The sequence below is a fragment of the Mycobacterium sp. D16Q16 genome, from assembly GCF_002013745.1.
Classification (GTDB): Bacteria; Actinomycetota; Actinomycetes; order Mycobacteriales; family Mycobacteriaceae; genus Mycobacterium.
The window spans coordinates 1-43,387 of sequence record NZ_MAEY01000018.1; the positions used below are offsets into that span (position 1 = coordinate 1).

The 43,387-nt window shown below is 64.6% G+C and carries 44 protein-coding genes; 14 read left to right on the top strand and 30 right to left on the bottom strand.

All coding sequences use genetic code 11. The features are described from left to right. The coding region (locus B4394_RS17750; protein WP_286142108.1) for a DUF4190 domain-containing protein at positions 1-464 on the top strand (464 nt) is incomplete at its 5' end. Positions 465-467: 3 nt separating this feature from the next. Here the strand turns inward: B4394_RS17750 and B4394_RS17755 are convergent. The 14 genes from B4394_RS17755 to B4394_RS17820 all read right to left on the bottom strand — a co-directional run bounded on the left by B4394_RS17755 (position 468) and on the right by B4394_RS17820 (position 13,817). After that, complete coding sequence (locus B4394_RS17755; protein WP_078312066.1) at positions 468-2,162, bottom strand: purine-cytosine permease family protein; 1,695 nt, start codon at positions 2,160-2,162, stop codon at positions 468-470. A gap of 56 nt (positions 2,163-2,218) precedes the next feature. Then, entirely contained in the window at positions 2,219-3,628 is a 1,410-nt protein-coding gene (locus B4394_RS17760) for a bifunctional lysylphosphatidylglycerol flippase/synthetase MprF (protein WP_078315837.1), read from the bottom strand. 51 nt (positions 3,629-3,679) lie between these two features. Next, complete coding sequence (locus tag B4394_RS17765) at positions 3,680-3,865, bottom strand: PLD nuclease N-terminal domain-containing protein (RefSeq protein WP_030097729.1); 186 nt, start codon at positions 3,863-3,865, stop codon at positions 3,680-3,682. After that, a complete protein-coding gene (locus tag B4394_RS17770) occupies positions 3,862-4,731 on the bottom strand; it encodes an acyl-CoA thioesterase II (RefSeq protein WP_176112821.1) in 870 nt (289 codons plus the stop codon). Before B4394_RS17770 ends, B4394_RS17765 begins: the two co-directional genes overlap by 4 nt. Before the next feature lie 14 nt (positions 4,732-4,745). Further along, positions 4,746-6,164 carry a pyruvate kinase gene (pyk, locus tag B4394_RS17775; protein ID WP_078315838.1) on the bottom strand — a complete coding sequence of 473 codons (1,419 nt, stop codon included), beginning with the start codon at positions 6,162-6,164 and terminating at the stop codon, positions 4,746-4,748. Between the two features lie 87 nt (positions 6,165-6,251). After that, positions 6,252-6,566, bottom strand: a complete 315-nt coding sequence (gene sugE / locus B4394_RS17780) for a quaternary ammonium compound efflux SMR transporter SugE (RefSeq protein WP_078288120.1) — start codon at positions 6,564-6,566, stop codon at positions 6,252-6,254. Between the two features lie 90 nt (positions 6,567-6,656). Then, positions 6,657-7,013, bottom strand: a complete 357-nt coding sequence (locus tag B4394_RS17785) for an NINE protein (protein WP_078312062.1) — start codon at positions 7,011-7,013, stop codon at positions 6,657-6,659. Continuing rightward, positions 7,010-8,029, bottom strand: coding sequence for a prolipoprotein diacylglyceryl transferase (gene lgt, locus B4394_RS17790; protein ID WP_078315839.1), 1,020 nt, complete (start codon positions 8,027-8,029; stop codon positions 7,010-7,012). Before lgt ends, B4394_RS17785 begins: the two co-directional genes overlap by 4 nt. Next, positions 8,026-8,856 carry a tryptophan synthase subunit alpha gene (gene trpA, locus B4394_RS17795; protein ID WP_078312060.1) on the bottom strand — a complete coding sequence of 277 codons (831 nt, stop codon included), beginning with the start codon at positions 8,854-8,856 and terminating at the stop codon, positions 8,026-8,028. The genes lgt and trpA overlap by 4 nt, the downstream gene beginning before the upstream one ends. After that, positions 8,853-10,127 (bottom strand): tryptophan synthase subunit beta, encoded by a 1,275-nt coding sequence (gene trpB / locus B4394_RS17800; RefSeq protein ID WP_078315840.1) that lies wholly within the window; start codon positions 10,125-10,127, stop codon positions 8,853-8,855. Before trpB ends, trpA begins: the two co-directional genes overlap by 4 nt. Positions 10,128-10,163: 36 nt before the next feature. Continuing rightward, positions 10,164-10,982 (bottom strand): indole-3-glycerol phosphate synthase TrpC, encoded by an 819-nt coding sequence (trpC, locus tag B4394_RS17805; protein ID WP_078288115.1) that lies wholly within the window; start codon positions 10,980-10,982, stop codon positions 10,164-10,166. Positions 10,983-11,075: 93 nt separating this feature from the next. Continuing rightward, positions 11,076-11,708 (bottom strand): TIGR02234 family membrane protein, encoded by a 633-nt coding sequence (locus B4394_RS17810; RefSeq protein WP_078315841.1) that lies wholly within the window; start codon positions 11,706-11,708, stop codon positions 11,076-11,078. Beyond that, the gene (locus B4394_RS17815; protein ID WP_078315842.1) at positions 11,701-13,236 is read right to left on the bottom strand and encodes an anthranilate synthase component I; all 1,536 of its coding nucleotides are present in this window, start codon (positions 13,234-13,236) and stop codon (positions 11,701-11,703) included. Before B4394_RS17815 ends, B4394_RS17810 begins: the two co-directional genes overlap by 8 nt. Before the next feature lie 89 nt (positions 13,237-13,325). Further along, positions 13,326-13,817 carry a MarR family winged helix-turn-helix transcriptional regulator gene (locus tag B4394_RS17820; protein ID WP_078312056.1) on the bottom strand — a complete coding sequence of 164 codons (492 nt, stop codon included), beginning with the start codon at positions 13,815-13,817 and terminating at the stop codon, positions 13,326-13,328. A 350-nt stretch (positions 13,818-14,167) separates the two neighbouring features. Between B4394_RS17820 and B4394_RS17825 the strand changes: the two genes are divergently transcribed. From B4394_RS17825 to B4394_RS17840, 4 genes are all read left to right on the top strand, one after another. After that, positions 14,168-14,611, top strand: a complete 444-nt coding sequence (locus B4394_RS17825; RefSeq protein ID WP_078312055.1) for an MmpS family transport accessory protein — start codon at positions 14,168-14,170, stop codon at positions 14,609-14,611. Continuing rightward, positions 14,608-17,421 carry an MMPL/RND family transporter gene (locus B4394_RS17830; RefSeq protein WP_078315843.1) on the top strand — a complete coding sequence of 938 codons (2,814 nt, stop codon included), beginning with the start codon at positions 14,608-14,610 and terminating at the stop codon, positions 17,419-17,421. Before B4394_RS17825 ends, B4394_RS17830 begins: the two co-directional genes overlap by 4 nt. A gap of 296 nt (positions 17,422-17,717) precedes the next feature. Then, entirely contained in the window at positions 17,718-18,146 is a 429-nt protein-coding gene (locus B4394_RS17835; RefSeq protein WP_078312053.1) for an HIT family protein, read from the top strand. Between the two features lie 10 nt (positions 18,147-18,156). After that, positions 18,157-18,615: a peroxiredoxin gene (locus B4394_RS17840; protein WP_078312052.1), complete on the top strand. Its 459-nt coding sequence runs from the start codon at positions 18,157-18,159 to the stop codon at positions 18,613-18,615. A 10-nt stretch (positions 18,616-18,625) separates the two neighbouring features. Here B4394_RS17840 and hisI read toward each other — a convergent pair whose 3' ends face one another. Genes hisI through hisD form a run of 8 tightly spaced genes read right to left on the bottom strand, consistent with a single transcriptional unit; the run spans position 18,626 to position 25,004 of the window. Next, entirely contained in the window at positions 18,626-18,976 is a 351-nt protein-coding gene (gene hisI / locus B4394_RS17845) for a phosphoribosyl-AMP cyclohydrolase (RefSeq protein ID WP_078312051.1), read from the bottom strand. After that, a complete protein-coding gene (gene hisF / locus B4394_RS17850) occupies positions 18,973-19,746 on the bottom strand; it encodes an imidazole glycerol phosphate synthase subunit HisF (protein ID WP_078315844.1) in 774 nt (257 codons plus the stop codon). The genes hisI and hisF overlap by 4 nt, the downstream gene beginning before the upstream one ends. Next, positions 19,743-20,558: an inositol monophosphatase family protein gene (locus B4394_RS17855; RefSeq protein WP_078315845.1), complete on the bottom strand. Its 816-nt coding sequence runs from the start codon at positions 20,556-20,558 to the stop codon at positions 19,743-19,745. The genes hisF and B4394_RS17855 overlap by 4 nt, the downstream gene beginning before the upstream one ends. Position 20,559: 1 nt before the next feature. Then, positions 20,560-21,291 carry a bifunctional 1-(5-phosphoribosyl)-5-((5-phosphoribosylamino)methylideneamino)imidazole-4-carboxamide isomerase/phosphoribosylanthranilate isomerase PriA gene (priA, locus tag B4394_RS17860; RefSeq protein ID WP_078315846.1) on the bottom strand — a complete coding sequence of 244 codons (732 nt, stop codon included), beginning with the start codon at positions 21,289-21,291 and terminating at the stop codon, positions 20,560-20,562. Next, a complete protein-coding gene (gene hisH / locus B4394_RS17865; RefSeq protein ID WP_078312047.1) occupies positions 21,288-21,938 on the bottom strand; it encodes an imidazole glycerol phosphate synthase subunit HisH in 651 nt (216 codons plus the stop codon). The genes priA and hisH overlap by 4 nt, the downstream gene beginning before the upstream one ends. Beyond that, complete coding sequence (gene hisB, locus B4394_RS17870; RefSeq protein WP_057969050.1) at positions 21,935-22,558, bottom strand: imidazoleglycerol-phosphate dehydratase HisB; 624 nt, start codon at positions 22,556-22,558, stop codon at positions 21,935-21,937. The genes hisH and hisB overlap by 4 nt, the downstream gene beginning before the upstream one ends. Then, a complete protein-coding gene (locus B4394_RS17875; protein ID WP_078312046.1) occupies positions 22,555-23,688 on the bottom strand; it encodes a histidinol-phosphate transaminase in 1,134 nt (377 codons plus the stop codon). Before B4394_RS17875 ends, hisB begins: the two co-directional genes overlap by 4 nt. Further along, positions 23,685-25,004: a histidinol dehydrogenase gene (hisD, locus tag B4394_RS17880; RefSeq protein WP_170915035.1), complete on the bottom strand. Its 1,320-nt coding sequence runs from the start codon at positions 25,002-25,004 to the stop codon at positions 23,685-23,687. Before hisD ends, B4394_RS17875 begins: the two co-directional genes overlap by 4 nt. Before the next feature lie 203 nt (positions 25,005-25,207). Between hisD and B4394_RS17885 the strand changes: the two genes are divergently transcribed. Next, complete coding sequence (locus B4394_RS17885; protein WP_078315847.1) at positions 25,208-25,582, top strand: nitroreductase family deazaflavin-dependent oxidoreductase; 375 nt, start codon at positions 25,208-25,210, stop codon at positions 25,580-25,582. A 155-nt stretch (positions 25,583-25,737) separates the two neighbouring features. On the opposite strand, the gene B4394_RS17890 is transcribed toward B4394_RS17885, so the two are convergent. Both B4394_RS17890 and B4394_RS17895 read right to left on the bottom strand, forming a co-directional pair. Beyond that, entirely contained in the window at positions 25,738-26,406 is a 669-nt protein-coding gene (locus B4394_RS17890; protein WP_078315848.1) for a response regulator, read from the bottom strand. Beyond that, a complete protein-coding gene (locus B4394_RS17895) occupies positions 26,403-28,085 on the bottom strand; it encodes an ATP-binding protein (RefSeq protein WP_176138336.1) in 1,683 nt (560 codons plus the stop codon). The genes B4394_RS17890 and B4394_RS17895 overlap by 4 nt, the downstream gene beginning before the upstream one ends. 141 nt (positions 28,086-28,226) lie before the next feature. Between B4394_RS17895 and B4394_RS17900 the strand changes: the two genes are divergently transcribed. The 3 genes from B4394_RS17900 to B4394_RS17910 are packed head-to-tail and all read left to right on the top strand — an operon-like array spanning position 28,227 to position 30,938. Then, positions 28,227-29,036, top strand: coding sequence for an ABC transporter ATP-binding protein (locus B4394_RS17900; protein WP_139360280.1), 810 nt, complete (start codon positions 28,227-28,229; stop codon positions 29,034-29,036). Then, a complete protein-coding gene (locus B4394_RS17905) occupies positions 29,026-29,901 on the top strand; it encodes an ABC transporter permease (protein ID WP_286142109.1) in 876 nt (291 codons plus the stop codon). Before B4394_RS17900 ends, B4394_RS17905 begins: the two co-directional genes overlap by 11 nt. Before the next feature lie 2 nt (positions 29,902-29,903). After that, a complete protein-coding gene (locus tag B4394_RS17910) occupies positions 29,904-30,938 on the top strand; it encodes an ABC transporter substrate-binding protein (RefSeq protein WP_078315855.1) in 1,035 nt (344 codons plus the stop codon). A gap of 2 nt (positions 30,939-30,940) precedes the next feature. Here B4394_RS17910 and nadC read toward each other — a convergent pair whose 3' ends face one another. From nadC to nadA, 3 genes are read right to left on the bottom strand one after another with little or no spacing between them, the layout of a single operon-like run. Then, positions 30,941-31,807 (bottom strand): carboxylating nicotinate-nucleotide diphosphorylase, encoded by an 867-nt coding sequence (gene nadC, locus B4394_RS17915; protein WP_078312043.1) that lies wholly within the window; start codon positions 31,805-31,807, stop codon positions 30,941-30,943. Continuing rightward, positions 31,801-33,360 carry an L-aspartate oxidase gene (locus tag B4394_RS17920; protein ID WP_078315849.1) on the bottom strand — a complete coding sequence of 520 codons (1,560 nt, stop codon included), beginning with the start codon at positions 33,358-33,360 and terminating at the stop codon, positions 31,801-31,803. Before B4394_RS17920 ends, nadC begins: the two co-directional genes overlap by 7 nt. After that, positions 33,357-34,385 (bottom strand): quinolinate synthase NadA, encoded by a 1,029-nt coding sequence (gene nadA, locus B4394_RS17925; RefSeq protein WP_078312041.1) that lies wholly within the window; start codon positions 34,383-34,385, stop codon positions 33,357-33,359. Before nadA ends, B4394_RS17920 begins: the two co-directional genes overlap by 4 nt. Positions 34,386-34,468: 83 nt before the next feature. Between nadA and B4394_RS17930 the strand changes: the two genes are divergently transcribed. Both B4394_RS17930 and B4394_RS17935 read left to right on the top strand, forming a co-directional pair. Beyond that, positions 34,469-35,188, top strand: a complete 720-nt coding sequence (locus B4394_RS17930; protein ID WP_078315856.1) for an NUDIX hydrolase — start codon at positions 34,469-34,471, stop codon at positions 35,186-35,188. Positions 35,189-35,252: 64 nt separating this feature from the next. Continuing rightward, positions 35,253-36,575: a lipase family protein gene (locus B4394_RS17935; RefSeq protein ID WP_078315850.1), complete on the top strand. Its 1,323-nt coding sequence runs from the start codon at positions 35,253-35,255 to the stop codon at positions 36,573-36,575. A gap of 6 nt (positions 36,576-36,581) precedes the next feature. On the opposite strand, the gene B4394_RS17940 is transcribed toward B4394_RS17935, so the two are convergent. After that, the gene (locus B4394_RS17940; RefSeq protein WP_078312039.1) at positions 36,582-37,118 is read right to left on the bottom strand and encodes a TetR/AcrR family transcriptional regulator; all 537 of its coding nucleotides are present in this window, start codon (positions 37,116-37,118) and stop codon (positions 36,582-36,584) included. Between the two features lie 80 nt (positions 37,119-37,198). Here B4394_RS17940 and B4394_RS17945 point away from each other — a divergent pair, with 80 nt between their 5' ends. Both B4394_RS17945 and B4394_RS17950 read left to right on the top strand, forming a co-directional pair. Next, positions 37,199-38,422: an FAD-dependent monooxygenase gene (locus tag B4394_RS17945; RefSeq protein ID WP_078315851.1), complete on the top strand. Its 1,224-nt coding sequence runs from the start codon at positions 37,199-37,201 to the stop codon at positions 38,420-38,422. A 158-nt stretch (positions 38,423-38,580) separates the two neighbouring features. Further along, complete coding sequence (locus tag B4394_RS17950) at positions 38,581-40,266, top strand: hypothetical protein (RefSeq protein WP_078315852.1); 1,686 nt, start codon at positions 38,581-38,583, stop codon at positions 40,264-40,266. Here B4394_RS17950 and B4394_RS17955 read toward each other — a convergent pair. Then, positions 40,263-41,183, bottom strand: coding sequence for a LysR family transcriptional regulator (locus tag B4394_RS17955; protein ID WP_078312037.1), 921 nt, complete (start codon positions 41,181-41,183; stop codon positions 40,263-40,265). The genes B4394_RS17950 and B4394_RS17955 overlap by 4 nt on opposite strands. A gap of 66 nt (positions 41,184-41,249) precedes the next feature. Between B4394_RS17955 and B4394_RS17960 the strand changes: the two genes are divergently transcribed. Then, entirely contained in the window at positions 41,250-42,746 is a 1,497-nt protein-coding gene (locus B4394_RS17960; protein ID WP_078315857.1) for a malate:quinone oxidoreductase, read from the top strand. On the opposite strand, the gene B4394_RS17965 is transcribed toward B4394_RS17960, so the two are convergent. Further along, on the bottom strand, positions 42,730-43,368 hold the full coding sequence (locus B4394_RS17965; protein ID WP_078315853.1) for a DUF2567 domain-containing protein: 639 nt from the start codon (positions 43,366-43,368) through the stop codon (positions 42,730-42,732). The two genes, B4394_RS17960 and B4394_RS17965, sit on opposite strands and share 17 nt — an antisense overlap. Positions 43,369-43,387 lie beyond the last annotated feature (19 nt).

The following is a 43,387-nucleotide window of genomic DNA, read 5'->3' on the forward strand; positions in this document are numbered from 1 at the left end:
CGCCGTACCACCCGTACCAGCCGCCCGGCGGATACCCGCCCCCTGCTTACCCGTACCCGTACGGGGCGCCCGGGATGCCGGTTCCCCCACCGGCTCCCAAGAATGGCTTCGGTGTGGGAGCACTGGTCGTGGGAATCATCGCCATCCTCTTGTCATGCACCGTCTTCGGCGGATTTATCGGCGGCCTTGTGGCGGTTGGTCTCGGCATCGTGGGCGTACGCCGGGTCAGGCGCGCGGAGGCCGATAACCGTGGCGTGGCGATCTCGGGCATCGTGCTCGGGAGCCTGGCCATACTGCTGTCCACGCTGGTTGTGGTGTTCACTCTGGTTTTCATGAAGTCAGCCGGTTTGAGCGACTTCATCACGTGCGTCTCTGATGCGAAGGGCGATCAGGCCAAGGCGGCCCAATGCCAGAACGCTTTCGAAAATCGAATGAACCAGAAGGCCGGTACCCCCGAGCCGTAATCCCTACCGCGTGGGCGGATCGGCAGGCAGCACGTGCTCGCCAGCGCGGTCGGTGGCCAGGCTCAGCGATGAGATGTACTGCTTTTCACCGTTGGGACCTGGCTTGGCCGAGGCGAGCATGTCGGGACGCTCAAACTCGATACCGCTGACCGCGCAAGGAAGCAACTCATCCGACGGGTTTCCGTACTCGTCGTACATCGGCAGGTCGATACCGTCATCGGTGCGACGCAGGTAGTACTTACCGCGCGTGGCCACCGCGAGGATCGGCGGCAGCACAAAGGCGATCACTACTGCCACGATCGGCGAGTAGGGGCGGATCGCCTCTCCGAATACTCCGAAGAAGACCAGAATCGAGATGCCTGCCGAGAGCAGCATCGAGACGAATCCGACCGGATTGACGTTGTAGAGCATGCCGCGCCGGAATTCGGGTTCCATGGGCGAGATCTTGAGCAGGTATTTGTTGATCGCGATATCGGTCGCCACCGTCACCACCCAGGCCATGCCACAGTTGGCATAGAACCCGAGGATGGTGTTCAGGAAGTCGAACATGTTGGCTTCCATCAGCACCAGCGCGATCACCAGGTTGAACACCACGAAGATCAATCGGCCCGGGTAGTGCTTGGTAATGCGGGTGAACGAGTTGGTCCAGGCCAGCGAGCCCGAATAGGCGTTGGTGACGTTGATCTTGATCTGGCTGATCACGACCAGAATCACGGCCAGCGTGATGGCGAGCCAGTGCGGCATCATGTTCTGGTAGATCTCCAGGAACTGGTGCACGGGCTGGTTGGCCACCGCGGCACCGCCCGCCACGTTGGCGATCAGATACACCGCCAGGAAGAGGCCGATCACCTGCTTGATGGCCCCGAACAGCACCCAGCCAGGCCCCGCCAACAACATCGCCGTCCACCAGCGGCGGCTGTTCTCCGGTGTCTTGGGCGGCATGAAGCGCAGGTAGTCGATCTGCTCGGCGATCTGCGCTATCAGGGACAGGCACACACCGGCGGCGAGCATGATCGACCCCAGATTGACCCCCTGCGCCTCCTTGCCTCCGTAGGCGAAGAAGGTTCCGATTGAATCCGGGTGGCGCACCACGAGATACACGAACGGGATGACCATCATGACGAGCCACAACGGGGTGGTCCACACCTGGAGCACCGACAGCGCCTTCATCCCGTAGATGACCAGCGGAATGATGATGATGGTGGAGGCCGCATATCCGATGGGCAGCGGTATGCCGAGTCCGAGCTTGAGGCCCTGGGCCATGATCGAGCCCTCGAGCGCGAAGAATATGAACGTGAACGTCGCATAGATGATGTTCGTGACGATGCTGCCGTAGTAGCCGAATCCGCTTCCGCGCGTGATTAAATCAAGATCAATGTTGTAGCGGGCCGCGTAGTAGGACACGGGGATCCCGGTCAGGATGATGATGACCGCGAAAACCCCTATGCCCCACAATGCATTTCCGGTGCCATAGGAGATTCCGATATTGGCACCGATCGCGAAGTCCGCCAGGTAGGCGATGCCGCCGAGAGCGGTCACCCCCACCACCGCCGGGCTCCACCGGCGGAAACGCCGCGGGGCGAATCGAAGGGTGTAGTCCTCCAACGTCTCCCGCAGGGCCGCGCTCTCCGCGGCATCGTGGGTGGACGGAGCAGACGAAACGGGTGCGGATGCAGTCGTATCGAGAGTGTCGGTCACGCGGACAGCCTGTCGATCACCCAAGTCGTGCGCGTTTTCCCAACGTTAATGTCCTGTTACGCAGGCGCCTCAGCTGGTGTTTTGGGGCGCAACCGTGGGTTGAATTCCAGGCTCAGCAACGCGAATGCGACCAGCGGCAACGTGGACATTTGTACGAGCACGTAGCGCCGGTCACCCAGCGCGTGGAATTTGCGCAGGTAACGGTATAGGGACTCCAGTGCGATCAGCGGGTCGAGCACATGAATCGCCGAGTAGCAGAGCTCCTGTACCCGGGTGCGGTCGTTCTCAGCGAAGATCTCCGGGAATGCCGCGAACGCCAGCGACAGGCGGCGGGCTCCTTCGGTCTTCGCAGCCGTGATCATGTCGATAGTCAGTCGCTCGTCGATGCCGTTGGGGGCGCCAGGGCGCCGCCATGGCACATCGAGCGAGACATCGGTGCCGCCCCCGGTGGTGGCGTATCGGTGAAATCCCTGCACCGCACCGAGATCGTCGCGAGCGATGATCAACCGGATGCCGGGATATCGGCCGAGTAACGCGCCATCGAGGATCATCGAGAACCCGCGCTCGAATCGGCCTCCATGCGAAAGTTCCATCACCTGTTGAAGTTCAGCGCGCAGTGCACCGTCGAGACGACGCTCATCGACGATCTCGGTGGTGATCCCCGAGTTGTGCGTGCGCTGCATGCCCTGGCGCAGGTTCCGATACTTGCGCCCCACCATGTCGAAGGTCTGCACGTCAACGACGACATCGCGACCCACCGCGACGGCGTGTAGCGGATGGCCCACGGTGCGCGCGTCGCCCCAGAGCGGCAGGCGGCGTTCACTGCACCCCAGCACGGCGATGCGCCAGCCGTGCGAGCGACACATGGCCGCAAATTCCCGCACTAGGGACGGGAAACCGGATTCATCTCCGATCGGATCTCCCCCCACCACGGCGAAACCGGCGCGTGTCCGATACGCGATCGCCGCCGTGCGATCGGTATTGAAGTAATAGGACTTGAGCGAGTGCATGGCAAAGGCGGCTAACGGGTCGTCACTGGTCCTGGCTACCAGGGCGCTGACCTGGGGCAACGCTTCGGGCTGCGCCGGTGCCGATGTCGGCCACATCAAGATGAGTCCGGCGGCGATGACCAGCGCATCGCCGGTGCGCTCGAACTGCAGGATGCTGGCCCCCAGCGCGATCAGAACAGCTGCCGCCGACCACGCCGCGTGGCCGTAGGTGACCGGCCGGCCCAGGAAGATGCCACGGGCGATGAACCCGACGCAGAACAGAACGGTGAGGGGCCAAAGGATTTCGTCGAAATCGGGTTGCACCGGGTATCCGGAATGGGCAACCAATAGCACCAGCCATCCCGCGACAAATAAAACCGCGGCGGCACTTACGAAGCGTGCTCGCCGCGAATCACTGTGAACTGCAACGCGTTCAGCAATACGCACATGAGTGGTAACGGCTGACGGTTCGAGCATTCCGCCACCTCCCACAGTCGCCCTGTTCGGACCTTAAGGATACTCCCGTGGCTACCAGCGGTCCGAGGGATCGCTCTTTCCGATGGCAAACCAGAGAATGGGGCCGAAGATCGGGAACACGAGCACGATGATGGCCCACGGCAGCTTCTCGCCGTTGGGCTTCACCGGGTCTTTGATAATGGAAATGATGGTGACGACAGTGAGAACCAGCACCAGCAGAGAAAGAATTCGAATCATGACCGCCCCGGAAAGTATTTGATAATGCCTTCCTGGATAGTACTGGCCAGCAACGCTCCTTCGCGATCGAAATAGCGTCCCGCCCCCATCCCGCGGCCTGCCGAGGCTACCGGCGACTCGGTGGCGTAGAGCACCCAGTCATCGAACCGCAGTGGACGATGAAACCACACACTGTGGTTGATGGTGGCCGCGAAGATCCGGTCGTAACCCCAGGACAGCCCATGGGTGGTGATGATCGAATCCAGCACCGTGGTGTCCGAGGAGTAGACCAGTGCCGCACTGTGCAGCACCGGATCATCGGGCAGCGGCGAGTGAGTCTTCATCCAGACCCGATTATGTTCCAGCCGTTCAGATTTGGCCTTGAGTACCCATGCGGGGTCATTGTCGTACCGCCACTCGATGGGTTTGAGGGCGGCCACGAACATCGGCACAGTTTCCTCGTAACCGACCAGGTGCTCGTCGATGCTCGGCAGTGTTTCCGGGTTGGCCACCACGGGCGGCTTTACCGCGTGTTCCAGCCCCGGAGAGTCCTTCAGATACGACACCAACGCCGAGGACAACAAGAGGTCCCCCTGGACCGCGTCGATGCGGCGATTGGCGAAACTGCGCTCGTCCCGCAGCCGGAGTACCCGGAATTCGATGTCCTGTGCTGGGTCGCCACCGTTGATGAAATGGGTCGAGACGGCCGCCAGTGAAAGCTTCTCCGACACGGTGCGGCCGGAGGCCACGACGGACTGCGCCATCAACTGTCCGCCGAAGGTACGGGGCGGATTGACCGTGGGATGACCACCGATGAACACGTCGGTCTCGGGGTTCTTCAGCTCCAGCAGCGCGAGTAGCTGTGCGAAATCAGGTGCGTTGCTGATGCTGATCCTCTTCCCTAGTGGTCGTCCTCGCCGATCCGGTGCACGTGGATCAGATTGGTCGAGCCTACTGTCCCCGGCGGAGCACCCGCGACGATCACCACCAGATCTCCCCGCTGATAGCGCTCCATCGCCAGCAATGCCGTATCCACCTGCTGAATCATGCCGTCGGTGGTATCCATGACCGGGACGATGAAGGTTTCGGTTCCCCAGGTGAGCGCCAGCTGGCTACGCACCTCGGGCAGCGGGGTGAACGCCAGCACTGGCAGCGGGGTGTGCAGCCGCGCCAGCCGCCGCACCGTGTCACCGGACTGCGTGAACGCCACGAGCGCCTTCGCGTTCAGGCGTTCGCCAATATCGCGCGCGGCGTACGAAATGACGCCACGTTTCGTGCGGGGCACGTGGGTCAACGGAGGTGCGCTGACCGAATGGCTCTCGATCGCGGACACGATGCGGGCCATCGTCCGCACCGCCTCCATGGGGTACTTGCCGACAGAGGTCTCCCCCGACAACATCACGGCATCCGCGCCATCGAGAACCGCGTTAGCGACATCCGAGGCCTCGGCACGTGTCGGCCGCGAGTTCTCGATCATCGACTCGAGCATCTGAGTCGCCACGATGACCGGACGGGCGTTCTCGCGCGCGATCTGGATCGCGCGCTTCTGCACAATCGGCACATCTTCGAGTGGCAGCTCGACACCGAGGTCGCCCCGGGCGACCATGATCGCGTCGAATGCCAGCACGATGGCCTCAAGGTTGGCGACGGCCTCGGGCTTTTCCAGCTTGGCGATCACCGGCACACGACGTCCGACACGGTCCATGATGGCGTGCACGAGTTCGACATCGCCGGGTGACCGCACAAACGACAGCGCGATGAGGTCGACCCCGAGGCGCAGTGCGAATTCAAGGTCTGCGATGTCCTTTTCGGACAGGGCCGGCACCGAGACGTTCATCCCGGGTAGCGACAAACCCTTGTTGTTGCTGACCGGACCGCCCTCGGTGACCAGGCAGACCACGTCGTTGCCTTCGATGGCGGTGACGGTCAAGCCGACCTTGCCGTCATCGACCAGAAGCCTGTCGCCCACGGCAGCATCGGCAGCCAACTGCTTGTACGTGGTGGAGACTCGATCGGGGGTCCCCACCACGTCCTCGACGGTGATCCTGACCAGTTCGCCAGTGGCCCAGTGAGCGGATCCGGTGGCGAACCGGCCCAGCCGGATCTTGGGGCCCTGCAGGTCCGCCAGAACACCGACCGCGCGCCCGGACTCGTCGGATGCCTTACGCACCCAGCGGTAGTTCTGCTCATGGTCTACGTGCTCGCCGTGGCTGAAATTGAGTCGCGCGACGTCCATCCCGGATTCGACGAGCTCGCGCACAAGCTCAGCCGAACCGGTCGCAGGACCGAGGGTGCAAACAATCTTTCCGCGTCTCGTCACGACTTTTGAGCATAGTCGTGGTGGTACCTACTCACGAGTCAGTGCGGGCACGATTCACTCACCGGTTACCTTCGCCGGTTTACGTTGTCAGGAGGCCAATTTCAGACCGATGATGCCGGCGACGATCAATCCCAGGCTGAGCAGTCGCCAGACGTTGGCCGAATCACCGAACAACACGATGCCCAGGATCGCAGTGCCGACGGCACCGACACCCACCCAGATCGCGTATGCGGTGCCTACCGGCAGGCTCTTCATCGCGAGGCCGAGCAGCGCGATGCTGACGATCATCGATCCGACGGTGCCAACTGTTGGCCACAGGCGGGTGAACCCCTCCGTGTATTTCAGGCCGATTGCCCAGCCCACCTCGAGCAGACCCGCGAGAAGAAGGACCAGCCAAACCATGAGAGATACCTCCACATTTCGGTGAGGCCGTCCCCTGGCGAAGAATTACCGGGCCGTCCCGGTCATCACCATTGTCTCACACCCGCCGGGCTAGTCCCGGAGCTGGCGACCTGCCTTGTCGCTGACCTTGCCGCCGAAAATCAGGACCGCATCGACAATCCCCCAGACAATCGCGACGATGCCGAACGTCACCAAACCGATCAGCAGCTGGACAACACCCAGCAGTGTCTGACCCAGGTAGATGCGGCCGAAGCCCAGAAATCCGACCAGGCCCAGTAATTGCAACAGGCCGGCGACCAGCTTCGACTTATCGGAGTACGGCGCACCGGTGGCCGGATCGCGCCCGTAGGGCGCGGCGGGATCCACATAAGGCGGCGGATACGGAATGCCAGGCGGTGGGGGCACCGGCGGAGGTGTTCCGAAAGGAGGCGGAGTGCTCTCGGTCATTTCTCCACAATGCCAGAGTTCTCACTGGATTCGTCGGCAGATTCCTCCGCGGTGTCTTCCACCGGGTCTTTCGTGACGTCTTCTCCCGCGGTATCCACGTCCTCGGGGACTCCGTCGGTGTCCTCGGTAGCGTCTTCGGCCTGCGCGGGGGTGCCGCCCAGGGTCGCCGGGTCCTCACGGCCCTTGGGCGCCAGGAGGATGTATGCAATCGCACCGAGGAACACCACGGTTGACGTGAACGAGTTGACGCGAATCCCACCGAACTGTGTCGCTGGATCCACGCGCATCAACTCGACCCAGAAGCGTCCCACGCAGTACGCCGCGACATACATCGCGAACAGACGTCCATGCCCGATCTTGAAGCGCCGGTCGACGACGATCAGCAGCGCGAAAACGAGGACGTTCCACAACAATTCGTACAAGAAGGTGGGGTGCACAACCTGGGCGACCTCGCCGGTGGACACGCCGTTGAGGTTGAGGACGTCAACCGTGCCGTCGGCGGAACGCCGGTAGAACAGCTCCAGCCCCCACGGCAGCGTGGTGGGGCCACCGGTGAGCTCCTGGTTGAAGTAGTTACCGAATCTGCCTATGGCCTGGGCCAGCACGATTCCGGGTGCGATCGCGTCGCCGAACGCAGGCAAGGAAATTCCCCGACGGCGGCAGGCAATCCAGGCGCCGACGCCTCCGAGGGCGACGGCGCCCCAGATGCCGAGACCGCCTTCCCAGACGGCTATCGCCTTGCCCAGCCCCTTACCGTGCGGACCGAAGTAGGTCTGCCAGTCGGTCATCACGTGATAGAGCCGTCCACCGACCAGCCCAAAAGGCACTGCCCACAACGCGATGTCGTAGATGACGCCACGTTCGCCGCCGCGCTGTTCCCATCGACGATCGCCGATGACCAGCGCGACGATGATGCCCGCAATGATGCACAGTGCGTAGGCGCGGATCGGGATCGGTCCCAGATGCCAGACCCCTTGGGGCGGGCTGGGGATGTACGCCAGATTCACGACTGTCACAGTGTTGTCCTTGTTGTCCCCGAGGTCGACCTCGGGCCGATGCCCTGCCGCACTCCGGTAGCCAATTCTTCAGTCAGGGTACGCACGGCGGTCGCGCCTTGTGGGGCGGCCGCCACCAGGGCCGAGCCGACGATGACACCGTCGGCGTACGCGGCGATCTCGGCCGCTTGCGCGCCGGATCGCACGCCAAGGCCGACACCCACGGGGATATCGGAGACTTCGCGAACCCTGCTGACCAGGGCGGGAGCCGCGTTCGAGACCGCATCGCGGGCGCCGGTGACACCCATCGTGGAGGCCGCATAGACGAATCCCCGGCATGCGCCGATCGTCATCTCTAGCCTCTCCGGCGTGGATGAGGGCGCGACCAGAAAGATGCGATCGAGGTCATGCGCGTCCGAGGCGGCGATCCAATCCTGCGCCTCGTCGGGGATCAGATCGGGAGTAATGATCCCGAGCCCCCCCGCCGCCGCGAGGTCACGCGAGAACGCGTCAACTCCGTACCGCAGCACCGGATTCCAGTACGACATGACAACAGCATGCCCGCCGGCCTCGGTAATGGCGCGGACAGTGGTGAAGACGTCGGCTACCCGAACTCCGTTGGTCAGCGCGGTTTCCGCGGCGGCCGCGATCATCGGGCCGTCCATCATCGGGTCCGAGTAGGCGATCCCGACCTCGATGATGTCGCATCCGCCCCGCACCAGCGTGGTCATGAGTTCGATCGAGGTGTCCAGGTCGGGATACCCATTGGGCAGGTACCCGATCAACGCGGCGCGCCCCTCGGCGCGGCACGTGCCGAAGACTTCGGTCAGGCGGCCGGGCTGCGTCATGGCCTAGTTCCATCCTGGTCGGTGCCGTTCTTGTCCAAGAGGTCGAACCACTTGGCCGCGGTCTCCACGTCCTTATCGCCGCGACCCGACAGGTTCACCACGATGAGTGCGCCCGCGCCCAACTCGGCTCCGAGTTTGAGTGCGCCGGCGACCGCATGCGCCGATTCGATCGCCGGGATGATTCCTTCAGCGCGCGAGAGCAGCAGGAAGGCGTCCATGGCCTCGCTGTCGGTGACCGGACGGTAGTCGGCACGGCCGGTTTCGCGCAGCCAGGCATGTTCCGGACCCACCCCTGGGTAATCCAGACCCGCTGAAATCGAATGCGATTCGATGGTTTGACCGTCTTCGTCCTGCAGCAGATAGGAGTAGGAACCTTGGAAAGCGCCCGGTGTCCCGCCAGTGAATGTGGCAGCGTGCCTTCCAGTTTCGACACCATCGCCGGCAGCCTCGTATCCGATCAACCGGACTGCCGGGTCGTCGATGAAGGCATGGAAGAGACCGATCGCGTTCGAGCCGCCGCCGACGCAGGCCACCACCGCGTCGGGCAATCTGCCCACCTGATCCAGTACCTGCGCCCGCGCCTCCATACCGATGATGCGCTGGAAATCGCGGACCATCACCGGGAAGGGATGGGGACCTGCGGCGGTACCGAAGCAGTAGTAGGTGTTGTGCGCATTGGTCACCCAGTCGCGCATGGCGTCGTTGATGGCGTCCTTGAGGGTTTTCGACCCCGACTCCACGGACACCACGGTTGAACCCAGCAGCCGCATCCGCGCGACGTTGAGCGCCTGGCGCGCGGTATCGACGGCCCCCATGTAGATCACGCATTCCAGACCCAGAAGCGCACATGCGGTGGCAGTGGCGACGCCGTGCTGCCCCGCACCAGTTTCCGCGATGACACGGGTCTTACCCATCCTCTTGGCCAGGAGAACCTGACCGAGAACGTTGTTGATCTTGTGGGAGCCTGTGTGGTTCAGGTCTTCTCGCTTGAGCAGGATTCGCGCTCCGCCCGCATGGGTACTGAGGCGCTCGGCCTCGTAAAGCGGCGACGGGCGGCCCACGTAATGCGTCTGCAACCGATCGAGCTCGTCAAGGAACGAGCGGTCGGATCTGACCTTCTCGTACGCGGCGGTGACTTCCTCGATGACGGCCATGAGCGCCTCGGCCACATAGCGGCCGCCATAGGGACCGAAATGCCCTCGACCATCGGGATCATGTGCGGTGGTCTCGGCGATCGCAGCGCTCATCTGCGGTAGGCCGGTGTTCTTCATGTTGGAGCCGCTTGCGCGAAGACCGTCAGACATCGACTAGCGAGCCGGTTTGGGGCAGGACGGGTGCGTACCCGCAGTCACCAAATCAGCGACGGCTCCCCGCGGATCGCCACTGGTCACCAATCCCTCGCCTACCAGGACTGCGTCGGCACCGGCGCCGGCGTAGGCCAGCAGATCGGCGGTCCCGCGAATGCCGGACTCGGCGATACGGATTACGCCGCTGGGCAGTCCGGGTGCGATGCGCGAGAAGCAATCCCGGTCGATCTCAAGAGTTTTCAGATCGCGCGCGTTGACACCGATGACGGAGGCGCCGGCAGACAGCGCACGATCGGCCTCTTCCTCAGTGTGTACTTCCACCAGCGCGGTCATCCCGAGGGACTCGGTGCGGTCGAGCAGGGAAACGAGTGTGTTCTGTTCGAGCGCCGCGACGATCAGCAGGATCAGGTCGGCGCCATGGGCGCGCGCCTCGTGAATCTGATACGGACCAACTACAAAGTCCTTGCGCAGCACCGGAACTGATACCGCGGCACGTACGGAGTCAAGATCATCGAGGCTTCCATGGAACCGCCGCCCCTCGGTGAGCACGCTGATGATCCGAGCTCCGCCGTCCTCGTAGGCCTTGGCGAGCTCGGCGGGATCACTGATATCTGCGAGCGCACCACGCGACGGGCTGGCCCGCTTGACCTCAGCGATCACGGCGATACCCGGCACCCGCAGGGCGGCCATGACATCGAGTGGCTTGGGCGCGGCCTTGGCTGCTGCCTTGACTGTGGCGAGATCGACAACGGCTTCGCGAGCCGCGACATCAGCGCGCACGCCATCGAGGATCGAATCGAGTACGGTTCCCGAACTCATGACCTCGACGATTCCCTTCTTGCGGCGCCCCCGCGCCTGCGCACTCGAACTTCACAGAGGGTAGCCGCTGTGGGGTCGCACACGAAAACCGGGTCAGGTGGGGCTGGATGAACCCTCGGCCGGGCCGAGGGTGGGGTCGTTTCCGTCGTCCAGGCTGTCCCACATCACCCGCTCGCTCTGCGTCTTATCTCCCGGATCGGTGCCGTCAGTGCGCCGGGCGGCCGGGGTCTGGTACTTCGTGTCCACGGCTCCCCGTGCGGCCCGCAGGAGCGTGATGGCGGCCAATACCGCCACGACGGCGGCAATGACCGTGGTCGTGGCGCCAGCGGAGAGCCGATCGGCGCCGATCAAGGTGGATACCGGCACGTTCTTGACCTCCGCCGCGCGGGGTCCGGCGTCGCGAATGGCCCAGAGGCTGACACCCAGGTAGGCCGCGCCGGCCCCGATGATCGCCACGAGACCAGCCAAGATCCGCAGTGCCCATCCGCGGATGGCGAGGGTGGCGATGGCCGCCGCGACCAAGGCGACCGCCAGCGGAAACAGGGCGGCCGACCAGTCGGCGCCCGACACCAGAATGGTTCGGGGCTCCCCTAAACCGTCGAACGACCTCAGGCGGACCCAGGTGAGCTTCGATGCCCCCCACAACCCGCCAGCGGCGATCAGGAGCAGTCCGGCCCCCGCGAGAAGACGCTTCCGGCCCGGATTCGGCGTGGCCGGATCAGACATCGGCAGCGCCCGTGAGGGTTTCGGCGGCCGCGATCGCGTTGAGCACCGCGGTGGCCTTGTTCCGCGCCTCGTTGTATTCGTACTCGCCTGTGGAGTCGGCCACCACACCGCCGCCGGCCTGCACGTAGGCATGACCGTCCTTGAACAGCGCGGTTCGGATCGCGATGGCGAAATCGGCATTTCCGGCGAAGTCCAGGTACCCCAGCACTCCCCCGTAGAGGCCGCGGCGAGTGAGCTCGACTTCCTCGATGAGCTCCATCGCGCGCACCTTGGGCGCACCCGACAGCGTTCCTGCGGGGAAGCACGCGGTGATGGCGTCCAGTGCGGTCTTACCGTCCGCGAGTAGTCCAGACACCGTCGACACCAGATGCATGACGTGGCTGTAGCGCTCGATGTGGCTGTAATCGCTGACCTTCACGGTGCCCGGGGTGCAGACGCGTCCAAGATCGTTACGGCCCAGATCGACCAGCATGAGGTGCTCAGAGAGTTCCTTCTCGTCCGCGAGCAGATCCTTGGCCAGCAGGGTGTCTTCCTCGTCGGTGGCGCCACGCCAGCGCGTTCCGGCGATCGGATGGGTGGTGGCCACTCCGTCCTTCACCGTGACGAGCGCCTCCGGGCTCGATCCGACGACCGAAAACGCCGTCCCACCATCGGAATCCGGCGCGTGAAGCAGATACATATAGGGGCTGGGATTGGTGACCCGCAGAATCCGGTACACCTCCAGCGGGTCGACATCGGTCTCCATTTCGAAGCGCATGCTCGGCACCACCTGAAATGCCTCACCTGCCTCGATATCGCCAACCAGCTTGTCGACGATGGCGCTGTACTCCTCCACCGTGCGCTGGCTGCGATACGCGGGTGCCGGACGGTCGAAGTGGGCGACCGTGGAGGGCAGCGGCTGACCGAGCGCAGCCGTCATGACGTCCAGTCGCGCGACCGCACCGTCATAGGCCTCGGCGACACGTTCTGGGGTGTCATCCCAATTCACCGCATTCGCGATGAGCGTGATGGTGCCCTCGTGGTGGTCGACGGCCGCCATATCGGTGGCGAGCAGGAGCAACAGATCCGGCAGCCCCAGATCATCGGTCGTCCGCTGCGGAAGCCGCTCCAGCCGGCGGACGATGTCGTAGGCCAGGAAGCCGACCATGCCGCCGGACAGCGGCGGCAGGTCCGATAGCGCCTCGCCTGCCAGCAGGTCCATCGTGGCCCGCAACGCATCGAGGGGATCGCCCCCTACGGGTGCTCCCTCGGGGGTGGCCCCCAGCCAAGCGGCCTGACCGTCCCGGACGGTCAGTGCAGACGGAGATCCGGCGCCGATGAACGACCAGCGGGACCATGACCGACCGTTCTCCGCCGATTCGAGCAGGAAGGTGCCGGGGCGATTGGCGCCCAACTTACGGTAGGCGGACAGCGGCGTCTCGCTGTCCGCCAGCACTTTTCGAGTCACCGGCACCACCCGGTGCACCGCCGCCAGGGCGTTGAACTCTTCCCTGGTCGTGGTCGCGGCGCCACTGACGGTGCTATGCATGCAAGCTATTCTCCCAGACCCCCGCCAGCCGACTGGGTCGCGTTGCCGACGCGGATGGGCCGGGCCGGATTGGGCTGACCCTGATTGGCCTAGCCCTCGTAGGCCCGCAGGGACTCCACCAGGCGTTCCAGCCCTCCCACCACGGCGTCACGATCGTCGCCGAGTCCGGCGAGAGCCGCGGACTGGATGAGCAACCGCTCAGGGAAGTGCTCATCAACCACTGCGCGCCCGCTATCGGTCATGCTGATGATGACCGCTCGCCGGTCGTTGACGCTGGCCTCCCGAGTCACATATCCACGCTCCTCGAGCTTGCGCAGCGTTCGGCTCACCCACGCCTGCGATACACCAAGCTCTTCGGCGATGTGACGAGCGATGACGGGACCTTTGCGATATCGCAGCACGATCAGAATGTCGTGTTCGGGCTCCGGGATGGAAGCCGATGTGCACAGAGGTTCTATCGCACGCGCGAGCAGACCCGAGGCGCGCTTCAACAAGCCGATGATCTCCATGGAGGCCGTGTCGAGATCGGGCCTGTTCTGCGACCAATCGCGCACGGTGATCGAGCTCTCCTTGACCACCATCGCGTCCCTTCTTGAATCCTCTCGACCGCAGGATGTGCACGTGCCGACCTAAGGCTATCGAACTCTGCCCGTGCTGCCCGCAGGCTCGGCAACATCGGCGACAACCCGTTCGGCGCGGTCTGCGTCACACTCACTAGACACCAATTACTTAACTTATATAGTATTCGTCACGCATCCGTTCAGGACTTTGCCTGCGCTGTGACGACAGATCCGGGAACGAGCGACATGGAACGTCAACGGGTCAACGATGACCGGCGCATTCTTGCAGTAGAACATCGGTATAACTGCGAACACACGCCGCCATGTCCGCATGCCCGAAGGCCATATCTCAGGGACTGAAAGGGTTAGCTATGAGCATCTCCAGGAGCCGTCGCGTGCTGAACAAGACCTGGTTGCCGCTCCTCGCCGTGGCGATACTCCTCACCGCAGGGCTGGCTATCAAGTTCGCGCATGGCGTCTTCGGCTCACAGGACCGCACACGCAGCCCCGGGGGAAATTTCGCCGTCGTCCAGTTCAATCCCAAGAACATCGTCTACGAGGTGTTTGGCGACTACGGCGGCTGGGCGCGGGTGAGCTACTGGGATACCAACAACAGACCCGTCGATGTCCAGCCCACCGCGTTGCCGTGGACACATACAGAGACAACCGTCTTGACGACCGCGACCGGCGACATCACCGCACAGGTGGCGGGCCGAAATGTCGGCTGCCGCATCACCGTTGACGGCTTAGTGCGCTCGGAGCACACCGCAACCGGCGAGCACGCCGGCGTCTGGTGCCAGGTGCTGTCCGCATGAGCGCACATTCCACACAGAAGCCGTGGTTCGCCAGGACGATTCGCAGGTTCGCCATACTTGTGGTGCTGGCCTGGGCCGCATTCACCGTCGTGATCAACACCGTGGTTCCGCAGCTCGAACCCGTCACCGACGCGAACCAGGGCCCGCTGGTTCCGCTCGACGCGCCGTCGTCCAAGGCTCTGATTCACATTGGTGAATCGTTCCAGGAATCGGACAGCAACAGTCTGGCGATGGTCATCCTGGAGGGTGATCACAAGCTCAACGATGCCGACCACGCGTTCTACAACACCGTGGCCAGCAAGCTGGAGAACGACAAGAAGCACGTCCAATACGTGATGAATCTGTGGGGCCAGGGCACGACCGCCGCGGGCGTGCAGAGCTCCGATGGGCAGGCCGCGTACACCCTCGTGCGGGTCGCCGGCGACCAGGGTTCGACGGTCTCCGACGAATCCATCCGTGCCGTCCGCGAGCTGGTCGCCGAGGTCCAGCCCCCCAACGGAGTCAAGGTGTACGTCTCCGGCTCGGCCCCACTATCCACAGACATGCTTCAGGTGGGCAACCAAAGCATGATCCGCCTGATGTACGTGACGATCGCCATCATCACGGTGATGCTGCTCATCGTCTACCGATCCGTCGCTACCGCCCTCCTGACGCTGTTGGTGGTGATGGTCGAGTTGTCCTGCGGGCGTGGCGTTGTCGCGTTCCTCGCCTATCACAAGCTCATCGGCATCTCGGTTTTCGCGTCGAACATCCTGGTGTCGTTGATCCTTGGCGCCGGGACCGACTATGCGATCTTCTTGATCGGCAGGTACCAAGAGGCGCGCCACGCGGGCGAGGATCGGGAGACGGCGTATTACTCCGCGGTGAAAGGCGTCTCGCACGTCATCCTCGGCTCCGGCTTGGCCATCGCGGGTGCCACATTCTGCCTGCAGTTCACACGCCTCAACTACTTCAACACCATGGGCATCCCGTGTGCGGCGGCGACACTCGTCGCGGTCGCGGCATCCCTCACCTTTGGGCCCGCGGTACTGGCGCTGGGCAGCCGCTTCGGGGTCTTCGAGCCGAAAGTCAAGGCGAGTGCGGGTATTTGGCGCAAGGTCGGCGCCGTCACCGTGCGCTGGCCAGGCCGGATTCTCGTGGTGAGCAGTGTTGTGGTGCTGATCGGATCGATCACGCTGCCGTCGTACCGTCCCAACTACAACGACCGGATCTACATCGCCGACGACGTCCCGGCGAATCAGGGATACGCCGCAGCGGACAGGCACTTTCCGGTGAGCAAGCTCAACAGCGACATGCTCATGATCGAATCCGATCACGACATGCGGAACTCGACGGACATGATCGCGCTGGACAAGGTGGCGCGCGAGGTCTTCCACACGCCCGGCGTCGCCATGATCCAGAGCGTCACCAGGCCACTGGGCACGCCGCTGGAGCATTCGTCCTTCACGTACACGATGGGGACGATGGGAACCAAGATCAACGAGATACTCCCGTTTCTTACGGACCTCACCGATCGATTCACCCAAATGGCCGATATCACCGACCGGATGGCCGCCCTGATGCGCCAGCAGCAGGAACTCACCGGACAGCAAGCAGGATCGGCGCATATCTCCCTCAAAGGCGCACAGGAGTTGAAAGACGTCACGGTGAGCATGCGGGACACCCTCGGCAATTTCGACGATCAGTTCCGGCCGCTGCGCAATTACTTCTACTGGGAACCGCACTGCGCCGATATCCCGATGTGCTGGGCGATGAGATCGCTGTTCGATATGACCGACCAGGTCGATTCGATGACCGATGCGGTGGACGACAGCCTCAAGGCGGCCGTGATCCAGGACGCGGTCACTCCGCAACTGGTCGAGGTCATCGGCAGAAGCGCCGCCGAACTGGACAACATGAGAAAGGTGGTGCTCACCGAGCAGAGCACCATGCGGCCGATGCTCACCCAGATGAATGAGCTGGGTCGCCAGATGATGGACCTCGGATACGCATTCGACAGTTCCAAGAACGACGAGTTCTTCTACCTGCCCCCGGATGCCTTCGACAATCCGTATTTCCAGATCGATCTGAAGTACTTCGTTTCACCGGACGGGAAATCCGCCCGCTACATGATCTACCACGACGGCGAGGCGCTGAGCGAGGAAGGCATCGACCACGCGCAGGCCTATCTGCCAGCGGCCAAGGAGGCTCTCAAAGGAACGACGCTGGCCGGATCACGGGTCTATCTGGGCGGTGCGGCGGCGACGTACTGGGACATCCAGGACGCCACCAAGACCGACCTCCTGATTGCGGCCATCGCGGCGTTCGCGCTGATCTTCCTGGTCATGCTGTTGATCACCAGGAGTGTGGTGGCGGCACTGGTCATCATTGGCACGGTGGCGTTCTCCTACTCGGGCGCCTTCGGCCTCTCGGTACTGGTCTGGCAGCACTTCCTGGGCATACCGCTGAGCTGGCTGAATCTGCCCATCACCTTCATCATCCTGGTGGCCGTGGGGTCGGACTACAACCTGTTGCTCATCGCCCGCTATCTGGAGGAAAGCAAGGCGGGGCTCAATACGGGTCTGATTCGCGCGGTGGCCAACTCCGGCAAGGTCGTCACCACCGCGGGCATCGTGTTCGCGACCACGATGATGGCCATGCTGTCCAGCGATCTGCTGTCGGTGGGCCAGCTCGGTTCCATCATCGGCCTTGGCCTGCTGTTGGACACCCTCATCGTGCGGTCGTTCATCACCCCCGCCATTGCCCAGTTGCTCGGGCCGTTGTTCTGGTGGCCACGGGTGATCCGGTCACGCCCGCTGTCCGCCCGCTGATGTGACGGCACGCCTGGGACCGCATGTGCGGCCCGGGCGTGCCGGTGGGGGCACTCGGGTGCTCGCACGGAGTCCTCGGCACACCATGCCGAGAGTGCCGAGGAAACCTGGCGCGCCAGCGCAATTCCCAGTGAAACTCCCATACCGCGCCGCCCGGCAGGAACACCGTCACGTTCGTCGATGGCACGTCGCACCTCATCACGTCGAGCCGATACGCGGGCCCGTCCGGCCGCGTCTCCCGGGCCTTCATGTTATCGAACACCCGTTCGATAACGCAACGCCTCTACCGTGAAGCGGTGGCTGAGGAGTGCTTGTTCTGCGGGATCGTCTCCGGTGTCGTACCCGGCGTGCGCGTCGCAGAGGACGCGAAAACCTATGCGTTCATGGACATCAACCCCGGTGCGGACGGACATCTCCTGGTGGTTCCGAAGCGGCACAGCAAGGATCTCCTTGAGATACCGGCCGATGATCTGAGCGCTGTCGCGTTAACTGCCCAGCGGATAGCCAAAGCGGTCGTCACCGAACTCGGGGCCGACGGGGTGAACCTCCTGAATTGCTGCGGCGCGCACGCATGGCAGACGGAGTTTCATTTTCACCTCCACGTGATCCCCCGGTACATCGACAAGTCCAAAGACCGGCTGGGACTGCCCTGGGCGCCCGGTGTCCGTGGTGACATGCGCACAATCACCGCCCTGGGAAACCGGCTGTCCGACGCGCTGGCGTAGCGTTCGACTCATGAAACCTGGTGATCGTGTCGCCGACTTCGAACTTCCGGACCAGACCGGAACAACCCGCAGCCTCTCCTCACTCCTGGCCGACGGACCCGTCGTGCTGTTCTTCTATCCCGCCGCGAATACGCCCGGCTGCACCGCCGAGGCCTGCCATTTCCGGGACTTAGCAAGCGAATTCAAAGAAGTGGGCGCCTCGCGCGTCGGCATCAGCGTCGACTCGGTCGAAAAGCAGGCCGACTTCGCCGACAAGCGCAAGTTCGACTACCCACTGCTCTCGGACAAGGGCGGGGCGGTCTCCACCGCATTCGGCGTCAAGCGCGGACTGCTGGGCAAGCTGGCGCCCGTGAAGCGGACCACGTTCATCATCGACACCGACAAGACGGTGCTTGAGGTGTTCGCCAGCGAGCTCAACATGAACGCGCACGCGGATAAGGCCCTAGAGTTCCTCCGCGCACGCAGCTAGCACGCGCAACCTAGAGCTCTTCACCCAAGAGCTCGTCGGCGTCAAAGCAGCTGTGCGCGCCGGTGTGGCACGCCGGCCCGGTCTGATCGACTTCGAGCACCAGTGTGTCGCCGTCACAGTCGAGCCGCACCGCGTGCACGTACTGGGTGTGACCCGATGTCTCGCCCTTGACCCACAGGCGCTGTCGCGACCGCGAGAAGTAGGTGCCGCGCCGCGTCGCAAGCGTCTGTGCCAGGGCCTCGTCATTCATCCAGGCGACCATCAACACCGTGCCTGTGCCGTGCTCCTGCACCACCGCCGTCACCAGACCGGCAGAGTCACGCTTCAAGCGGTCGGCTATGGCCGGATCGAGGTCGCTCATCGCACGGTGATCCCTTCTGCGGCCATGGCCGCTTTCACCTCGCCGATGGTCAGCTCGCGGAAATGGAAGACGCTGGCCGCCAGCACCGCGTCGGCACCGGCTTTGACCGCGGGCGCGAAATGCTGAACCGCGCCAGCCCCACCACTGGCGATCACCGGAACGTCGACCGCCGCACGCGCGGCCGTGATCATCGCAAGATCGAACCCCGCCTTGGTGCCGTCAGCATCCATGGAGTTGAGCAGGATTTCTCCCACTCCCAATTCGGCTCCGCGCGTTGTCCATTCGATGGCGTCGATCCCGGTGCCCGTGCGGCCGCCATGAGTGGTGACTTCCCATCCCGACGGCATCGGCGGGTCACCCTCGCGGACCCGGCGTGCGTCCACACTCAGCACGATGCACTGCGATCCGAACCGCTGCGCCAGCTCGGCCAGCAGTTCCGGGCGCGCGATCGCCGCGGTGTTGACGCCTACCTTGTCCGCACCGGCGCGCAGCAGCACGTTGACGTCTTCCACCGATCGCACACCGCCGCCCACCGTCAGCGGAATGAACACCTGCTCAGCGGTGCGCCGCACCACATCCAGCATCGTCGCCCGACCCGAGGACGAGGCCGTGACGTCGAGGAAGGTGAGTTCGTCCACACCCTCGGCGTCATAGGCGGCGGCTAGCTCCACCGGATCTCCTGCATCACGCAGGTTTTCAAAGTTCACACCCTTGACCACTCGACCGTCGTCGACGTCGAGGCAGGCGATGACACGGGTAGCAACACTCATCGGTAGTCCTCCGGATCCCCGACCTCGGCCAGTACTTCCAGAATCTGTTGGTGCACGCCGGGCGCGGCCACCAGCACCGACGGCGATTCGGGGGTCCAGGGATTGCCACCGAGGTCCGTCGCGTGACCGCCCGCGGCCTGAACCAATGCGATACCGGCGGCGTGATCCCACACATGTGCGCCGAAACTCACCGCACCACCCAGGATTCCGCCCGCGGTGAACGCCAAATCGATACCGGTGCTGCCATGCATACGCAGTCGTGACGTGATGCGGCTCAGCTTCTCCAGCACCGTCAGCCGATAGCGCCCCGGCACCCGGCCCTTCCAGTCCACATTGAAGGTGCCCAGCCCCACCGCCACATCTGCGAGATCGACACGGGGCAACGGCGGCATCGGCACGCCATTGCGCACCAAGGGGCCACCCGCGAAGCCGGTGTACTTGTCCCCCATGAACGGCAACCAGGTCAGGCCCGCGACCGGTTCTCCGTCGGAGAGCAGCCCCAGCAGAATTGCCGCCATCGGCGAACCCGCCGCGTAGTTCACCGTGCCGTCGATCGGGTCGACCACCCAGACCAGCCCGGAATCCACGGCCGGACCCCCGAATTCCTCACCGTGCACACCGATTCCGGTGCGCTCGGTGAGTGCCTGCACCACCATTCGCTCGATGGCCAGATCCTCCTCGGTGGCGAAGTCCTTACCGCCCTTGAAGACGACACCATCGGCCCCGTGCCCGGCCACGAAACGCTGCGCCGCCACGTCCAAAATCACGGACGCCTCGGAGATCAGCGCAGTCAGCTCCGCAGTAGTAGGCATGTCAGGAAACGGCAGCCAATGCGTCGGGCAGGGTGAAACGGCCGGCGTAAAGCGCCTTTCCGACGATCGCACCCTCGATACCGGCGCCGGTCAGTTCTGCGATGGCACGCAGGTCGTCCAGGCTCGAAACCCCGCCCGATGCGATGACGGGTGCGTTCGCGACACCCGCGACCTGTGCCAGCAGTTCGAGGTTCGGCCCGGTCAGGGTGCCATCCTTGGTGACGTCGGTAACCACGTAACGCGAGCATCCCTGCGCCCGAAGACGTTCCAGCACCTCCCAGAGGTCACCACCGTCACTGACCCAGCCACGGCCGCGCAGCCGGTGCTCGCCGTCCACAATTTGGACATCGAGCCCCACCGCGACCCGTTCACCGTGCCGGGCGATCGCCGAAGCGCACCATTCCGGGTCCTCGAGCGCGGCAGTACCGAGATTGACTCGGGCACAACCGGTTGCGAGCGCTGCCGTCAACGATTCGTCGTCCCGGATGCCGCCGGAGAGCTCCACCTTCACATCGAGCTCGCCCACCACCTGTGCCAACAACTCGCGGTTGGAACCGCGTCCGAAGGCGGCGTCCAGGTCCACCAGGTGCACCCACTCGGCACCGTCGTTCTGCCACGCCAGCGCCGCATCACGCGGTGAGCCGTAGGTGGTTTCGCTGCCCGCCTTGCCCTGCACCAGGCGTACGGCCTGGCCGTCGGCGACATCGACCGCTGGTAATAGAACGAGACTCAAGAGATTCCCTTCACCCAATTGCTCAACAACACGGCCCCCGCGTCACCACTCTTCTCCGGATGGAACTGTGTGGCCGCGAGTGCCCCATTCTCCACCGCCGCGATAAACGGCACGTGATGGGTCGCCCATGTCACCAGCGGCTTCGCGATGGGTGACTCGGCGGGCGTTTCCAGCTCCCATTTCTGCACCGCGTAGGAATGCACGAAGTAAAAGCGCGTGTCGGCATCCAGCCCGGCGAACAGGTCCGACCCGGCCGGCGCATCGACGGTGTTCCAGCCCATGTGCGGGATCACCGGTGCGTCCAGACGGCTGACCACTCCGGGCCACTGCCCGCATCCCGCGGTGTCGACACCGAATTCAATGCCGTGACTGAACAGGATCTGCATGCCGACGCAAATACCCAGCACCGGGCGGCCACCGGAGAGCCGAACGTCGATGATGCGCTCGCCGTCGATGCCGCGCAGCCCGTCCATACACGCCGCAAAGGCGCCTACCCCGGGGACGACCAGACCATCGGCATTGAGCGCCGCGTTGGCATCGGCGGTCACCGTGACGTCGGCGCCAACCCTTTCCAGCGCACGCTGCGCGGATCTGAGATTGCCCGAACCGTAGTCGAGGACAACGACTTTGGGTCCAGCACCGGTCACAGGCTGCCCTTGGTCGACGGCACACCGGTGACCCGCGGATCGGGCTCGACAGCCTGGCGCAGCGCTCTGGCCACGGCCTTGTACTGTGCCTCGGTGATGTGGTGCGGGTCGCGCCCGTACAAGGTGCGCACATGCAGCGCGATGCGCGCGTTGAGCGCCAACGACTCGAACACGTGCGCATTGATGACGGTGTGGTACGGAACCGAAGAGCCCGCGATCGTGGTGTGCAGCAGGTGGTCCGGCTCGCCGGTGTGCACACAGTACGGGCGGCCCGATACGTCCACCGCGGCGTGGGCCAGGGTTTCGTCCATCGGGATAAAGGCGTCCCCGAACCTGCGGATTCCCTTCTTGTCCCCCAGCGCCTCGGCGAGTGCCTGCCCGAGCGTGATGGCGGTGTCCTCCACCGTGTGATGCGCCTCGATCTCGGTATCACCCTTGGCGGTGATCGTGAGATCGAAACTGGCGTGCGTCCCCAGCGCGGTGAGCATGTGGTCGAAGAACGGTACCCCGGTATCGATGTGCACCTGGCCAGTGCCATCCAGATTCAGTTCCACCACGATGTCCGACTCGCGGGTGGCCCGGGCCACTCGTGCCACCCGGTTCCACGCGGATGCTGTCATGAGGGCGCACCTTTCTCTAGGTCCGTCGCGGCCAGTGTGTCGCTGACCTTCAAGAACACGTCATTCTCGCTCGCCAGCCCGATGGTGACGCGCAAATACCCCGGAATGCCGACATCCCGGATAAGAACGCCCGCATCGAGATACCGCTGCCAGCTCGCCGCCGAATCGACAAACCTGCCGAACAGCACAAAGTTCGCGTCACTGGGAACAACCCGGAATCCGCTGGCCGACAGCGCCGCCGACACCCTGATGCGTTCGGCGACCAACGTCGCGACGCTACCGAGGGTCTCCGCGCGGTGTTTCACCGCCGCGCGAGCGGCGGCCTGGGTGAGCACCGACAGGTGGTACGGCAGCCGCACCAAGAGCAGAGCGTCGATAACAGCGGGCGCCGCCACCAGGTATCCCAGCCGTCCGCCCGCGAAGGCGAAGGCCTTGCTCATAGTGCGGCTCACGATCAGCTTCGCGGGATACTCGTCCACGAGGGTGATTCCACTAGGCGCCGCCGAAAATTCGCCGTATGCCTCGTCCAGGATCACAACTCCCGGAGCCGCGTCGAGGATCTGGCGCAGGTCCTCCAACGGAACAGACTGTCCCGTCGGGTTGTTGGGGCTTGTCACGAAGACGACGTCGGGCTGGCGCTCCCTGATCGCCGCGACCGCCGTGCGGAGATCCAGCGAGAAATCCTCCGAGCGCTGAGCCTGCAGCCATTCGGTCTGGGTTCCATCGGAAATGATCGGGTGCATCGAGTAGGACGGCGTGAATCCCAGCGCGCTACGGCCCGGCCCACCGAATGCCTGCAGCAGCTGCTGCAGTATCTCGTTGGAACCGTTTGCCGCCCAGACATTCTCGGCGCCTACGGGTACACCGGTCTGCTCAGCCAAGTAGGCCGCGAGATCAGTACGCAAGGCCACCGCATCGCGGTCCGGGTAGCGATGCAGTTCCGCCGCCACCCATCGGACCGAGTCCGCCACATCGTTGATGAGACCGGCCGACGGTTCGTGCGGGTTCTCGTTGGTGTTCAGCCGCACCGGCACGGTCAGCTGCGGTGCGCCATACGGACTCTTGCCGCGCAGGCTGTCGCGCAGCGGCAGGTCCTCGAGTCGGGCCGCGCCGCCGATCAGACCGCTCATGACCGCTCGAACCTGCGACGAACCGCCTCACCGTGCGCGGGCAGATTCTCTGCGTTGGCCAGCGTGATCACGTGCCCGGACACCTCTTTGAGAGCGGCCTCGGTGTAATCCACGATGTGGATACCGCGCAGGAAGGTCTGCACGGACAGCCCACTGGAATGCCGGGCACATCCGGCGGTGGGCAGCACGTGATTGGATCCCGCGCAGTAGTCGCCGAGGCTCACCGGTGACCATGGCCCCAGGAAGATCGCACCGGCATTGCGAACGCGCGCGGCCACCGGCACCGGATCGGCCGTCTGGATTTCCAAGTGCTCGGCCGCGTAGGCATTCACAACCTTGATTCCCGCGCTGAGGTCGTCGACGAGAACGATTCCGGATTGAGCACCGGTCAGCGCCGCGGTGACGCGTTCGGCGTGCACCGTCGTCTCCAGCTGTGCGGCAGTCTCCTTCACCACGGCGTCGGCTAGCTTCTCGCTCGTGGTGACGAGCACGCTCGCTGCCAGCACATCGTGTTCGGCCTGGCTGATCAGGTCGGCGGCCACGTGTACCGGATCGGCTGTCTCATCGGCGAGGACTGCGATTTCCGTGGGGCCGGCCTCGGCATCGATGCCTACCAGCGATCGGCACAGCCGCTTGGCCGCGGTCACGTAGATATTGCCGGGCCCGGTGATCATGTCGACCGATGCGAGCTCGGCACCGTCGGTATCGGTACCACCGTGCGCCAACAGCGCGACACCCTGTGCACCACCCACCGCCCAGATCTCTTCGACGCCGAGCAGCTGTGCGGCCGCGAGAATCGTCGGGTGAGGCAGTCCACCGAACTGGGCCTGCGGTGGTGACGCGATGACGAGCGATCCCACCCCAGCGGTCTGTGCCGGGACGACGTTCATCACGACGCTCGACGGGTACACGGCGTTACCGCCCGGAACGTACAAGCCCACGCGCTCGACGGCTACCCAACGTTCGGTCACGGTGGCGCCGTCCGCAACGGTGGTCACCGTGTCCTGGCGGCGCTGATCGGCGTGCACCGCACGCGCTCGCAGAATGGCCACTTCGAGCGCGTCGCGCACCGCCGGGTCCAGCTCCGCGAGGGCGCGCTGCAGCTCGGCAGCCGGAACACGGACGGTCGCCGGGCGCACGCCATCGAACTGGGCGCTGAATTCCAGCGCGGCCTCGGCGCCGCGGTCCCTGACCGCCTCCACAACAGGCCGTACCGTCGGCAGCACGGCATCGACGTCGGTCCCGCCCCGCGGAAGGGCAGAGCGCAGATGGGACGGGGACAGGTTCGCACCACGCATGTCGATACGGCGCAGCAGCGATGAGCCGCTCGCGCGAAGAGCATCTGATGAGGTGGGTCCGTCGCTCACTCCACCATTCTCCCAGAGCTGCTCAACACCATTTACCACGCAGTCACCGGTTGTGTGTGACGCACGTCTAACTAGACTCGTCGGCAGGAAGACCGTACCGACCCACAACGATCGGATCATCGATGTCAGCAAACAATCAGCCCGGCGTGCCCATGCTTATGCCCGACTGGCTTGAGCGAGCTCAGATCAAGTTCATGAACCCATTCATGGCCCGTATCGCGCGCTTTTTACCGTCGTTCGCTACCGTTACGCACTTCGGCCGCACGTCAGGCACCAAGTACGAAACCACCGTGAACGCATTCCGCAAAGGCGATGTCATCTCCATCGGGCTGATTCACGGTAAAACCAACTGGACCAAGAACGTGATCGCCGCCGGCGGTGCCGACATCAAGCTCTTTCGCGGCAAGCAGATCCATGTGATCAACCCGCGCATCGTGGAGCAAGGCCAGGGAGATCCGGCACTGACCCGCTCGACCCGGCAAGTCAACAAGCTCGCAGGGGTCTTCGTCGCCGATATCGTGAAGTGACTCCCGTGTTGGATGCCCCGGGCTTCGATCGTCTGGTCCGGGGGCGATCGGCGATACAGCTCCAGCGGCGCGCGTGGGGCGCCCAGGTGTACGGATCGATGGGAATCGAGCGGTGAATTCGGTGCGCTCGCCCCGCAATCCGGTCTCCGGGAACGTCACGTTCCTGGAATGAGGAACTCCTGTTCGGGGCGCCCCGCCGTGCCGTAGCGCAACCGCATCTCCACATCCGAGGCACCCACCAGCGAGGCGAGATAACGTTGCGCGGTCGCGCGTGAGATCCCCACCACCACGGCAACTTCCGCCGACGACATCGGTGAGGGCGCATCCCGGATGGCCTGCAGCACGATCTGCTTGGTGGGCGACGACGGTATCGCCGAACGTGGCGCGCCCGCGCTCGGGCGTAAGGCGTCCAACGCGGCGTCTACCTCTGCGGTGCTGAGTTCGTCGCTGTGCAGGATCCTGCGGTAACGCGCGTAGGCGGTGAGCCGGGCCACCAGCGCGGCATGAGCGAACGGCTTCACCAGGTAGCTGACCGCGCCGGCGATCAGTGCCTGCCGGATTGTGTCGCCCTCGGCCGCCGCCGACAGAACCATGGCATCGCAACGCAACGCGCGCACGAAATCGACACCGGACCCGTCAGGCAGGTACACGTCGACCAGAGCGAGATCGATCGAGGCGGCGCTGACCGCGTCGTGTGCCGCAGTGATGCTGTTTACGGTTGCCACCACCGTGAAACCGGGAACGGCATCGACAATACCGGCGTGCAAGTTGGCCACCCGGAAGTCATCGTCGACTATCAGCACGTTGATCGTGGATTCATTCATTCCGGTTCCTTCCTTTCGATGTCCGCCATGACCGACGGCATCCGCGCGATGAACTCCGCACCAGCGAGCCCGGGCCCCGCACCCGCTGCCGTAGCCAGCCACACGTCGCCGCCGAGCCCCCGCGCGATCTGTCGCGCCAGCGCCAGACCGACTCCGCGGCCGCCCGGAACCGCCGCGTCCTTCTTGGTCGAGATCCCTTCTGCGAAAAGACCATCCGTCATGGATTCGGCTACCCCGTCACCACTGTCGGCCACGGTGATGTGCAGTGTTGAACCGTCCTGTACCACCCCCACCTCGACCCGCCGGCGTGGATCCGAGCCGGCCCGCGCCGCGTCGATCGCGTTATCGATCAGGTTGCCCAACACGGTGGTGACATCCACCAGATGCAGGAGGGTGCCCGATACCCAGGTGTTGTCTCCCAGCGTCAGGGTGACGCCCGCCTCTCGCGCGTTCGCGCTCTTCGCGGCGATGAAGGCCTGAAGATAGGGATCTCCCAGTGTTTCGATATCCGGGAGTGCCGCACCCAGCGGGCCGCTGCCGAGGAGCTCGTCCAGGAAATGCGCGGCCTCCTGAGCCCGGTTGGCGTGCACCAGCCCGCTCAGTAGATGCAAGCGGTTCGCGAACTCATGACGCTGCGCCCGCAGCACGGAGCTCATCGACTGCACCGCGTCCAATTGCCGAGTCAGCGATTCGACATCCGTTCGATCGCGCACGGTCAGCACCGCTCCTAGCGCGCGGCCTTCCCGACTGACCGGACGCGCCGTGATCACCACAACTCGCTCGCCCACTGTCGCCATCACCGGCACCGCGGACATATCCCGCAGTACCGACAGAACCCTTGGCGTCAAACCGATATCGCTGACCTGCCGCCCCGCCACATCGCCCAGCCCCAGCAGCCGCACAGCCTCGTCGTTGACCACGGTGGTTCTTCCGTCGACATCAACGCCCAGCACCCCCTCCCCGATGCCGTGCAGCACCGCGGCCTGTTCGCGCACCAACTCGGCCAGCTCGGCGGGCTCCAGTCCGAGCGTGAGCCCACGCCACCGGCGGGCCAACAACACCGAGCCCGCGATACCGAACAGAAATGCCGCGCCCACGATCCATCCCGCAATTCGCAGGTCGGACATCAAACGATCGCGTACCGCGGCCGTCGACACTCCCACACTCACCTCCCCCACCACGGTCGATGAATCAGGCTGCCGTACCGGAACTTTGGCTCTGACTGAGCCGCCCAACGTACCGATTTCCTCTACGACGACATCGCGTCCGGCGAGGGCGCCGGAGGGGTCGGTGCTGACGGGGTGGCCCAGTCGCTCCTGTGTGGGATGGGCCAACCGGATCCCATGCTCATCGGTGATCACCACAAACAAGGCGTCGTTGCGCACCTGCACCGCGGTCGCGATGCGTTGCAACTGCCCGTCTGAAAGCTCGTTCGTGAGACCTGAACCCGGAGTGAGCGTGCCCCGCGCGTAGTCGGTGACCCGGGCACGCACCTCTGGCATGGCCGCGACAGTGCCCGCGATCGCCAGCGCCCGCTGTCCGTACTCGGAGGAAAGCCGCCTATCGCCCACCACAGCGAGGATCGCGAACGCCAATCCCAGGGCCAGGAAAACCACCGCAACCTGCAGAAGAAGCACTTGCGTGCGCAATCGCAGCACTGTGCGCTTCCTGGAATCCATGTGCCAGAGCGTAAGCAGGCCGTGCGCAGAATGCGCAAAACTAACGAAATCCGCGATTTGCGCGGGTAGTGCGCACAAGCAGAGAACTGTGACACCCACCACTTATCTTCAGTCTCCAGCAGCTAGTGAAGGAGACGTGCAATGGCGCATCCACTCATCCAACTTCGGGGAGCAACCAAACGGTTCCCCTCGAATCGAGGCGTCGGTATCCACACCGCGGTCCGCGATCTGGATATCAACATCAACCCCGGGGAATTCGTCGCGGTTGTCGGCCCCACCGGATGCGGCAAGTCCACCACCTTGTCCTTGGTATCCGGGCTCGAACCGCCGTCCGCCGGACGTGTCCTGGTTCGCGGCGAGGATGTGAACGGCATTCCGGCAGGTATCGGATACATGTTCCAGCAGGACGCGGTGCTGCCCTGGAAGAGCGTCATTGACAACGTCGCCCTGGGTCCGATCTACCGAGGAGCGAGTAAGACCGAGGCCCACGAGAAGGCTGCCCACTGGGTGCGAACCGTCGGCCTCGCGGGATTCGAGAAGTACTACCCGCATCAGCTCTCCGGCGGTATGCGCAAGCGTGTGGCACTGGCGCAGACGCTGGTCAACGAGCCCGAGATTCTGCTCATGGACGAACCGTTCAGCGCACTCGATGTGCAGACCCGCCAGCTCATGCAGGACGAACTGCTGCGGGTGTGGTCCGGTACAGGGGCGGCGGTCATCTTTGTCACCCACGATCTGGAGGAAGCGATCGCGCTGGCGGACCGCGTCGTGGTGATGACAGCCAGCCCTGCCACCGTATGCGGGGACTTTCCGGTCACCCTGCCCCGCCCCCGCGATGTCGAGGAGGTACGGCTCACCGACGAATTCCGCACCATTTACCGCGAAATCTGGGAAACACTGCGCGATCAGGTCGAGGCCGCCCGCGCGAAGGGAGAGTCTCGTGTCGCATGATCTGTTGATTCAGCCGATTCCACCGGTCGCCGAAACCGACGAAGAGATCCTGCAACGCGCGCGCAAAAGCAAGCGCCGCACCATGACCCGAATCTGGGGGCTAAGAACCGCTCTTGTGGTGATCTGGCTGGCCTCGTGGGAGGTCGCGGCCACCGTCTGGCTGGATCCGTTTTTTTACTCGAAGCCCTCGCTGATCTGGGCACGGTTGGCCGAATGGTTCACCATCGGAACCCAATTCGGATCGATATGGCTGCAGATCTTCACCACCGTCGAAGAGGCCGTACTGGGCTTCCTGATCGGCACCGTCGCCGGAGTGACCTTGGGTGTGCTCCTCGGTCGCAGCCGTTACTGGTCGGAAGTGCTGGCCCCGTTCATCAAGGCGCTCAACGCCGTTCCGCGCATCGTGCTCGCCTCATTGTTCATCATCTGGTTCGGCCTGGGGCTCAGCTCCAAGGTCGCCACCGTGGTGGTCCTGGTGTTCTTCGCGGTGTTCTTCAACGCGTTCACCGGCGCGCGTGAGGTGGATGGGAACGTGATCAACAACGCCCGGATTCTCGGCGCCAGCCCTACCCGCATCCTCACCTCGATTGTGCTGCCCAGCGCGACAAGCTGGATCCTGTCGAGCTTGCACACCGCATTCGGGTTCGCGCTGATCGGCGCCGTCGTCGGTGAATACGCCGGTGCGAGCAAGGGTTTGGGACTATTGATCAGCAACGCCCAGGGCACGTTCGATTCCGCGGGCATCTATGCCGGAATGATCATCATCACGGTGGTGGCCCTGCTCGCCGAATGGCTCATCGGTATCGCCGAATCCCGGCTGCTCACATGGCGGCCGTCACAGTCGAGCTCGGGCCACGGGATCTAACGATGAAAAGACTCCCGCTCGCCGTCATTCTCGTCATCGCCGTCTTCCTCGGCGCCGGATGCCGTGACTCCCGGCATATCCCCATGGCCAACGGCAGACCGCAGGTCACCATCATGGTCGGCGGCCTGGAAAAGATCATCTACCTGCCGGCGATGCTCACCCAGCAGCTTGGCCACTTCGCGAACAACGACATCGATGTCACGCTGCTCAGCGAGCAGTCCGGCGCTACCGCGGAGACCGCGCTGCTCACCGGCGATGTGCAGGCGGTTGTTGGGTTCTACGACCACACCATCGACCTGCAGGCCAAGGAACAGTGCACTACCTCTGTAGTCCAGATGGCGGACGTTCCGGGTGAGGTGGAGCTGGTGTCGGCCAAGGACACCGCGACCATCGCCTCCCCCGCCGACTTCCGCGGCAAGAACCTCGGAGTCACCTCGCTGGGGTCATCCACAGACTTCCTGACACAGGCGCTGGCCGGCCAGGCCGGACTGCGGACTGCGGACTACAACCGTGTGAAGGTCGGTGCCGGCCAAACATTCATCGCCGGAATGAACCACGACGGCATCGATGCGGGCATGACCACCGATCCAACGGTGGCGCAGATGGTGAACTCGGGCCAGGCCAAGGTTCTCGTCGACCTGCGCACCGAATCCGGAACGCGCCAGGCGCTAGGCGGGCTGTACCCGTCGACCTCGCTCTACATGCGCTGTGACACCGTGAAGGCGCATCCCGACATCGTCCAAAAGCTTGTCACGTCGTTCGTCCAAACGCTGCGCTGGATCAAGCTGCATTCGCCCGCCCAGATCGCCGACAAGATGCCACCTCAATACGCGGGCGCAAACAAAGACCTCTACTTGCAGTCGATTGCCGACTCCATCGGAATGTTCAACGGAGACGGGATCATGAAATCCGATGGCGCACAGAACGCATTGCGCATCCTTGGCATGTACTCGAAGAACGTGGCACCCGTAAAGCAACGGATCGACATCAACGCGACGTACACAACGGAGTTCGCGCGGGCCGCGTTGCGCGACTGAGGTTACATATCCAAACCGATGTCGAGCACCCGGGCGGAATGCGTCAGCGCACCGACCGCAAAGTAGTCGACACCCGTCTTGGCGTACGCCGCGGCCGTTTCGAGCGTAAGTCCTCCCGAGGACTCCAGCTTGAGCTGGGGAGCCTGAGCATCGCGGCGCTGCACGGCAACCTGGGTCTGCCAGACGGGGAAGTTGTCCAGAAGTACCAGCTCGGCACCCTCGGCCATGACCTCGTCGAGCTGTTCGAGCGAGTCGACCTCGACCTCACATTCGATGTTCGGTGCCGCCGCCCGGACCGCGCGCAGCGCGGCCACCACCGAACCGGCGGCCACCACGTGATTGTCTTTGATCAGTGCGGCATCGCCAAGGCCGAGGCGGTGGTTCACGCCGCCTCCGGCACGAACCGCATACTTCTGCAGGAGTCGTAGTCCCGGCAGGGTTTTGCGGGTGTCGCGGATCTGCACGTGAGTACCGTCGACCGCGTCCACCCAGGCAGCCGTCGTGGTCGCGATGCCCGAGAGATGACACACGAGGTTCAGCATGGTGCGCTCGGCGGTCAGCAGATCGCGTGTGGGGGCGGTCACCGTGAGCAGCGCCGTCCCGGTACCGACCCGAGTGCCATCAGTGAGACGATTCTCCACGCGGTAATTCCCGGCGCCCACCACCGCGTCGAGAACGATGAGGGCGATATCAACTCCAGCGATCACACCGCCGGATCGCGTCACCATCGCGGCGGTGCATTCGGCGTCGCCGGGCACGGTGGCCTGACTCGTGAGATCGGGGCCATAGCGCAGGTCTTCTTCGAGAGCACGCTGGACCACCGAACGTGCCTCGGCGAGTTCGGTTTCCGTCAGGTTCGTGGTCAACATGGCACCCCAGACGGTAGCGCAACCTCGCATCCGTCGGCGTCCCGGCGCACCGGAAGACTGATGGCAAAATCGGGATCGGTGCCGGGCCAATCCGAGCGGGCATGGCAGCCGCGGGATTCGGTGCGCGCTGCCGCCGCGGCGACCACGGCGGCAGCGGTGAGGGTCAGCGCGGCGTCTTCCACCTCGAGCGGAGTCGATGTCGGCACCGCGGCACACGAACGCAGCTCGTCATCAAGCTTTGCGAGCCCCTCGGCATCACGCAGTACGGATGCCCAACGGCTCATCGCGGCCTGAAGCCTCCGACGGTCGAGACGCGGTTGCGCATCATGATGCTCCCCGCCCATGGCCGACCGCCCAGTCACCTGCGCGGCAGCCTCGCCCGCACGCCTGCCCACTACGAGGCCTTCCAATAAACTATTGGAAGCCAGCCGGTTTGCCCCGTGCATCCCGGTACGCGCGACCTCGCCCGCGGCGAACAAACCAGCGATCTCCGTCCGGCCATAGGGATCGGTGACGACCCCGCCACAGCTGTAATGCGCCCCCGGTACCACGGGGATGAGCTGAGCCGTCGGATCGATACCCGCCGCCGCACAGGCGGCGGTGATGGTGGGGAATCGGCCCGCGAAATTGTCGATCGTGCGCGCGTCGAGATAGACGCACTGATCTCCGGTCTCGCGCAGCCTGCGGGCGATCGCTCCGGCCACGATGTCGCGCGGCGCCAGATCGCCCATGGGATGTACTCCGGAAGTGACCGAATCCCCACGGGCGTCAACAAGAGTGGCTCCCTCGCCGCGGACCGCCTCACTGATGAGGGGCCGGCACCCGCTGGCCTGCGCGGCATGCAGCATGGTCGGATGAAACTGGATGAACTCGATATCGGCTACCGGCACACCCGCGCGCAAGGCCAGTGCGATTCCGTCTCCGGTTGAGCCCTCTGGATTGGTGGTGGCCGAATACAGATGCCCGAGGCCGCCGGTAGCCAGAATCACGGCCCCGGTACGGATCACGCCCAAGCCGTCAGCGTTTCGGACGACCACACCGCCTACGCCGTCCGGCCCGATGAGGACGTCGTGCACCACATGACTCCGACGGATATCGAGCATCGCCGCGGCGTGATCGAGTGCCCGCTGCACTTCCGCACCGGTCGCATCGCCGCCGGCATGGATTATCCGGCGGGTGCTGTGTCCGCCCTCCCGTGTCAATGCCCATTGTCCGGAATGTGTTTCGTCGAATCGGGCGCCGTCGGCCACCAGATCGCGCACCGCGCGATAACCATCCGACACGATGGAGACCACCGCATCGACATCGCACAGACCGGCCCCGGCGCTCAGCGTGTCACGGACATGAGCCTGTACCGAATCGTCCGTGTCGGGCAGTACGACCGCGATACCGCCCTGGGCGAAATGCGTCGCGGTAGAGCCGATCTTACTGAGTACCAAGACCTTTCGCCCGCGTCGATGCGCGGCGAGCGCAGCCGCCAATCCGGCGACACCCGCACCGACGACAACCACATCTGCATCAGTGCTCCAGGTGGCTCCCGCGGGCAGCGTCATTCTCCGCCGCCGGGCTGTCCGATCTCGATCATCCGCTGCACACTTCGCCGCGCCAACCGCGCGGTTTCCGGGTCCACATGCACCTCATCGCGACCCTCCACGAGGCAGCGCAGCATCGCCGCAGGGGTGATCATCTTCATGTATGTGCACGAGGCTCGGTCGTTGACCGCCAGGAAGTTCACGTCGGGCGCCGCCTTACGCAGCTGGTGCAGCATGCCGACCTCAGTGGCCACCAGCACCTCCCGCGCGCGCGTTTCGCGAGCCGCGTCGAGCATTCCGCCCGTCGAGAGGATCTTCACCCGATCGTCGGGCACAGCACCCTCGCCGGCGAGGTACAGAGCCGATGTCGCGCACCCGCATTCGGGGTGCACGAACAGCTCGGCATCCGGGTGTGAACGTGCCTGCCCGGCAAGTTCCTCACCGTTGATTCCGGCGTGCACGTGGCACTCGCCCGCCCAGATCTGCAGATTCTGGCGACCCGTCACCCGCTTGACGTGTGCGCCGAGGAACTGATCCGGGCAAAACAGCACCTCACGGTCCGGGTCGATCGACGCGACGACGTCGACGGCATTCGAGGAGGTGCAGCAGATGTCGGTGAGCGCCTTCACGGCCGCGGTGGTGTTGACGTACGAGACCACGACCGCGTCGGGAAATTCGGCCTTCCATTCCCGCAGATCGTCGGCGGTAATGGAATCGGCGAGCGAGCATCCGGCGCGCTGATCCGGGATGAGCACCGTCTTGTCCGGACTGAGGATCTTGGCCGTCTCGGCCATGAAATGAACACCGCAGAACACGATGGTGTCCTCGGGCGCCTCGGCGGCAATGCGCGAGAGCGCCAGCGAGTCGCCAACGTGGTCCGCCACGTCCTGGATCGCCGGAAGCTGATAGTTATGCGCGAGCAGTGTGGCGCCGCGCTGATCGGCCAACCGGCGCACCTGCTCGGCCCAACGGGCGTCGCCCTCCACACCGGTGTACCCACCGGGGCCGTCGATCACGCCGTCAAGTAACACGTCAGCTGCCGTCATGGCCGCCTCCTCGCGCCCTCGGGTCTCGGTCGGCTTTCGGGCTGCGTTTGGCCAACCGAGGTTTTCGACTTATGATCGAAAACATGGTCCATACTAGCACCGAGCACGAGGTGTTAGCCGTGGTGTTCCAAGTGCGTCACTTCAGCGACACCACAACCAGCACTAATAGCCCTGCGCGCGCGCCTGAGCTCGCCGTGCTGCTGTGGCAGCGCGCACTCGAACCGCACCACGGCGCGTGGGCTCTCCCCGGTGGCCAAGTCCGGGCCGACGAGGACCTCCCCTCCTCCATCCGCCGGCAGCTCGCCGAGAAGGTGGACGTGCGTGAGTTGGCACACCTTGAACAGCTGGCCGTATTTTCCGCGCCGAACCGCGTACCTGGCCCACGCACCATCGCCTCGACGTTTCTCGGGCTCGTCCCCTTCCCCGCCACCCCCGAGCTGCCCGCCGACACCCAGTGGCACCGCGTGAGCGACCTACCCGCGATGGCCTTCGATCACCACGTGATGGTCGCGCACGCACACACCCGCCTGGTTGCCAAGATGTCCTACACAAACATCGGATTTGCTTTGGCACCACAGCAATTCACACTCTCAACGCTCCGTGACATCTACTGCGCGACGCTGGGATATCCCGTCGACGCCACCAACCTGCAACGTGTGCTGGTGCGGCGCGGAGTGCTCACACCGACCGGGACCACCGTGCGATCCGGCCGCAGCGGTGGCCGACCCGCGGCGCTCTACCGATTCACCGACGACCGGTACCGGGTCACCGACGAGTTTGCCGCACTGCGCCCTCCGGGATGAGAGGACTAGCCTCTTAGAGTCTCCTTAGGGTATGAATGCCGGGGACCTTGAAGGGAGCGCAGGCATGGCACCCCACGACCTGGCTATATCCGATGACGTCAAGTGGATCGGCGAACCGGCTCATCAGGACATTGAGCGCGGCGCTCGCCCGCTGCTGCCCACCGAGGATCCGTTCTACCTCCCGCCTCTCGGCTTCGAACACGCCGCGCCGGGCACCGTACTGCGCACCCGGGATGTCGAAATGGCGTTCCTGGGCGTGATCCCCCAGCGTTTTACCGCGACACAGCTGCTGTACCGCAGCAATGACCTCCATCAGCGCGCCGACGCCGCGGTCACCACGGTGCTCACGCCCACCGGCACCGACCCGGCGGCAGCGGTTCCGATCGTGTCGTATCAATGCGCCATCGACGCCGTCACGGATCGCTGCTTTCCCTCATACGCCCTGCGGCGGGGCGCACACGCGCTCGGCTCCTTCGCGCAGTTCGAACTGCTGCTGATCGCGGCGCTCCTTGCCCAGGGCTGGGCCGTGTCCATACCCGATCACGAAGGCGTCGACGGAATCTGGGGAGCCCCGGAGGAGCCGGGATACCGGACGCTCGACGGACTTCGGGCAGCCCTGAACTGCGACAGGCTGGGACTGTCGCGGCATGCGCCTATCGGGCTATGGGGTTACTCCGGCGGAGGTCTCGCCACCGCGTGGACGGCGGAGGTCAGCGCGGACTACGCACCCGAGCTCACCATCGCCGGCGCGGTGCTCGGATCCCCCGTGGGCGACCTGGGACACACCTTCCGGCGACTCAACGGCGGACTGTTCGCCGCCCTGCCCGGCCTGGTTGTTGCCGCCCTATCGCATGTGTACCCCGGCCTTGAGCGCGTCATCGAGGAGCACGCGACACCCCAGGGCAAGGAATTTCTGGGACGGCTCGAAGACATGCCGACCTTGCGCGCCATTGTCGCCATGGCCTTCAAGGACATGGATGATCTGGTGGACCAGCCACTGGACCAACTCCTCGAGACACCAGAGGTGCAGCACGTCTTCGACAGCATCAAACTCGGCAAGACGGTCCCCACCCCGCCCGTCCTGATCGTTCAGGCCGTGCACGACCAGATCATCTCGACCTCATGCATCGACGAACTGGCCGACAACTACCGCGGCGGTGGCGCCCATGTCACCTATCACCGCGATCTGCTCAACGAGCACCTGCTGCTGCATCCCATGTCCGCACCGATGTCGATGGCATGGCTGGGCGCACGTTTCAGCGGCCAGGCACTGCCGACGGCGCCGCGCCGTACGAGCTGGCCGCTGGCGTTCAAGCCCTCGACCTATCTCGGACTGCTCAAGCTCGGCTGGGTGAGCGCCAAGGTCGTGGGCGGACGTCCCCTCTAAGGACGCTCAGCTGTTCAGCGCGGCGATGGCGGCGTCCACCGCAGCCCTTTTTACCTGTCGATGCGACCGATCCGCGTATTCGATGGTGCAGTCCGACAAGCCGCCCAGGGCCACGGTTGCCCGGATCATCTGCACCCCTGACGGTTTCGCGCCCGCGAGCAAAGCGATCAGCTTGCGCCGCCATTCGATCATCCATTCACCCAGCTCGAACTGCCCCATGGTGGCCAGATCGCGCACGATGATCCCCATGACAACGCGGTGCGACCACAACACGTCGAAGTAGTCCTCGAGTAGTTGGCGGGTATCCCGAGAGCCGCTGGTAGCCAGAAACGCCTCCAGATCGTCCACCATCGGCTGCACGATGCTGCGCACCAGATCATCTCGCGACGAAAAATGGTAGTAGAGAGCGGGCTTCGTGATCTCCAGCTGGGCGGCGATGTCCTGCAGGCTGGTATTGCGCAGCCCATGTTCGGCGAAGAGATCCCGTGCTACCGCCTGGATGCGCTCCCTGGTGTTCGTCGCGCCGGGCGCCTCGGTGGCCATCGCCCGATAGTAGTCCCTGACTTTCCGGTCGGTAAGCAGTAAGCTCAATCTACTTACCGACCGTTAAGTAAGGAGATGGCATGCGAGTGCTCGTTTCGGGGGCAAGTGTCGCGGGCCCCACACTGGCCTACTGGCTCGCGCGCTATGGATTTGACGTCACGGTGGTCGAACGCTCCCCGGCTCCGCGCAAATCGGGGGGTCATGCCGTCGACCTGTTCAAGCCCGCGATGGACATCGTCGAGAAGATGGGGGTTCTCGACGAGATCGAGGCGCACAAGGTGGGCACCGACCTCCTATCGATCCGCCGCGAGGGCAAGCCCGGCCTGGTGGACCTCCCGGAGGCGCTGATCTTCTCGGCCGTGTCGCAGCGCCATGTCGAGATCATGCGCGACGATCTCAGCGAGATCCTCTATGACGCCAGCTCCCCCACCGCGGAGTACATCTTCGGAGACTCCATCACGGCGCTCACCGAAGACGACACGGGGGTGCATGCGACCTTCGAGCATGGCTCCGAGCGCCGGTTCGACCTCGTTGTCGGCGCCGATGGCTTGCACTCGAATGTTCGTGGGCTGGTGTTCGGTCCCGAGTCTGGCTATTCACACTGGCTGGGCGAGTACCTCGCGGTCGCATCGATACCCAACTACCTCGATCTGGCCGACCGCGCGGTGATGTTCCCGAGGGTCGACCGAATGGCCGGCATGTACAGCGCCGCTCAGCTCCCGGATGCGCGGGCGTTCTTCCTTTTCCGTACTCCCGAGCCACTGGACTATCACCACCGCGACATACCACGGCAAAAAGAACTCTTGCGGGACGTATACGCCGACTTCGGCTGGGAGGTGCCCCGCATGCTCGCGGAGGTCGACGCGACCGACACCTTCTACATGGACTCCATTACCCAGCTGCGGATGACCACCTGGTCGAAGGGCCGCATCACGCTCGTCGGTGACGCCGGATACTGCCCCGGCCCGGCCGTGGGCGGAAGTACCAGCCTCGCCGTCGTGGGGGCGTACGTGCTCGCCGGGGAAATCGCGACCGCCGCAGGTGATCACACCCGCGCCTACCGCGCCTGCGAAGCGGCCCTGGGCGAGTACGTGCGCCGCAGCCGCAGCCTGGCTCTCACCGCGTCGGACACTCTGGTGCCCAAGAGCCGTGTCGGTTTGTGGACTCTTGTTCACGGCGCACGAATCCTTGGCTATTTGCCATCACCACTGGCTCGCGTTGTCTCCCGGATGGTCGCGGCGCGCGCACTCAATATCCACGACACCTTCGCCATCCGCGACTACCAGGGACTCGTCTGCCCCTAACTCATTAGCCAGGGTCCGGATCGGAAAGCGCGAGAACGTCTTTGGAGACGACGATTGCCGCGTTGCTGGACGGCACCGCCTCGTTGGAGTGGCCCGTTCACGCGTGAGCACCCCGTACGCTGACGTCCGGGTCGCTTCGAATCAGACAGAGGAGTGAGATGGACCGAACCGTCAGTCCCTTGTTCAAGACGGGTATGGCCGCTATCACCGCGACCGCCTTGGTCGTCGCTCCTACGGTGGTTCCGCGCACACCGCAGGCCCTCTCATTACCCGATATCCGAACTGCCTCAGTTCGCCTGAGCTCGTTCGCATTCACGCCAGCGGCCAGCAACGCTCCGCTGAGCACGTTGCCTGCATTGAAGTTCCCGCTGCCAGCGGCGGCACCGGGGGCGTCGAGCGTAACGCTCAGTCCGCTTCGAATCGCGCCGATCGCCCGCCCCGGTCTCTCCGTGCAGCCGCGCTCGGCAACCGCCGAACCCCTCGCACCCACCGCCGCGCCGTCTCGGTCCAGCGCTCCCGCTGCGGCGGCCGCCGGACCCGCCGCGGCGAACTCCATCACCAACGGCATCGACCAGGCCTACCAATTCATCCAGTACTGGGTGGATTACGGCGTGGACCTCGCGCAGTGGGGCGCCGGATTCGTTCCCGTGATCGGCGGACTTGTCAGCGCGCAGATCGGCATCGTCTACGACAATCTCATTCGTCCGATAGCCAACAGCTTTGTCTACAACCTCGTCGACCCAATCATCAACGACCCCAGCTTCTCCAACATCGTCAACTCCTTCGGGCGATTCGGCGGCGACATTGTCAACTCCGTCATCAATTTCGCCTGGGCAGAAGCACGCTACTTCCTGCCGCCGTTGCCTCCCCTTCCTGGCGTGGCCCTACTAGCGGCGCCGGATGCCACCGGCGCGCTACCCACCTCCGCCCACGAGGCATTGGCGCCCCTCACCAAGGCGTTCAAGGATGCGGAAGCACACTTCGCGGAGGCACTGGGCCTGACGAAAGTCGATCAGAAGCTGACGAGCCTCGAAAAGACCGGCACCGCAGTGGAAACCACCGCGGGTACCGCGAAGGAGACCGTCCCGGGCACCGCTGTCGATACCCGGGAAACCAAGGACGCCAAGGGTCCTCAGGTACCGGGTCCGCAGGAAACTGCCGAGAGCACGACGCCCGCCAAGGACAACGCCGTCGTCGACAAGGAAAAGAAGACCGACGCGAAGGCCGCGACTGATACCCAGGAGACCGCGACGGCAGGCAGCAAGGAATCGCCCAGGGATTCTCTCAAAGATTCCGTACCCATCGGTACGGTGACCGACACTCAGGGAACTTCTGGCGAAGCAGCCAAGGAGACCACGCAGGCGAAAGACACCGAGAGTCTCAAGGATTCGGCGAAGAACGACAAGTCGCCCACCGCGGCGACGACCAAGGATCAGGCGGACAAGCCGGTCAAGCAGAAGGTTCCCACGGCGAGCACCACCGAACACGGCACCATTAGCGCACAAGGCACCGTCCGCGGTCCCATTTCGCAGTCGACCACCGGACAAGCGGGGGCGTCCACGTCGGGCGCCAAGAGCCCAGACAACAAGACATCCGCTACCACGTCGACGGACGCCAAGGCCCCCGATACCAAGACAAAGGCTGCGGAGACTCAAGCGTCGGGCACCAAGGGTTCGGAGACGAAGACCTCCGGCACGAAGTCATCCGAATCCCAGAGTTCCGGATCCAAGTCGCCGAGCGCCTCTTCGACACACGACTCAACGAGCAAGTCCTCGGGATCGGGGAACGGCCCGTCGTCATCCGGCGGCGGGAATTCGAAATCGGGCGGCGGCAGCCACGATTAGGCGTCGCGCGTCTCGCCACTGTTGACAGCGGTCGGCGAGAAGTGCTGGAGCAAGAAATCGTTGAGGCGACGGGTGGGCGCCGCGCGGGTCGTGGTGCCCCAGGCGAGGGCAATGGAACGGTGGTGGCCTCTGCCCGCGAGCGGAATTTCGCGGATACCGGGCGGCCTGCGGTCATCATGAGGCAGGAGCGCGATGCCAAGACCGCGGCTGATGAGTTCGCGGATCGTGCCGAACTCGGTGACTTCAATGGCGATGTTTGGGCTGTATCCCGCTTCGCGGCACCACGTCTCGGTGAGCTGCCGGAGGTTGTAGCTGGGCGGGTTGGCGATGAACGTCTCGCCGGCCAGCTCGTCCAGATGTAGTTCGGCCGCCGCGGCGAGCCGGTGGTGCGCGGGTACTGCGACCTGAATCTGTTGGATACCGATCGTGGTGTGGTGCAGGCGCTCTGGCGCTGGGATTACGACAGCGAGGTCGAGATGGCCGGTCATCAGCTCGGCGCCCAGTTGGGATCCGTGCGCCTGCTTGAGGAGCACCCGGATGCCCGGATTCCGATGCCGGAAGGCGGCGAGCAGATCTGGGATATGGCCCGAGCCCATGGTGAGCGGGAATCCGAAACGCACCGTGCCGTGCTCTGGGTCCGCGTCGCCGGTGAGCTCGGCGAGTGTGCGATCGAGCTCGGCGAGAGGTTCACGCGCGCGGGCAGCCAGTCGTCGCGCCTCAGGAGTCAGCCGCACCGTCCTGCCGTCGTGAATGAGCAGTGGCACCCCGAGCGCCGACTGCAGCGCGTGAATCCGCCGACTCATCGATGACTGTGGAATGTCCAGCGCAAGAGCGGCCTGCGTCATGTGCCCGTCGTGGGCGGACAGTTCCACCAGCGCCCGCAGTTGGGGAGCCAGCTGGGATGTCCATCGATCCATTATCGGATGATACTCCCGCAATCATTCATTGGACGGAATGAATGATTGCGGCGGATGGTGGACGATATGAGCACATTCTCGAAGACGCCAGGCCCCTCTCCTGACGATGCCGACGTGGTGTTGATCGGCGGCGGCATCATGTCCGCCACCTTGGGTTCGATGCTGTCGGTGCTGGAACCCGAGTGGCGAATTGTGCTGCTGGAGAGGGCCGATGCGCTCGCCACCGAGAGCAGCGATGCGTGGAACAACGCCGGTACCGGGCACAGCGGATTCTGCGAGCTCAACTACATGCCAGACCCCGGGGACGCCACGAAGCCCGCGGCGATAGCTCGCCAGTTCCACCTGAGCCGTCAGTGGTGGTCCTACCTCGCCGACAAGGGGCTGCTGCAACCCGATGCGTTCATTCACGCCGCCGCGCACATGGATGTCGTGTTCGGTCAGCGCGATGTCGACTATCTACGGCGTCGCTACGACACGCTGTCCACAGAGCCGATGTTCGCCGGAATGCGGTTCAGCGATGCCCCGGGCACCATCGAGTGCTGGGCGCCGCTGGTGATGCGCGGCCGCACGCCCGATGAGCCCGTCGCCGCTACCCTGCACCCTGACGGAACAGATATCGACTTCGGCGCCCTCACTCATGCGCTGACGCGCATCGTCACCGAGCGCGGCGGTCAGGTCCGCCTCGGCCATGAGGTGCACGCACTCAACCGGACCAGCGACGGATCATGGGTAGTGCGCGGGACAAATCCTCAGGGCCACTTCACCATACGAGCGCGCAGCGTGTTCGTCGGCGCCGGCGGGCACGCACTGCGGCTGCTGCAACGGGCGCACCTCCCCGAGGTGCGTGGTTACGCCGTCCTGCCCGTCGGCGCCGCCTTCTTGCGCTGCGAGGATCCCGGCGTGGCCGATCAGCACGCGACCAAGGTGTATGGCCAAGCGCCCGTGGGTGCGCCACCGATGTCGGTACCGCACTTGGACAAACGCCTGGTTCGCGGCCGGCCGTACCTGATGTTCGGACCGTATGCGACCTTCAGCACCAAGCTGCTCAAACACGGCCGATGGGTGGACTTCTTCACCACGGTGCGGTGGCACAACGTACACGTGATCGCGGCCGCGCTCATCCAGAACCTCGCGCTCATCAGATACCTGATCGGCCAGGTAATAGCGGGTCCGCGACAACGCTTTTCACAGCTGCGCCGGTACTACCCCGCCGCCAGGCCCGGCGATTGGGAACTTGTCCCCGCGGGTCAACGGGCGCAGCTCATTACGCCCGACCCTCGACGCGTGGGCGTGCTTCAGCAAGGCACCGAACTCGTGATCAGTGCCGACGGCACCATCGCGGGGCTACTCGGCGCCTCCCCGGGCGCGTCCACCGCAGTCCCGATCATGCTCGACGCCCTCCAACGCTGCTTTCCCGAGCGATGGCACACCTCGTGGCAGACAACGATGGTCGGCGCGATTCCCGGCGCCGGGAACGTCAGCTGGGATCACGCGGCGGTGGCGAGCTCCGTGCGGGTGACCGCGTGCTCGCTGGGGCTCGAGGAGGCTACGCCGTCGAACTAGCGCCTTCCACAGGCGGAACGGTCGCGGGCGCCCGGTAGACGGGGACCTTCACCGGCGGCCAGGCATCGAGATCATCACGGGCACAGGCGACTACACAGAACATGTACGTGACCGCCGCCAGACACGGCGCCAGCGCAAGCGTGACCGCGATCTGGGCCGGCGTGTGACCGTAGAACACCGCGGGCGCCTCCACGACATACTTGATGCGATGCCCCTCATCGAGCTGGGCACCCGCGATATCCAGTACGCCATAACGGATCCGGACCAGTACCGCTCCGACAGCCGCCGCTATTGCCGAACCCGCCAGGGCACCTAAGGTGAGCGCGCCCACCATCATCGGGCCACGGTGCGACCGCCATTGCCAGGCTGCGGCAGACACGATCACCGCAACCACCGTGACCATCCCGATCAGCATGGTGGTCGCGATGAAGTAGTTGTCGGCCTCATTACCCAGGTGCACAAACACCCGGCCGTTATCGCGCGTATCGGCGATGGCTCCGTGCACACCCGGCGCGATGACGCCCCACAACGCTCCCACCAACGCCCCGGCGGCAGCGAGCCCGCCAAGCACGATCGCGGCCGCGCGAAGATGGGAAAAGCGCGGCGGTGCAACCTGATCCACGACATCCGAGGTCGCGCTG

What these genes read in the sequence shown, in the direction of transcription:
- B4394_RS17885 (WP_078315847.1), top strand. Translation starts at nt 25,208, where the DNA reads ATGCTTATGCCCGACTGGCTTGAGCGAGCTCAGATCAAGTTCATGAAC.
- B4394_RS17900 (WP_139360280.1), top strand. Translation starts at nt 28,227, where the DNA reads ATGGCGCATCCACTCATCCAACTTCGGGGAGCAACCAAACGGTTCCCC.
- B4394_RS17930 (WP_078315856.1), top strand. Translation starts at nt 34,469, where the DNA reads ATGGTCCATACTAGCACCGAGCACGAGGTGTTAGCCGTGGTGTTCCAA.
- B4394_RS17875 (WP_078312046.1), bottom strand. Translation starts at nt 23,688, where the DNA reads ATGAGCGGTCTGATCGGCGGCGCGGCCCGACTCGAGGACCTGCCGCTG.
- B4394_RS17820 (WP_078312056.1), bottom strand. Translation starts at nt 13,817, where the DNA reads ATGGTGGTCAAGGAGAGCTCGATCACCGTGCGCGATTGGTCGCAGAAC.
- B4394_RS17765 (WP_030097729.1), bottom strand. Translation starts at nt 3,865, where the DNA reads ATGATTCGAATTCTTTCTCTGCTGGTGCTGGTTCTCACTGTCGTCACC.
- B4394_RS17810 (WP_078315841.1), bottom strand. Translation starts at nt 11,708, where the DNA reads ATGTCTGATCCGGCCACGCCGAATCCGGGCCGGAAGCGTCTTCTCGCG.
- B4394_RS17945 (WP_078315851.1), top strand. Translation starts at nt 37,199, where the DNA reads ATGCGAGTGCTCGTTTCGGGGGCAAGTGTCGCGGGCCCCACACTGGCC.
- B4394_RS17760 (WP_078315837.1), bottom strand. Translation starts at nt 3,628, where the DNA reads ATGCTCGAACCGTCAGCCGTTACCACTCATGTGCGTATTGCTGAACGC.
- trpA (WP_078312060.1), bottom strand. Translation starts at nt 8,856, where the DNA reads ATGACGCAGCCCGGCCGCCTGACCGAAGTCTTCGGCACGTGCCGCGCC.
- B4394_RS17825 (WP_078312055.1), top strand. Translation starts at nt 14,168, where the DNA reads ATGAGCATCTCCAGGAGCCGTCGCGTGCTGAACAAGACCTGGTTGCCG.
- B4394_RS17935 (WP_078315850.1), top strand. Translation starts at nt 35,253, where the DNA reads ATGGCACCCCACGACCTGGCTATATCCGATGACGTCAAGTGGATCGGC.
- B4394_RS17910 (WP_078315855.1), top strand. Translation starts at nt 29,904, where the DNA reads ATGAAAAGACTCCCGCTCGCCGTCATTCTCGTCATCGCCGTCTTCCTC.
- B4394_RS17950 (WP_078315852.1), top strand. Translation starts at nt 38,581, where the DNA reads ATGGACCGAACCGTCAGTCCCTTGTTCAAGACGGGTATGGCCGCTATC.
- B4394_RS17960 (WP_078315857.1), top strand. Translation starts at nt 41,250, where the DNA reads ATGAGCACATTCTCGAAGACGCCAGGCCCCTCTCCTGACGATGCCGAC.
- B4394_RS17955 (WP_078312037.1), bottom strand. Translation starts at nt 41,183, where the DNA reads ATGGATCGATGGACATCCCAGCTGGCTCCCCAACTGCGGGCGCTGGTG.
- B4394_RS17895 (WP_176138336.1), bottom strand. Translation starts at nt 28,085, where the DNA reads ATGGATTCCAGGAAGCGCACAGTGCTGCGATTGCGCACGCAAGTGCTT.
- B4394_RS17830 (WP_078315843.1), top strand. Translation starts at nt 14,608, where the DNA reads ATGAGCGCACATTCCACACAGAAGCCGTGGTTCGCCAGGACGATTCGC.
- B4394_RS17855 (WP_078315845.1), bottom strand. Translation starts at nt 20,558, where the DNA reads ATGCCTACTACTGCGGAGCTGACTGCGCTGATCTCCGAGGCGTCCGTG.
- hisB (WP_057969050.1), bottom strand. Translation starts at nt 22,558, where the DNA reads ATGACAGCATCCGCGTGGAACCGGGTGGCACGAGTGGCCCGGGCCACC.
- B4394_RS17920 (WP_078315849.1), bottom strand. Translation starts at nt 33,360, where the DNA reads ATGACGCTGCCCGCGGGAGCCACCTGGAGCACTGATGCAGATGTGGTT.
- B4394_RS17840 (WP_078312052.1), top strand. Translation starts at nt 18,157, where the DNA reads ATGAAACCTGGTGATCGTGTCGCCGACTTCGAACTTCCGGACCAGACC.
- nadA (WP_078312041.1), bottom strand. Translation starts at nt 34,385, where the DNA reads ATGACGGCAGCTGACGTGTTACTTGACGGCGTGATCGACGGCCCCGGT.
- B4394_RS17940 (WP_078312039.1), bottom strand. Translation starts at nt 37,118, where the DNA reads ATGGCCACCGAGGCGCCCGGCGCGACGAACACCAGGGAGCGCATCCAG.
- hisI (WP_078312051.1), bottom strand. Translation starts at nt 18,976, where the DNA reads ATGAGCGACCTCGATCCGGCCATAGCCGACCGCTTGAAGCGTGACTCT.
- hisF (WP_078315844.1), bottom strand. Translation starts at nt 19,746, where the DNA reads ATGAGTGTTGCTACCCGTGTCATCGCCTGCCTCGACGTCGACGACGGT.
- B4394_RS17785 (WP_078312062.1), bottom strand. Translation starts at nt 7,013, where the DNA reads ATGACCGAGAGCACTCCGCCTCCTTTCGGAACACCTCCGCCGGTGCCC.
- trpB (WP_078315840.1), bottom strand. Translation starts at nt 10,127, where the DNA reads ATGAAGAACACCGGCCTACCGCAGATGAGCGCTGCGATCGCCGAGACC.
- nadC (WP_078312043.1), bottom strand. Translation starts at nt 31,807, where the DNA reads ATGTTGACCACGAACCTGACGGAAACCGAACTCGCCGAGGCACGTTCG.
- B4394_RS17890 (WP_078315848.1), bottom strand. Translation starts at nt 26,406, where the DNA reads ATGAATGAATCCACGATCAACGTGCTGATAGTCGACGATGACTTCCGG.
- B4394_RS17815 (WP_078315842.1), bottom strand. Translation starts at nt 13,236, where the DNA reads ATGCATAGCACCGTCAGTGGCGCCGCGACCACGACCAGGGAAGAGTTC.
- trpC (WP_078288115.1), bottom strand. Translation starts at nt 10,982, where the DNA reads ATGAGTTCGGGAACCGTACTCGATTCGATCCTCGATGGCGTGCGCGCT.
- sugE (WP_078288120.1), bottom strand. Translation starts at nt 6,566, where the DNA reads ATGGTTTGGCTGGTCCTTCTTCTCGCGGGTCTGCTCGAGGTGGGCTGG.